Raw genomic sequence first — 57671 nt, forward strand, 5'->3', positions numbered from 1 at the left:
GGATCTTTACGCATAAAAATAGTATCGAGATCGCCTAGTTTAATATCTAATTCATCAGAACTAATTTGATACCATTGCTCAGGATTGTTTTGAACTGTAATTGTTCGGGTTGTTGCTCTGGCTTCACCTTGCTGTAAATATAAATCTTTCATCTCAAGGTAGTAAATTTCATAACCACGTTTTTGCGCTTCTAATAACATGGCAAAACTCGAATCTTTCTTTATATTTATTTGGCTAATTGGATCCATGACGATCCCGAGCTTAATGGTCATATTTTTACCTATTCAGTCTAAAGTTTCTAGCTTGTATATGGGCGCTGTCTTGAGTTAATCAAGCATGAAATTAATATATATGTGAGTTTGTAGAAAATATTACTTTGTAGGGTTTGCCTACAAAGTAATTGAGTTACTTATGGTAGGCGTTATCTAACCCGAAGCCATATAACATTTCACCTATGTCGAATAGTTGAAAATATTCAATTTCGAGTATATCCATTATTTGTTCGTTATACTTTTCCCACTCTAAATCACTGACAGCACCAGCGAGTAATTTACCATTACCAACCATATGTTCAGCTAGTTTTAACACTGAAAACATTTGTTTTTCGGTATAGTTGCCTGTGGCTAAAATTGTTTGGCAAGAATGGTGATAGGCAATAACGGTCGATATTTCATGGCTAAGACCCCAAGATTGGGCGATTAAAAATCCTAATATTTCATGTGAAGACGCGAATGCATTTTCTTCATACTCACTTATGGTTAATTCATCTTGCTCATAAGCGCTTTTTAAAATTTCAGGGTAATTATCAACTTGCTGGCAAACCAGTGCAATGCCGGCATCATGGAACATGCCAATCGAATAAATTTCGTCTATAAAGTCAAAACCAAAAAAGTGGCTGATAGCCATGCAAGCGTCAGCAATTTTCTCTGAAGTCTGCCAAAGGGTATTTAAAAAAGGATCGTTTTCTGCAGAACTAAATTCGTATCTAAGCAGAATGCTTCTAACCAGTTTAAACACTCTTTCTGGCCCTAAGAACATACAAGCATGTTCGATAGATTCTATTTTACGTTTTAAACCAAAAAATGGGGTGTTAACGACTTTAATTGCGAAACCTGCTATGCCCATATCTTTACTGATTAATTGGCCAATAAATCTAGAGTTAGGTTCAGGTTTTTCTAATTCTTTCTGTAGCTGGATTAGTAGGTCGGGCCTAGGGGGAATTGTAAAACCTTCTAAAGACTTCTCAACTTGAGTCATATCCAAAGGTGCGGCCATATAAATCTCCGTTATTATAAATGATACCTTATTAAAATTAGTTGCCGATTAGCGAAAAATCCATTAATTAAAACTAAAAAAAGACCGCGAACGGTCTTTTTTTATAAAGTAATTAAAAAGTTAGTCTTCGATTTGCCATACAGCGACAGAACCAGAAATTTCATTACCTATAATTAATAATGCTTCTCCAGTTGGACTCTTATCTGCTGCAACAAATTTCATACCTTCTGGGGCTAAATCTCCAGTAATGTCAGCACCTTCAACTAAACCTCGGTTGATGAAATAATCAACATATTTAGCATCATATGGATTGTTGATATTATAAACAAAGATACCACCCATACGTTCTAAACCAATAAACGCATAAGTATTATTGCCTACTTTACCAATCGCAACTGATTCAGGCTCTGGTCCTTTATCATCTGAGCGGCTGTCGCCTTCATTTTCGTCTTCATTGTTGTTGAATGCATCTTGATGGAATTGATAAGTTAATTTTTCGATTTGATCGCCAGAATCAAATACTAGATTGCCCATCTCATCAAATATAGAAAAAGAACGTGCACCAAATGCATATAGCGATTGATACTCATTAGCTGAGGTTGAATAGCCTAATGCATGACTCACTTTTAGACGACCTAAACCATCTTTACCACCATTGCTGTCGAACATAGATTGCAGATCTGTACTAAGCGGTGCCATATCATCTAGATCTTTAATTCGAATTTCTTCTAAATAAGAGAAACAAATTTCTTCGTCGTCAAATTCGTATAAGCCATTCGGATGTTTTGTTTCACAAGCCGCTTTATTTTCATCTTCAACTGTACCACCAGATAAAGCATCGTCTATATATTCTCTCGCATCACCTTCATTAGCGGTAACAAAGTAATTTTTGCCATCAACTTGGTAAGTCGCGATTGTATCAGGTTGATACATGCCATATAAATTTGAGTAAGTTGTAAAATTAACGCCGTCTTTATTTGAAACGTCAATTTCATGCATGCCCCAATTTTTGAAACCTAACGGCTTAACTGCTGTGATAGATTTAGTGGTTAAATCTACGATAGCAATTGCGTTATTTTCTTGCATAGAGACGAAAGCAGTTTTGTTATCTTCTGAGATAGCAACATATTCAGGCTCTAAATCTTGCGAGACAGTAATTGCAGCACCAGCTGACATACCTGGGTTAGCAAATTTAACACCTGCTGTTTCAAGTACTGTTTTTTGGTTATCGAATGCATTGAAATCTAGGTTAGTTGCTGTGTCAGCTGGCATACCTGCTGTAATATCAATAATTGAAATTGAACCTTCCGGATCAATTGAGTAATCACCAGATGGCTCACCTTCATTGGCAACAACTACTTGAGTACCATCGTGATTAAACTCAACCATATCAGGTAGGTAGCCCACTTCTACATTCTTAATAAAGCTGACGTTACCGCCAGAAATATCATAAAATGCAATATTACCTTTTGTGCCAGTTGCGTCTGCGGCAATAGCAACAGCAAGTAATTCTGCAGAGTCACTTACTGCAATACTATTTGCATCACCTGCGGTATTAGCAAGTAAGTCAATTGTCATGACAGAAGGTAAATTAACACCAGAACCCGTATTGCCAGTGACAACGCCTTCGCTATCTACGGCTAATTCGCTTGGATTAATATTGCTAGCATCTAATACTTCAACTGTTGGTGTACTGCTTGAGCTGTTTACTGCATATATGTAATTAGTTGAGGCCTGAAACGCAACAATTTCAGCTGCACCTTCAGGTGATTGACTATTTAAGACAGCACGGCCAATAAGTTGAATGTTTAGATCCGTTGACGCGTTTTTTTCTTCATTTTTATCATCGTTAATTTCAATTGTACAAGCACTCAAAGCTGTCACAACTGATAAAGCTAAAATAGATTGTTTAAACATAATTATCTCTTGCAGTTAGTGTATAAAATTTCTGAGTAGAGACTAATTAGGGCGGGTGACAGATTAATGACTGCAATATTAAAAAAATATGTCAGTCAGTTAATTTTTTCGAGTATACAGAGACATTTGAATTTTTCATTGTAGAATAGCGCTTTTAATTTATTGGATATTTTTTTAGGTTTAGTTATGAAAAACACCCTTATTCAAAAAGTCAAAACCAGCCCTAATGCGGTAGAATTTTCAGAAGTAATTGAAACAATAGATTCTAGTTATGAATTTACCCCAACTGAATTTGCCAATGGCGACTTAGTTAATCAAGCTGGACAAAATAATGGTTCTTGCAAAATTTTTGCTTTTGCTAAATTAAACCAATTATCAGACTCTGAAACATTAGCTTTGTTTGGTCATTATTATCGTCAAGATGTTCTTGAGAACCCAGAAGCAGATGATCATCAAAACATACGTAATTTTATTAAAAATGGTTGGTCAGGGATTTCATTTACATCAGATGCTTTAACTGAAGCATAAATTTTTTAAGCCGTTTTATAAATATTGAGGTGATATGTTTTCTTTTTTCGAACGAATGATCAACCCATTTCCGCCGGAAGCGCCAACTCAACCACCAACCGGTATTGTTGCTTTTTGTCGCCATTACACTAAGGGTATTGAGCCTTATCTTATTGTGATGTCTTTATTAACTGCTGTAATCGCAATTATTGAAGTGTCATTAATGGGTTTTTTGGGCCAGTTAGTGGATTGGTTAAGTAAACATGAACCTCAATCATTTTATAACGAGCACAAACCGACATTAATCATAATGTCTGTGCTGGTGCTATTTGTAGCGCCCTTGTTTATCTGGTTACATGCTACTTTAGTCCATCAAACCTTGTTGGGGAATTACCCAATGAAAATCAGATGGCTAGCACATAGATACCTTTTAAGACAAAGTGTGTCCTTTTTCCAAGATGATTTTGCAGGTAGAGTCGCGACTAAAGTGATGCAAACTTCGTTAGCAGTTCGAGAAAGTGTAATGAAGCTGCTAGATGTATTTATGTATGTACTTATCTACTTTATCTCTATGCTAGTGCTCGTTGCACAAGCGGATGTCAGATTAATGCTGCCAATGTTTGTTTGGTTTTTGTGTTATATCGGCATACAAAGCTATTTTATTCCAAGATTAAAACGTGTTTCTACCAAACAAGCGGATGCTCGTTCTGTGATGACAGGGCGAATAGTCGATAGCTACACTAATATCAACACAGTTAAATTATTTGCCCATACAGATCAAGAAGCTGAATACGCTAAGCAAAGTATGTCTGGCTTTTTAGATACAGTTTATAAGCAGATGCGACTCGCGACAGGCATGATTTCTTGTGTCCAAATTAGTAACTACATTTTAGCTTTTGCGGTAAGTGCAACAGCCATATGGCTTTGGCAAGACAGTTTAATTACGGTGGGCGCGATAGCGGTTGCGGTTAGTTTAGCGCTCAGGTTAAATGGAATGTCGCAATGGATCATGTGGGAACTTAGCTCACTGTTTGAAAATGTGGGTGCAGTGGCGGATGGCATTAATACTTTATCTAAGCCACAAACCATAGAAGATAAACCGGACGCTAAAGCTATTCATATTGACCGTGGCGAAATTGTCTTTGATCAAGTGGATTTTGGTTATGCAGATCATCATTTAGTTTTTGATAAACTCAACTTAACCATCAAAGCTGGCGAAAAAGTTGGAGTTGTTGGTCGCTCTGGTGCAGGTAAATCGACGTTAGTAAACTTATTACTGCGCTTTCATGAAGTAAACAGTGGCTCGATTAAAATTGATGGACAAGATGTAGAGCAGGTTACACAGGAAAGTATTCGTGCTCAGATAGGTATGGTGACACAAGATACATCACTCTTGCATAGATCGGTTCGTGACAATATTTTGTACGGCAGAAACAATGCGAGCGAAGCCGACTTGATCAGCGCAGCTAAACAGGCAGAAGCCGATGAATTTATACGAGAGCTTAGCGATTTTGATGGCTTTACTGGATACGATGCACAAGTCGGAGAACGAGGCGTTAAACTCTCAGGTGGGCAAAGACAGCGAATTGCCATTGCGCGAGTTTTATTAAAAGATGCACCTATTTTAGTGTTAGATGAAGCAACTTCGGCACTCGACTCAGAAGTAGAAGCTGCAATTCAGCACAGCTTATATAAGCTGATGGATGGTAAAACTGTAATCGCAATAGCGCACAGACTTTCAACCATCGCAGCTATGGACAGGTTAATTGTATTAGACGAAGGTAAAATTGCGGAGCAAGGCACTCATCAAGAATTGCTTGCTTTAGGCGGCATATACGCTCAGCTTTGGGCGCACCAAACAGGCGGTTTTATTGCGCCTGACATCACATCTACAGAATCTGTTTAAAGACTAGTTTGTTTCCTTTCATTTAACGCATAAGCAATTTTCTTATGCGTTAAATTATATTGTCTTCTTCCCCATAAACCTGACTTCTAATTAGGCTTTAATTTGAGTAGTTTTGTATATGTTATGTAAATAAACATCATACCTATTGATGGATCGAGTTATCTGTACAATAATTAAATACAAGTACTATATTTAATTATCGAAATATCAAATGTCTGCTAATTATAATATTTCGAGCAAATAAGGCTCATAGCAAAATGAATGTATTTATGAATAAAATAAACCCAACTAGCCAGTTCAAGTCGTCCGTATTTGGTTTAGTTACCTTGATGACGATTGCAAGCTGCGGTAGCGTTGCTGATCAAAAAGGTCCTGTAGCCGCTGCGACAAATAAGCAAGCCTCTGTCGCGGATAAAGAACTCAGCCTACATGTGCCTAAAGCACCTGAAGGTGTCCAAACTCGGTTTGGTACAGATACTCGTGATTATGACGGTCCAGAAATCGGTTATTTCGAAAATAAAGTTTTTGATGACAAACCAGAGGTTTTATTTGCGGAGGATAGCTTTAGTGATGCGACCAATGATACTAATCGTTTAAAGTCTGCTTTAAAGCGAGCGAGTCGTGAAAAAAATGGCGGTGTGGTTATTCTTCAACCAGCTAAAAACTCGGCTAACGTTCGTTTTAGCCTAGCTCATATCCAAGTTCCATCTAACACTCGAATTGAAATATCGCCAGATGTCATTCTGGAAATGCGTGGTATTAAAGAAGAAAAAGCAGCTAACAGCCGCTTCTTATTCTCTTTTGGTCGCAGTAATGGTCCACGTAACCTTTTAAAAGAAAGAGTTAAAAACGTTGAAGTGAGATCAACTGATCCAACTAGAAACTTTACCATTGACGCACGAACAAATATGCCAATTAGCTACGGCAAAATGGTCGGTGGTAATGGTAATGGTGATGTTAACCTGACCCGCGCTATCTCATTCGCCTATTTTTATGTGCAAAATTTTGCTGTTTCAAACGCGACTATTTTAGATAATCATACTGAATCTGTATCCGTTCAAATGTTCTCTGATTGCGATTATAAAGATGGCGTTTATGCCTATCGATTTGGTAGCAAACCTGTCTTTTTACAAGACAGATACCAAACTAACCCTAAAGGCGCAGCTAACAAAAATAAACCGATGAACCCAGCTAATATTCCTTTGCCAATGAATGAAAAAGGCGAATTTATCGATAGCGAGGGTAAGGTTATTCCAGACATGTTTGCGATTAAACGCAATCCTACTTATGCCCGTACACCTATTAAAGGCTCAATTAAAAACATCAAAGCAATCAATGCCCATACAGGTTATGGTGCGGTTCAAGTGTATGGTGGTGATTGGATTGAAATCGACAATATTGAAGCTTTTAACGGCATTGCAGTAAGAGTTGAAGCGGGTAATGGTACAAATCGTGACAACTATAACCGAGCAGGGCCTTATTACACATCAGCTAACAAAATCAAAATATCTAATGTTAAAGTGACTAATGGTTTTACCGGCGTTTGGTTAAAACCACATGCTAAAATTATGAAAGACATTAGTGTTGAAAATATTGAAGCGATTGACAGCGCGACAGCTTTATTAGTAGGTAAAGGGACATTCGCTTGTAAAACAAAATGTCGTGATTTAACCCGAGGTCGAATCAATAACTTGACCATTAAAGGTAATATTAGCTTTCGCCAAACGATTTATGACGAGCCAGTATCAGAAGTTGGTAATGTTGCAACTTTCTTTTTGAGTGAATTTAATCGAGCTCATTTAGCTAAAAAAGTAGGTAAAGATATCAACCGAATTTCACGCAATGACTTATTAAAAAATAAATCGGGCACTCGTTGGTATTTGATGTTTCCTGCCGCACCTATATTTGCTTTGAATCAATTATCAGAAACTGAAATTGGTGATGAAACATCGAGAGGCGGTGACTTTGCAGTCGACTACAGTCAGGTGAAAATAGTACAAGAAGGTTTACCACTAGTAGAAGGTGAAACTGAGCGACCTAATATTCTATATCGCCAAGATATGCACACACCAGATGGCAAAGTAGCAACTGATTTTATTAATAAGTAAATTGAATCATTTTTAACACCCCAAAAAGCTGGAATTAGCCTCTCTAATTTCAGCTTTTTTTTACTTTGTTTATAAACAGGCAGACTCACCAATTTCAACTGTCTTTAATTTATTAATATAACCTGCAACACTCGCATCGCCCTCAGCTGGTGACCACGCAGCAAAGCCCTTATCGTCGGTTGCTATGTATGGTCCTTCTTTAACTTCAAAGAATACAGTTTCACTTTCTAAGGCCACAGTTGAATGCCAGACATTAGGTGGTATTTCTAAACCTTGATTTTCTCCACCTGCGGTTAAAATGACTTTGTCGGTGACTATGCCTTCAGGCGTATAAGTAATAAATAAAAGACTGCCTTTAACCACAAAGAAAAACTCCCATTTATTGGCTTCTTTGTGCTTGTGCGGCCTTACATAACTATCTGGTTCCATCGCGATAAAAAGCCTTTGCACGGCATCGTTAGGACCTTGATGTAAATTAGTATTGGATCTGCGTCTTGCTGAATCTTGCGATTGGGCAATAAGAGGCTTAAAAAAATCTGAATTGAATAATTTCATAATGATGGCAGTTTAAATTAATGAGTTAATAAATTGATTTTAAAACTGGTTGTGTTTTCGCCTTGATGGCAAATAATCCAACCTTGGCTTAAGTAAAAATGACATGCTTGGCTGTTACTCGCTGTCGCTAAATAAATTTCACTAAATTGATTTAGCTTAAACCAAGCTAAACAATGGTTTAAGAGTTGGCGACCAATGCCTTGGCGTTGATATGTTTGATCGACGAATAAAGCATAAATGCTGCTTTCTTTGGTGGAGCAAATACAATAACCGACAATTTGCTTGTTATCTAAGTAAACCCAAACTCGACCATACTTGTGCAAGTAAAAATGGTAATTTCTATCACTAATATCATTTGCTGAGGCGACTGGGTTATCACTTGATTGCATCCGGATTTTACGCATGCAATCAATATCTGAATCTGTCGCTAAACGAATATTTTCAGATATTAAAGTCAATAAAATTGCCTCTAGTTTGTTTGGTTATCTTCTGGTTTAGCGTCAGTGTTAGTCATATTACTAGTATTAGTTTGCAAACCATAAAACCAACTAAGCGAGTCATAATATCGACGGATGTTTTCAACATAATTAACCGCTTCATTACCTCTGGCATAACCATAGCGAGTAAATTTGTAGTATTTTTTCTTTTGCAAAAAGGGTAAATGTTTTTTTACTTGATGCCATTTGTCAGGGTCTGAGCCTAAGCTTTCGGTTATTCGTCTGGCATCTTCTAAATGGCCTAAACCTATATTATAAGCAGCAAGTGCAAACCAAGTTCGATCAGGATCTTGAATTCGAGCTGGAATACGTTTCATTAACGAAGCTAAATATTGGGCACCACCACGTATGTTATCTTCAGCATTTAAGCGGCTTTTTACCCCAACTTGTTTTGCAGTTGGCTGAGTCAGCATCATAATGCCTCTAACCCCAGTGGGTGACTTGGCTCTAGGGTTCCAATGACTTTCTTGATAGCTTTGGGCTGCGAGTAAACGCCAATCTAATTTATATTGCCCAGCGTACTGTTCAAACCAACCTTGATACTTAGGTAAAGTCTTCTCTATCGCTTTTAAAAACTGGCGGGTATCTACATAATCAAAATCTCTGACATGACCAAAATGTTTATCTTCTAAATATGCAAAGCTGCCGTCTTGATTAATTGCACCGAAAAAATCGATTAATTTAGCAAAGAGTTCATCATTGGATTCTTGATTAAACACCCAAGCAATTTGCTGCTCTTTGGAAACTGAAAAACCTATGCTTAACTCAGGTGAAATTCGACGATTAACCGCTAACAGGTTTGAATCAACAATGGTGTAGTCTATTTCTTCATCTAATACAGCTTGGATTAACTCCTCACTGTCTAAATCGCTTGTTACTTGCCAGTCTAAGCTTTCGGGAGCATTGTCTTCAACCGTTTGAGCATGTGTGCTATTTGCCGCTATGATCAGTTTGCCGTTTAAATCTTCCCATTTTCTCGGTCGAATATTGCCTTGTTTAAAGATAAGTTTTTCACTAATTTTTAAATAAGAAGGGGAGAATCTATATTGTTTTTCTCGATCTGGGGTACGGGTTAAATTTGCTGCAAGTAAATCAACTTGACCTGAATCCAAAAGCGCAAATAATTCAGATAAATCATAAACAGGTACAACAACTAGTTCGACATCTAAGTAATCAGCAAAATGTTTAGCTAATTCATACTCAAAGCCTGTGGCACCATCTGCAGTCAAGAAATAGCTAGTTGAACCAAATAAAGTACCAATTTTGAGCTGCTTAGATTGGATGATTTTTTGATATTGAGATTGTGCTTGCTCAGTTTTGCACGATACCAAAACCAAACAGCATATAACTATACCCAAGCATGTTTTTATAAAGTCAAAATTAAACGATTTTTGCAAGCTAATTGATTCTTTTAAAATTTTAATGCCTAAGATTAGCTGAAACACAGGGCATGGGTCAATTGTTTGGATAATTTAGCGCGCTATCCCAGTGATAAATACAATAATTTTGCAGGCGACTATTGCTTATGTAACTGAAATATTAGCTCTTAGACTGACTTGGTATATTGCTAATTGAAACTATTGAGCTTTAGTATTGATGAAATTATATCAGATTGATTGGCTGAATTTATCCTACAAAACCAAATAGAGCCGATCTCCAACTAGCATAATTTAGTGATTTGGGTGTATAATATGCGCCTCTAAAACTATCCTATTAGACTTCAGGTGAATCTGCTTATGGAAATCTTGCGTGGCGCTCCCGCACTTTCTGATTTTCGCGTACAAAAACTGCTAGCCAGTTGCGCACAAATTAACTTACCCGTTATTAACATTTATGCAGAGTATATGCACTTTGCAAATGTAACAGAACAGCTAACCGCTGACGAAACCACTAAGTTAGCTCGACTATTAACTTACGGTCCAACTATCGCGGAACATGAGCCTAAGGGTTTATTGTTATTAGTTACGCCACGTCCAGGTACGATTTCTCCATGGTCATCAAAAGCAACCGACATAGCTAAAAACTGTAGTTTAACTAAGGTTAAACGGGTTGAGCGCGGTATTGCATATTATGTTGAAACATCAGCTGATTTAACTGAAGTACAAACTAAAGCATTAAGCGGCTTATTACATGACCGCATGATGGAAAGTGTTTTCACTGCAATCGACGAAGCTGCAGCATTATTTAAAGTTGCTGAACCAGCACCACATAAATCAGTCGACGTATTAGCGGGTGGTCGCGAAGCACTTGCTAGAGCAAACCAAGATTTAGGTTTAGCCTTAGCAGAAGATGAAATCGACTACTTAGTTGAAAACTTCATCAAGTTAGGCCGTAACCCTAACGATATCGAATTATATATGTTTGCTCAGGCAAACTCAGAGCATTGCCGTCATAAGATATTCAATGCTGATTGGACAATTGATGGCGAAAAACAGCCTAAATCATTGTTCAAAATGATTAAAAACACATATGAAGTCACACCTGATTATGTTCAGTCTGCATATAAAGATAATGCAGCTGTAATGGAAGGTTCGGTTGCTGGTCGTTATTTTGCTGATGCAGACACCAATGTTTATAACTTCCACAATGAAAACATTGAAATCTTAATGAAGGTTGAAACGCACAACCATCCAACCGCTATTTCACCTTATCCGGGTGCAGCGACTGGTTCTGGTGGTGAGATTCGTGACGAAGGTGCAACAGGTCGCGGCTCAAAACCTAAAGCAGGTTTAGTTGGTTTCACAGTTTCTAACTTGAATATCCCAAGCTTTGAACAGCCTTGGGAAATTAACTATGGCAAGCCAGCACGCATAGTTACGCCATTAGACATTATGTTAGAAGCACCATTAGGTGGCGCAGCTTTCAATAACGAATTTGGTCGTCCAGCATTATTAGGTTATTTCCGTACCTACGAAGCTGAAGTAAACAGCTTTAATGGTACAGAAGTACGTGGTTACCATAAACCTATTATGTTAGCGGGTGGTCTAGGTAACATCAGAACAGAACACGTACAAAAAGGTGAAATTCCAGTTGGCGCTAAGCTTATCGTATTAGGTGGCCCAGCAATGAATATCGGCCTTGGTGGCGGCGCTGCTTCATCTATGGCTTCTGGTCAATCTAATGAAGATTTAGATTTCGCTTCGGTACAACGTGAAAATCCTGAAATGGAAAGACGCGCACAAGAAGTTATCGATAAATGTTGGCAAATGGGCGACGAAAACCCAATCGCATTTATCCATGATGTAGGCGCGGGTGGTTTATCTAACGCAATGCCAGAGCTAGTCAGCGATGGTGGCCGTGGTGGTAAATTCAAATTACGTGAAGTACCAAATGACGAACCAGGCATGTCACCACTTGAAATTTGGTGTAACGAATCTCAAGAGCGATATGTATTAGCAGTCGCACCTGAAAACTTAGACGTATTTGACAAAATTTGTCAGCGCGAACGTGCTTTATATGCAGTGATTGGTGATGCGACTGAAGAAGCGCATTTATCACTTGAAGATAGCCACTTCGATAACAAGCCGATTGATTTACCATTAGACGTTTTATTAGGTAAAGCACCTAAAATGTCGCGTGAAGCAACTACAGCTAAATTGGATACACCAGCATTTGATGCAAGCGGTATTGAATTAGCAGAGGCCGCTGAGCGTTTATTACGTTTACCGACCATAGCAGAGAAAACATTCTTAATCACCATAGGTGACCGCTCTGTTACAGGTATGGTTGCACGTGACCAAATGGTTGGTCCTTGGCAGGTTCCAGTTGCTGACGTTGCAGTAACAACTGCAGCTTTAGATACTTACCACGGTGAAGCAATGGCATTAGGTGAAAGAACACCACTTGCCTTAATTAACTTTGGCGCATCAGCTCGTATGGCTGTTGCTGAAAGTATTACTAACATAGCAGCTGCTGATATTGGTGATTTAAAACGTATTAAATTATCTGCTAACTGGATGAGTGCAGCGGGTCACCCTGGTGAAGACGCTGGTTTATACGAAGCCGTAAAAGCTATTGGTGAAGAACTTTGTCCTGCACTAGGTATTACGATTCCAGTTGGTAAAGATTCAATGTCTATGAAAACGGCATGGAATGAAAATGGCGAAGATAAAGCCGTTACTTCTCCTTTATCATTAATTATTACTTCTTTTGGTCGTGTTGAAGACGTGCGTAAAACTGCAACGCCACAACTTAGAACTGATAAAGGTGAAACTGAATTATTATTAGTTGATTTAGGTGCTAAACAAAATCGTTTAGGTGCTTCTTGTTTAGCGCAAGTTTATCAACAGTTAGGTAATGTCGGTCCAGATTTAGATAAACCTGAGTTATTAAAAGGCTTCTTTGATGCGACTCAAGCTTTATTAGCGGATGGAAAATTATTAGCTTACCACGACAGATCAGACGGTGGTTTATTTACCACAGTTGCAGAAATGGCGTTTGCCGGTAAAACGGGTGTAACCGTTGATATCAGCAATTTAACTGACTCTGCTGAAAATGACAGCGCATTAGCGGCTCTATTCGCAGAAGAATTGGGTGCAGTCATCCAAGTTAAAGCGGAAGACGTAGCAGCAGTTAAACAAGTTTTTTCTGACAAGGGTTTAGCAGATGCAATACACCAAATTGGTGGCTTAAACGACACAGACACAATTGAATTTACTCAAGCTGGTAAAGTCGTATTAGCGGATACTCGTGTTAAATATCGTCAAATTTGGGCAGAAACAACGCTTAAGATGCAAGCGCTTCGTGATAACCCAGATTGTGCACAGCAAGAATTTGATGCTAAAGCAGATGTGAAAGACCCAGGCTTACAACCTAAGCTTACTTTTGACTTAAACCAAGATGTAGCAGCACCGTTTATTGCTAAAGGCGCACAGCCTAAAATGGCAATTTTACGTGAACAAGGGGTTAATTCTCACGTAGAAATGGCAGCATCATTTGATCGCGCTGGATTTGAACCGCACGATGTTCACATGAGTGACATCTTGTCTGGTCGTATCCAATTAGATGATTTTGCTGGTTTAGTTGCTTGTGGTGGTTTCTCGTATGGTGATGTTTTAGGTGCAGGTGAAGGTTGGGCGAAATCTATCTTATTTAATGATAGAGCGCGTGAGCAATTCCAAGCATTCTTCGAACGCAACAATACATTTGCTTTAGGTGTGTGTAATGGTTGCCAAATGTTATCAACGTTAAAAGAGTTGATTCCAGGTACACAACATTGGCCTAGATTTGTACGCAATACATCAGAGCGTTTTGAAGCACGTTTCAGTATGGTTGAAGTACAAGAAAGTAACTCTGTGTTATTTAAAAACATGGCGGGTTCACGTATGGCAATTGCCGTTTCACACGGTGAAGGTCTCGCAGAATTTGCTAATGACGCAGCATTACAAACAGCAGAAGCGAGCGGTACTATCGCATTACGTTATGTAAATAACTATGGTGATGTAACAAGCCAATACCCAGCGAACCCGAACGGTTCACCTAATGGTATTACGTCATTAGCGTCTACAGATGGTCGTGTGACTATTATGATGCCACATCCTGAGCGCGTATTTAGAACGGTTTCTAACTCATGGCACCCAGACGAGTGGCAAGAAGATAGCCCATGGATGCGTATGTTTAGAAACGCAAGAGTGTTTGTTGGTTAATTAACTAACTAAACTTTAAGAAAAAAGGCGAATTTATATTCGCCTTTTTTGTGTCTGGGGTTTATACAGTTTTGGTTGCTGTGCGGCGCAATCAAATAGCGAAGACTTTGCAACTATAAGTGGCCTAAGGTTTAAAGTTAAAAATAAGTCGTTGTCATCCGTAGGGTTTTTCTATTATTCGTGAAGTCGTATTTAGGCTAGGTTGAGAATTAGCTAGACAGGAAGCCAAAATTATCAAGTTCAGGATGAAAAATAAATAATCCTAAGTTCTAAGTGATTGTAATTTATATTTTTTAACAATGCCTGTCATGTATATTTTATTCAGTGAAAAATGGTGGCGCAGCTCATTCAGGTGATAGGGCGGTTATTAAACATAATTTGGCCAATCCTAACAACACATTGAATTATCCATCTCCAGAAGAACTATTTTGAGGAATTAACAAATGAATAATGTGTCGGATATTGAAAAACTAATTGAAGATATTTGGAAAGAGCCTATTTTTTCTAGGATAACTACCAAGAAATTGGATACTTCCTTTTATAGTGAGCTCAGTAAGCAAATACCAGATAAGTTTATTGTAATTGAAGAGGTTTTCCTTAGAGATGAATTAGAAAACATTTGGGAGAGCTATCAAGCTCATTTGAGTGAGTATGAAATATTTCCTTTTTTAGGAACTTTGGGTGAGGCTGTTATTTGTATCGGTTACGGAGAGATTAATAGGGGCAAAGTATATTACTTTGACTTTGATTTTGGGTGTTTTGAACTAGAGGGGGATAGGCTAGAAGATTTTTTTAGTAAGTTGAATTTGTCGGTACCAAAAGTGTAAGTGACAGGCATGTTTAGAAGCTAATAAAAACAATGCTTGTCATGTAGATTCTTGCCGTGGCATAACACATTACGGTGGTGCAGCAGAATATAAAGCTGCGACTGGAAAATCGTATATTTTTAAAACTTGGTGATTAAAATTATGGCTAAAGTAGAATTAATAGAGAGTACTTTTTAATAATGCCTGTCATGTACTTTTTTCAAGTTCCAATAAACGTTAAGATTAATGTATTTGGTAAAAAAGATTTTTACGGGTTCAAACCGTCACTTGTATTTGAAGGATGCTACTGATGCCGTTAGCTAAATTCTGTTATCAACAGCCTACAGGCAGATTTGAAGCGCATAAGCACGCTATTTTTAGCGATTCAGATTACGCATCTGAAAAGTTTATGCATTATTCCATTACTAAAAATATAGATATTTATGAACTGAAGAATAGCTCTCGGTATTTTGTTTTTCACTGTCAAAAGTTGATCGCTATTGTTGGTGGCGCTGGTGGAGGCCGTATATTTGAGCTATATGGTGAGAAAATGAATTATGATAAAGGGTTCTTTAAAGACGTTAAATATTTGCATCCTAAAATTGGTGAAATAACTCAGGAACACCAATGGTTTTTCATTAATGGTAAAAAAGCGTCGAGATATGTAGGTGGAGAGTCGTTTTTGACTTGGTTAAAGCGCTGCTTTGACAATCGAAAAATTGTCGAAGCAGCGCCTGTATACATCGAATATGATCCCGAAATAACATCAATTGAACTAGCTATAGTGTTTCGTTATGTTTGGGAAGGGCAGACAAGTAGTGCTTAAAAAATATTCCATGCATTTGGCAATGCGTTGGGCAATAGGATGCAAAATAAGTCACAGGCATATTTAGAAGCTAATAAAAACAATACCTGTCAGTAAATTTAGTCACAACCAATCAAAGGTTTATTTTTCGAGGAAATACTCGGTAGGCCGAATTTAGCGCTAACGGAATTAAATCTGAACTATAATTTAAATAATAAACCATGGTATGTAGATTTATGGATAAAAAATATCACTGATGAATTCTACTTCAATAATAAAGTCAGACTCACCAGCAATAGCCAAGGAAATCCTAATCCTATTAATAACACTGGTGCTATGCTCGGATATCCTGCGAAAGGGAGCAGTTTTGGGGTTAATGTTAAGAAATATTTTTAATATTTGGATGCTATCGCTTATTGTCGTTTTTGTGATGAGCTCAAGCCAGTGTTTTGCCCAACAATCGAATCTACCTGCTTTAAAAATTGCAACCTTTGTTGCGCCTCCGTGGGTTGAACAGAATAAACAAGGCCTTTCGGGTATTTCGATTGAACAATTAAATCAAATTCAGACTAGGCTACCTTTCAAGTTGGAGATACAAGTTCTTCCAGCACCTCGAGCTTTCTCGCTTGCCGAAAAGGAACAGCTTAAACCTGTAGCCGTTTATCCTTGTTCAGCAACTAGCCAAAGAGCACCTTATTTTGCATTTAGTGAGCAAATTAAGGGGGGAACATCGGCTATTTTTACTTTGGATGAAGCTTTACATGCAGAGAAGCCCAATTTAGATGCACTAGAAAAACAACAAAACTTAGTGATAGGAACGCTTCGAGGGCATGCATTAGAAAACGAGTTAAAGCAACGAAAAATGAAGTATGTTTCAGTCTTGTATCCAGTTCGCTTATATAAAATGTTACTACTTGGCAGAATCGATTTGGCTTATTCTTATAAAGAATCTTTCGCTAACAATATAGCTGAATTGCCCGCAGAAGATGTTCTAAAAATTAAATCCTATGACATAAACTCTATGAGTTATGGGTTTTGTTTTGCGAAAAATAATAGCGTATCGGTAGAATATTTAAAGCATTTAAACTCAGCTATTAAGTTAATTCCCTAATAACAATACCAACCAGCATGTGCATTTGTAGCTACCCATAAAGGTTGGCAACATGTATGGAGTCGTCACGGCAAAAACGAGTGGAGCAGTAGCGAAAGTCATCAAATCGAATTAGCTAAACAGGCACTTATAGATTAGCAGCTTAAATAGAGTATTAGATAACACAAAAACTGGAAAAAATATTAGACATAAACCAAACTGTTTAAACTAACAAATCGCGAATGAGTTAGTAGTCCATTCCGTCACTTGATTTCAAGAAAAGGATTAAGGCTATGTTTAAATATCCGCAAATAATTTTATTGTCTTCTATTGTTTTACTCTCTGCTTGCAAGTTGGACATATCATCAGATGATGATATGGATGACGGAACAGGTGGTGATCCCGTTGTTACTTTGCCAACTGAGTTAATGGGCGTGATTGCAAATATGCAATTTACTCATGCTGAATCAGGCGCACCATATAATTTAAACCAGCTGGCTAATTTTACCTTTTCAAGTTCGGGTAGTTTGTTTATTGATACTAACCCAGAAGCGTCTGACGGCGACGAACTACAGCTAGATAAACTCGCTATGGTTGGCAACGAATATGTGTGGATGGACGAACAAAACGGTTTTAGTTATGCCGTTTCATTAACTGCTAGCGGTATCCACGAAATTAATTTAAGTGGCTCGGCAGGTACGTTTCTAGGTCAATTTAATCATTATGTCGAACTTGGTTCAGATTTACCGAATGCTGATTTAGTTATTAAATACGCAGGTACTTACAATGTTGTTGCAAGTTCAGGTACTCATACGCGTGGCACTGTGACTATAGGTACAGATCTAACGGTTGATTTTGATACTGGCGTTGCTTTTACTGAGGATGATATCGAAATAATTTATGATCGCACTTTTGTTGACGGTGAACCAAGGGTGCAAATCAGTTATGGGGCGGATGACGACGCTGACGTTATCAACATTTATTTAAATACAGAGCTTACCGCAGTTATTCAAATTCAATACCGTAATCGCAATCAGTCAATTGATGTGCGGGCTGATGTTCAATAAGAGATTGGTAAATCAATTTTACTACTTGCATCATATGGGATAACTTCTGTATGGTGCGAGCAAGCCTTAGCTTAATATGGATTTATCCATGCGAAATGATTGGTTCTATCAAACTAGCAGGGCAGGAAGTTTAAATTATCTATAAAAAATAGACATAAGTTATTGTAGTTTATAGCTTTTAATAATTACTGTTATGTGGATTTTGTAGATTTACTTTAAGTGGCAGGTTTATATTCAATGGCGTTAAATTGTAGTGCATAATAACAGGTCTAAAAAGCAAATTCCTATAGCATCAAGCAAGCCAAATGAATAAGTTCGGGTGTTCCAGCGACTCAGCCCAACAATTGATTCGACATAAACAACATGTCGCATAAATACTAATAAGTTAGCTGTAAAGGAGTTTGGCCACCTAATGGAGCAATGTGTAATTGATGGTTATATTGAGGACTCAAGCTTCTTAATTCAATCATTTGAGGCAATATCATCACCTGATTTGCTTTCACATGTTTTAGATTTCATACCCAATTCTAATTGTCGTGTAATTGAAATAGGCGCTGGGACTGGTCGTGATGCTGCTTGGCTTGCCTCAAAAGGTCTAAATGTATCGGCTGTTGAGCCTGTATCTGAGTTTCGGGAAGCCGGGAAATCACTTCATCCATCCCCATTTATAGAATGGATCAATGATTCTTTACCGTCACTATCTCAAGTTATTCAGCAAAAAAATTATTATCAATTAGCGCTTTTAATTTCTGTTTGGCAACATGTCCCAAAAGATGACAAAATTTCTTCTTTAACTAATTTACATTGTATTCTTCATACAAAGGGAAAATTAATAATCTCAGTAAGAAATGGTTTAGGTGCTATAAATAGAAAATGTTATCCCACAAGCGCTGAAGAAACTATATCTATAGCGCAACAATGTGGTTTTAAACTAATCTTTAGCACAGATGCTTTGTCTGCTCAAAAAAGTAATAAGAAATCGAATGTAACGTGGTCATGGCTGGTCTTTGAAAAGCGTAATTTATAGCTAACACATATGAGCCATCCAGAGGTCAATAGGTAATAGCATTCTTCTCGGCAACTTTTCGGTTGTTGAATCCAAGTTAATCAGCCAAATAATCTAATTGGTATGTCATTTCAGTTGTCAGGCCGTAATTGCTGGCAGTGTAAACGATTTTTCTGATTCAATTTAAATGCATGCCAACTAAATGTCTAATCAAGGCAAGTGACTAGCGGGTGATGAAACATGAACCTTGTTTAATCTGGTTGGTCAGTTATGAATTAACGGTTTCTAGCCATAGCTGTCATATTTAATTTTACATTTGATTTTGTTCAATATAATTTGAACTAATATTAAGTTTCACACAGCAAAAGGTTGGAGGATGTATGCAAGGTAAAGGAAAGTGTTTATGTGGCTTGGTTGAGCTAGAAGTAGAGTACGCCAGTAACGAAGTGGCAGCTTGTCATTGTAGCATGTGTCGAAATTGGTCTGGCGGCCCAATGTTAGCCATTGATTGTGCTGATGCAGTTAAAATATCAGGTGAATCAAATGTTGTTAGGTATCAATCATCAGAATGGGCGCAAAGAGGTTTCTGCGGTAAATGCGGTACACACTTATTTTATTTTTTAGTACCAAACAATCAGTATCATCTTCCTGTTGGGTTACTGACGTCAGGTGGTGATTACAAGTTAACGCATCAAATTTTCATTGATGAAAAGCCAGAATATTACGAGTTTAAAAATGAAACACACAATATGACTGGTGCGGAAGTTTTTGCTCATTTTGAAAGTGGTGAGTAACAACTAATCCAATGAGCCATTCAGGTTTAAATCGGGAATAGTGATCTTCGGCAGGTTTTTGTATGCCTGCCACACTAACGTTTTAATTCTCACATTACACCCTCGGCGCAAGGATAAATTATGGATAATTGGTATGAAACTAAAAACACTTAGCAAAAAGCAAATTCGTAACTTACAAATTTACGGATTAATTTTATGTGGCTATGTATTGTGGTGTTTTGTTACCGACCGTAGCTTAGAGTTTGTCTTCATTATTATCGCGATAGTGCAATTGTTAGTTAGCTTTTATTTTGAGGAAGATCAAAGGCTTAATTCACAGCTGCCAATCGTTCAAAATCCGACGGATTATTTGCGATTCTCAAACGATGAAATTGTGTTTAATAACCACAGGTTTATGCAAAATAATATTAGGAAAGTTGCAATTGAACCCGTTGGAGATGTGGTTTATTTCTCTTTACCTTTTAATCCTATTGCGCCAGGTGTGATTGCAGGATTTAGATTTCCAGTTCAATTAAAAGATAATTTTGAATCTTATATATTGAGCCATTTACCTAGGGTGTGTTGATCTTTTGAGTACAATTTTGCAGCAGTTTGTTTGAGATTTAGGCAAAGCATAGCGATTGAAATGTAGTGAGCTACTTGAATGAGCTATAATGCAGTATAAATCTCAAACAAACGTTGTCCTTCGGATTCGTCTTAAACACTTTTAGCTCTTTGTTACTCGATATTTACATAGAAAAACTATGCTGTATATCTCGCGTCGCGAGCAAAAAGCGTTTAATTAGAACAAAATATGTACAGCAAACGTCAACACACCCTAGCATCAAAATTATTAGTTAGCCAATGTGGCCTTAGTTGAGCTTTAGCGGGCCCAATAATTTCAATTCATCAAAATTATCCTCAATTAATAGAGTTTTAAGCTGTTGTAAATTAATGTTTTTAGGTGTGGCTGCCATACAAAATCTTAGCAATATCTTCTAGTCCACTTTAAGCCTTTAAATTAAGCTTTATTGGCTTGCTAGCCATTTGGCTCATTTTTATCAGCGAGAGAACTATTTTCTTGCAATTTTTTTCGGTATGGCTATTCAATTTCCTGCTTTTTCGGTACAATTTGCGGCCTTAATTTTTAGCTCTGAGACCTTGGATGTTTGAAATAAATCCGATTCAATTAAAAATAAAAGATATTTCTGAACGAACTGAATCGCTTCGGGGGTATCTTTGACTTTGCTCACAAAGCAGAGTTATTAGAAGAAGTTACCCGCGAACTAGAAGATCCTGAAGTTTGGAATAATCCAGAAAAAGCTCAGGCACTAGGTAAAGACAGGGCTGCATTAGAAGCTGTAGTGAAAACCATACTCGATTTAGACCAAGGTCTAGAAGATGTAACTGGTTTATTAGAGCTCGCAGTGGAAGCTGAAGACGAAGAAACGTTAAACGAAACAATAGAAGAAATTGCTGGGCTAGAAGAAAAGCTCGCCAAGCTTGAGTTTCGTCGTATGTTTAGCGGTCAGCAAGATGAATCTGACTGTTATGTCGATTTGCAATCTGGATCGGGCGGCACTGAAGCTCAAGACTGGTGCAACATGCTTTTACGTATGTATTTACGCTGGGCAGAAGCACACGATTTTAAAGCTGAGTTAATCGAGGTTTCAGATGGTGATGTAGCAGGAATAAAATCGGCTACTATCAAGGTTTCTGGTGAGTATGCCTTTGGTTGGTTAAGAACCGAAACGGGTGTACATCGACTAGTCCGTAAATCTCCGTTTGATTCGGGGAATAGACGCCATACTTCTTTTGCATCTGCGTTTGTTTATCCTGAAGTTGATGACAATATTGATATTGAGATTAATCCTGCAGATTTACGTATAGATACTTATCGTGCTTCTGGTGCGGGTGGTCAGCACGTTAATAGAACGGACTCTGCGGTTCGTATTACGCATTTACCGACCAATACAGTTGTTCAGTGTCAAAATGATCGTTCTCAACACAGAAACAAAGATCAGGCAATGAATCAGTTAAAAGCTAAGTTGTATGAGCTAGAGCTACAAAAACAGAATTCAGAAAAACAGCAATTAGAAGATGGTAAATCTGATATTGGCTGGGGGAGTCAGATCCGTTCTTATGTATTGGACGATTCTCGAATAAAAGATTTAAGAACTTCGGTTGAAAACCGAAATACTCAAGCCGTTTTAGATGGCGATTTAGACCCATTTTTACAAGCCGCTTTAAAAGCTGGGCTTTAATAATTTATTAGCTTAAAACTATATTAGTTTTAGTTTAGAGACAGGAAAATATAATGTCTGATCAGAACCAAGTCGCTCAAGATGAGAATAAACTAATCGCTGAGCGTCGTGCAAAACTTGCTAACATTCGTGAAAACTGTGCATCGAATGGTCACCCTAATGATTTTAGACGTGAGCATTTCGCTGATGATTTACAAGCAGAACACGGTGAAAAGGATAAAGAAACGCTAGTTGCTGAAAACAATCTAGTTTCAGTTGCGGGTCGTATATTAGCAAAACGTGGTCCTTTCTTGTTATTACAAGATATGTCAGGCCGCATTCAAGCTTATGCTGATAAGCAAGTTCAAAAAGACTTGAAAGAAAAATATGGCCAACTTGATATTGGCGATATTATTGGCGTTTCAGGTGCGGTAAGTAAATCAGGTAAAGGTGATTTATATGTTCACATGAGTGAATATAAATTATTGACTAAATCTCTTCGTCCATTGCCTGAAAAATTCCATGGTTTAGCGGATCAGGAAACTAAGTACCGCCAACGTTATGTTGATTTGATGACAAATGAACAAACTCGTGATGTATTCCAAATTCGATTTAAAGTGATTGACGGTATTCGTCGTTATTTAACCGATCGTCGTTTCATGGAAGTTGAAACGCCAATGTTGCATGTGATCCCAGGTGGCGCGACAGCTCGTCCATTTGTTACGCATCACAATGCGCTTGATATCGATATGTTTTTAAGAATCGCTCCTGAGCTTTACTTGAAGCGTCTTGTTGTTGGTGGTTTTGAACGCGTTTTCGAAATTAATCGAAACTTCAGAAATGAAGGCTTAAGCACACGCCATAACCCAGAATTCACTATGATTGAATTTTACCAAGCGTATGCCGATTACATTGATTTAATGAACTTAACAGAAGATATGCTACGCACAGTTTCACAAGAAGTATTAGGTACAACTAAAGTAACTAACTCTAAACGTGATGAAAATGGCGAAGTAGTTGAAACAGTTGAGTATGATTTTGGTCAACCATTTGTTCGTTTAACTATGGTTGAGTCAATTTTAAAATATGCACCTGAATTAGATGCCGATATTATCAGTGACCCAGAAAATAACCTTGAAGGCTTAAAAGCGATTGCTAAGCAATTAGGGATTAAAGAGCCTGAAAAAGACGGTATTTGGGGCGCAGGTAAATATTTATGTGAAATATTTGAAGAAGTTGCAGAGCATAAATTAGATCAACCTACATTTATCACTGAATATCCGTGGGAAGTTTCACCACTAGCACGTCGTAGTGATTCAAACGCTTTCGTGACAGACAGATTTGAATTTTTTGTCGGTGGCCGTGAATTAGCAAATGGCTTCTCAGAATTAAATGATGCAGCGGATCAAGCTGAGCGTTTTAGCAAGCAAGTTGCTGAAAAAGATGCTGGTGATGATGAAGCTATGCATTACGACGAAGATTATATTACTGCACTTGAGTATGGTTTACCGCCAACAGCAGGTCAGGGTATCGGGATTGATCGTTTAGTTATGTTATTTGCTGATTGCCCAACTATTAAAGACGTTATTTTATTCCCACATATGCGTCCATTAGCTGAGTAGGTTTTGGTTTACATCCTAAACTCAGTTCAGTAATGAAAACAAAATCAGCGGCTTTAAGCCGCTGTTTTTGTTTTTGCTCTCGCTTTTTTATATTTTCTTTTAAAGTTTGGCTTTTTTCCTTCGCCTTTTAATGCGGTAAATGCACTTGGAATAATTTGATGTTCAATTTGTTTTACTTGCTGTTCTAAATCAGACATAAAGTCTTGGTATTTAAACTGTTTTTGAGCGATTAAACCGAGCCTTGATTCCCAAATAGCTGTCATATCCGGTGTAGTTGCTAACTCTGGCAGGCTAGCAATGAGCTTTTTGCCAATCAAACTCGCTTTAATCTGTTTACCTTCTCTGATTAAATATTGGCGTTTAAATAAGAGCTCTATAATCCCAGCTCGTGTTGCTTCTGTCCCTATGCCGTCAGTTTCTTTTAAGATTTTATGCAATGATTTATCTGCGACATAACGGCTAATACTTGTCATAGCGGATAGTAAACTTGCATCTGTGAAATAGGCGGGTGGAGTTGTTGCTTTGTCGATAATTTCTGCGTTATTACAGTGGACTGGGTCATTGACTGATAAGTTTGGTAGTGTTTGCTCTTGTCCGTCTTTTTGATCCTCTTTTTGACCGTCTGCTTGAGGCTTAGCTGCAGGAAATAATATCTTCCAGCCTTGTTTGTTTGCTTGTTTTGATTTAGCTCTAAAACAGCCGCCTGCAATATTTAACTCGATTAATTTTTCTTGGTATTCGTACGCAGGAAAAAACTGAGCTAGGTATTGTCTCGCAATTTGTTGGTATATATTTAACTCGGGCTGCGTCATTTGAGCCGGCTTCTTACTGTTCATAGTCGGGATAATTGCATGGTGCGCATCCACTTTACTATCGTTCCATGCTTTAGATTTTAGCTGAGTGTTTGCGTCCGCTACAAAAGGTTTTAAGCTTTCTGAAACGCTAGCAACCGCATTTAATACTTGTCCCGCTTGTGAAATCTGTTCTTTAGGTAGATATCTAGAATCAGATCTTGGATAAGTAATCAGTTTATATTTCTCATACAAGGTTTGGCAATAATCCAAAACTTGTTTGGCGTTATAGCCAAACCGTTTGGCGCAATCAATCTGTAAGCTAGATAAATTGTAGGGTAGTGGTGGCGCTTGTTTTTTGTTTTTGTTATCAGATTTTGTGACAACACCATCTTGGCCACAGATTCGGGAAACAACATTTTCAGCTAGTTTTCGCACAATAACTCGATTTTCACTATCTTGATATGGGGCACAGTTTTCACTTGGGAGCCATTTCGCTTTAAAGCTTTGGTTATCTTTGGTAATCACATTGGCAAAAACTTCGTAAAAAGGCTTACTGACAAAGTTTTCTATTTCTTCGTCTCTTCTGACAACTAAGCCTAATAGCGGTGTTTGTACACGCCCAACCGATAACACGCCTTGATACCCAGACTTGCCACCATGTATTGTGCATAAACGAGTCATATTAATGCCATATAGCCAGTCAGCGCGAGAGCGAGCTAATGCAGAAGTTGAAAGCGGCACGAATTCAGTATTTGGTCTTAAACTTGATAGTGCTTTTTTTACCGCCGGTAAATTTAAGTCGTTGATAAGGCATCTTTGTGCATTATTGATTTTACTTTTAGCGACTTTTAAATGCGAAAGTACCTCATCAACCAGCAACTGTCCTTCGCGGTCAGGATCGCCAGCATGAACGATTTGACTTGCTTTTTTGACTAAATTTTTAACCACAGTAAGTTGTTTGCTGGTTTCTTTTTTGGTCACTAACTGCCATGTTTCAGGCACGATTGGAAAGTGCTCTAACTTCCATTGCTTAAAAGCCGGATCATAATTTTCTGGAGGTGCTTGCTCCAATAAATGACCAATACACCAAGTGACTATGTCGCCATTTGCCGCTTCTATATAACCAGATTGCTTTTTGTGAGGCTTAGGTAAAGCATCGGCAATTGCACGTCCCAAGCTAGGTTTTTCTGCGATATATAACTTCATTAGCAAAAGTATTTAAACTAAAAAAATGAGTATAGCCAAATTAAAGCTGTCTGTATATACAGTTGTTTGTTCAAGGGATTGATGAATTTCTTCTAGAAGAGGAAGTAGGCTGTTTTTTGAACTATAGTTTATGGGTTACCGGCAACGTGGAAGGTATCAATATGCGATATTCAAATTTTGGCATTCTATTTTTTAGTTTCATCCTATCTGCTTGTGTCAGCTTGCCTGAATACTTAACTGTCGATGTCGAAAAACCTAAGTTAACAGAAACTTTGATGGTTGAAGAAATCGCGGAGCAAGAGTCAAAAACCGATTTCTTGAGAATTAGCCCTGAGATGAAATCCTTCATTGCTTCTCTCAATTTAAAACGTCTAAGTGATACTGAAAAAATAAATAAAATTTATGACAGCTTGTTTAATGATCATGGCTATAAAATTGATTATCAAATGTTTGGTACTTTATCCGCTGCTGAAGCGTTTAAGCAAAAGCGTGGAAATTGTTTAGCTTTAACCGCTATGATGGTAGTTTTGGGTAGAGAAGCAGGATTAAAAGCTAAATTTCAAATAGCGAATACACGACCGGTATGGCATTCGGAAAATGGCATTTTCACTAAGATGAACCATGTTAATACGGTTATGTATCGTGGTAAAACCATGTCAGTTGTTGTTGATTTTTATGATAAATTTTACTACCAAAAAAACCAAGGAAAGGTGATTTCTGATGATCAGGCTATCGCCTTGTACTATAACAACCTTGGCTCTGAAGCCTTTCTTCGACGCGATATTGAAACAGCATATTACTGGTATTATAAGTCGGTCAATATGGATAGTGAGACGGCTTATTTATGGACAAACCTCGGCGTTGCTTTAACAAATGCAGAGCACTTTGAATTAGCCGAGCAAGCTTATTTATATGCTTTAAAGTTAGATCGCAGAGAATATGGTGTTTTACTTAATTTGCGCAGCTTGTATTCAACAACCCAAAGACCAGAACATGCAGCTGAACTAACTGAGTTAATTGATACTTTCTTTGGTGATAATGCACATTATATGAAGTCTCTTGCCGAAAGGGCATTAATGGAGGGTGATTTAGAGTTGGCAATTAAATACATTAACAAGGCGAATAAGGCTGAGCCAAACTTGATTGATCCTAGCAGTATATATGTACAAAAGGGCGATAATTTACTTCACTATAATTTAGCCCAACATAAGTTTTAAACTCCAGTCGGCTTTAAGCAAATAGTAATTTAAAAGCGAAGGGTGTTTGTCTTAGCTAGCTATAGGTTTATTGTTAATACGGTTTATTGAGTAACACAGTCTATTGATAAGTAATTACTCAGTTTAGCGAATTTAAATTTATTCACTAAACTGAGCTCATTCGCATATTCTGCTACTACAGATAGTAAAACTGATGGGTATTAGCCAACACCATCCCGAATTGATCACAATGCAATAAATATTGGTATTAGCCAAATTAGCAAACGAGCAATTCTCGTGCATTCTCTATTGTGTTGGAAGTGATAACATCGCCACCGAGTAACCTAGCTAATTCTTGAATCCTTTGTTCCTGATTTAACTTAACCATAGTCGTTTGTGTACTGGTTTTGGTATTTTGTTTAACGACTTGCATTTGATTATGGCCGCAAGCTGCAACTTGAGGTAAGTGGGTAACACACATAACCTGAGTTGACTCTCCGATTTTGCGTAGCATTTGGCCGACAATGGCTGCTGTTCCACCACTAATCCCGACATCTACTTCATCAAAAATTAAAGTTGGCGTGGCTATTTTGGATGCGGTTAGTACTTGAATTGCTAAGCTAATTCTCGATAGTTCACCACCTGAAGCAACTTTATTTAAAGCTTGTAGTGGTTGACCAGGATTAGCACAAATTAAGAATTCAATTTCATCACAGCCATGTTTGCTCATTTTGTTTGAGGCATTAATTTGAACTTCAAATTTACCTTGAGCCATGTTGAGGGTTTGAATGCTTTTTGAAATTTTCTTCGAAATATCTTTCGCTGATTTCGCACGACTTTCAGATAGTTTTTTTGCCGCATCCCAATATAGGTTTTTGGCTTGTTCTACTTCGTGCTGAAGGTGTTCGTTTTTCTCATCAGACTGTTTAATAATTTTTAATTCTTCAGCTAATCTTTGATGCTCTAAATGGAGTTCACTTGCTGATACTTGATGTTTACGCGACAGCGTCATCGCAAGTGACATTCGGTCGTCAATTTCATTTAATCTTTCTGGGTTTAATTCTATAGACTCTAAATAATCTCTTAACTCGTATCCCGCTTCATCTATTTGAATACTTGCTTCATTTAATATTTGGCTAACATTTGCTAAATTGGCGTCGTAGCGGATTAGCTCATTTAATTTATTAACTAATATTTGAAGTAGGCTGCTGACGTTTTGCTCGTCATTTTCACACAGTAGGTTATAGCAAAATTGGCTGTCTGAAACTAAAGTACTGGCATTAGATAAACGTTTATATTCTTCTTCAATTTGTTCGAACTCACCCGCTTGTAAATTAAATTCATCTAATTCTGATACTTGATATTCTAGTAATTGTAAGCGAGCATCGCGATTTGATTTTTCTTGCTCTAACTGTTTTAGCTCTTGTGTTAGTTTGTGCCAGCCTTGATAAGCCATAGTCACTTGTGAAATCAGGTGTTTATGCGATGCGTATTGATCTAATAAGTCTAATTGATAGTCTGGTTTTAAAAGTAGTTGGTGAGCATGTTGACCATGTATATTGACTAAATGGCTCGAAAAAGATTTAAGTAATTGAGCTGGGACAGGTGCACCATTGATATATGCGCGCGAACGTCCTTCAGATGAGATAACTCGGCGGATAATGTAATCTTGCTGATCGGCTTCGTACATATCTTGTTCTATCAGCCAGTTAATTGCAGTTTGGTTATCTTTTACATTAAATGTTGCGCATACTTCAGTTTTGTCGGCACCGTTTCTAACCATACCAGCTTCTGCTCTTGCACCTAAACATAAGCCTAAAGCGTCAATTGAAATTGATTTACCCGCACCCGTTTCGCCGGTAATCGTCGTCATGCCTGAATCAATATCTATATCTAAATTATCAACAATCGCAAAATCTTTAACGTATAAATTAGTTAACATAGAAAACCTATCTCAAAGTACTGTATGTGTATGCAGTTATTAAAGCGCAAAAACACTGTATGGTCAAACAGTGTTTTTGGTTTTTTTTAAATTTTTCTGAGATAGATTGAGGAGAGAGATTCTGAGTTTACTTTTCAATATCAGACCAGTTGAAGCTGGCTTTGGAGATCTTCTTTTTCGCCGTTGGCTTTGTTTTACTCGCTGGCTTGTTCTCTACCTTACCTACTTTGACATTATTGGCATATTCACCGTAAGTAATACCCTCAGCTTTAGGGTTTCTCTTCGGCTTATCGAATGATTTTTTAGCTTTATACTTATCATTCTTAGCTTTATTTATGGCTGATTTTTTTATGTTTGCATATGGACTATCGCCAGCAGACTTTTGATTGTCTTTGTACTTGAGTTGCATACCCATAAGGAAGCGTCTGAGTACTTGGTCTTGGCATTCTCTGTAATGCTGATGACTAACCCTTCTAAAGAAAGCGCTTAGTTCGTGTTTGCTAATAAAGAATTCTGTTAGCTCTAAAATTTCAATAATATCTTCAGCTTTTAAATTTAATGCAATTTTTAGTTTCATAAAGATAATATTATTGTTTAGGTGGTCTTCTACAACAGCTAGTGTTCCATCTTCTTTTTGTCCACGTTTATCATTTATAAAACCATTTAAAAAGCTAGAGAATTCTCTGTCACTACAACGCACGTAGTCTGGGTCATCATCTTTTTTCAACCATTGAGTGATAAGTTCAGGCTTGCTGTGTTTACCTGCACTTGCAATTAATTCACTCATCTTGTGTTCTGTGTAATCAAAGGTATAGCGAATTCGTCGCAATATATCGTTGTTAGTCATTTCATTTTCCTATTTATTACGAGCTTTGAATTTAGTCGTAGGTTTAATACGTTTTTTAGCTCGACGTTTTTCGGAACTTCGGCTATTGCGACGATTTGTGTTAGTGGGTTTGGTTAAGTCAGGTTCATAACCTGGTAACCATTGTTGTGGTAATCGAGTATCTAGTATAAGTTCTATTTCTTCGAGCAAATGGTTTTCGCCTTCACTCATTAATGAGATAGCGATACCTGAATTGCCTGCTCGACCCGTTCGACCAATCCTATGAATATAATCTTCTGGTACGTGCGGCAGCTCGTAGTTAATAACATATTTTAATTCAGGTATATCTAAACCTCTTGCGGCAACATCGGTTGCCACTAGGGCTCTAGTTGTACCTGCTTTAAATTCTGCTAGGGCATTTTCTCTTCTAGCCTGTGTTTTATCACTGTGGATAGCGAGCGTTTTGATGCCGTCTTTATTCATTTCGCTTGCTAATGCATCTGCGGCTTGTTTGGTGCGGCTAAAAATTAATACTTGTTGCCAATTTTTAGCGCCGATTAGATGCGAAATCAGCTCTCTTTTTCGATCTTGGTCGACATTGTAGATGATTTGTTCGACTGTTTCTGCTGCAGTATTTAGACTATCGATTTCAATTTTTTTAGGCTTGTTGAGTAAGGTTTTACTCAATTTGAAAATAGCATCGTCAAATGTTGCTGAAAACAGCATGGTTTGCCTGTTGTTTGGTACTTTAGCTAATATTCGATTGATATCTTCGGCGAACCCCATATCTAGCATTCGGTCCGCTTCATCAAAGACTAGATGTTTTAATTCGGACAAATTAACCACTTTCTTGAAGATTAAATCCAGTAACCTACCTGGAGTGGCGATTAGTATGTCGCAGCCTTGCTTAATTCTTTCAATTTGTGGATTTAAACTGACACCGCCATACGCAATATCAACTCTTAAATTAGTGCTTTCTGAGTATTGTTTAAAGTTTTCAAATACTTGTTGTGCTAGTTCACGAGTTGGCGTTAATACTAAGGCGCTCGGCGATGATTGATGCTCCGCCACATTTGCGAGTGTCAAAATTTGGATTATCGGTAGTGCAAATGCTGCGGTTTTTCCCGTGCCTGTTTGTGCTCGCGCCATAATATCTTTTTGTGATAACACGACAGGTATTGCTTGAGCTTGGATTGGGGTAGGCGTTTCATAACCTAATTGATTAACGATTTGAATTAAGGACTTTTGTAGGCCTAATTTAGAAAAACTCATGAATACTCTAGTTGCAGTTTGAAATGTCTAAGTTGATAAGTTTTGGCAAGCAGTCAGTGCTAAAACTTTATTGGTGTATTTTAGCACTTTTTAATCATAATGCAGAGAAAGTTATCGAGCCTGATATGGTTTATGTGCAAACTTCATTGATTCTATTTGCTTTTCGATGGAAGACGCCTAATGACTAAGCGTTAAATTTGCTTGAATCGAATTAAGTGATAAGCCGGGACCGCAACAAAGGTCACTAAATAGAGTGCAAATATGACTTGCATCCACATTGGCATGCTTAAGCCGAATAGTTCCCACTCAATGGCTGCACAGTCGCCTCTAGGTTCAAATAAATTAGGTAGCCAAACATCAGGTGCAAACCATTCTGGAAATCTAGGGTAGAGTTCGCAGGATGCTGCAAATGGATCTGGATTGGTTTGTAAGTTGACATGTTCAGCTGCAATTTTATAACCCCAACTGGCAAAAAATATGGCTGAACAATAGCTGATTAATCTAGTCAGCATTAATTTTGGTGCTATCAAGGCAGGCAGACAACTTAAAAGTAATGCCCACAGAGCGAGCCTTTGATAGATGCATTTAATGCAAGGTTCGTAACCTAAACCATATTGAAAAACGAGCGCTGCAATCTCTAGAAAAAATATGCTGCTAGCAACTAAAAGCCAAGGCAGACGTTGATTAGAAAAGGCTTGATTTAGTATGGTTGTTTGCATTGTTTTTGCTCTAATTGTTTTCGCTATTGTTGTGATAAAAAGAAGGCACATAAATGTGCCTTCTTGATGTTTTAGTGCCCTGAATTAGTTGCTTCGAGTGCACCTGCTGTAGCAGAGTGATGCTCAATTAAATGAACACTGTACATCCATTCAGTCATAGTCGGTAATAATTCCCAAGTCGCAATTAATCCTACTGATGTTAGCACTACAGTATAAGGTAAAGCCATCCATACCATTCTGCCATAAGACAAACGTAGTAGCGGTGCTAATGTACTAGTTAATAGGAATAAGAATGCGGCTTGGCCATTCGGTGTTGCAACACTTGGTAAGTTAGTACCTGTGTTAATAGATACAGATAATAAATCAAATTGGTCACGGGTAATTTGTCCATTTAACCAAGCTTGTTTTACTTCTGTGATGTATACCGAACCAACAAAGACGTTATCACTGACCATTGAAAGTAGACCATTTGCCAAATAGAACATACCCAGCTGATTTTTACCTTCGAAGCTTAATACCCAGTCAATCACTGGAATAAATAATTGTTGGTCAATAATCACTGCAACTATAGTGAAAAATACGCAGAGTAGTGCGGTAAATGGTAAGGCTTCTTCAAATGCTTTACCCAGTGCATGCTCTTCAATAATGCCACAAAATGAAGTTGCAAAAATGATTATGCTTAAACCGATCAAGCCAACAGCTGCTAAATGCATTGCAAGAGCGACAACTAACCAGATTGCAATTACACCTTGAACCCAAAGTTTTGCTATATCTGCTTTGCTTCTGTATTTGTCTTGGTAGGCATTGTAGTCTGTTAAGATATCACGAACGGGTTCTGGTAGTTCTGAACCATAATCAAAAATTTTGAATTTTTCGACCAAAAAGGTCGTCATTAAGCCAAAGAAAAAGACTGGGATAGAAACGGGTGACACACGTAGCGCAAACTCTGCAAAGCCCCAGCCTGATTTTTCCGCTATGATTAAGTTTTGCGGCTCACCAACCATAGTCATAACGCCACCTAGCGCTGTACCTATCGCTGCATGCATGAGTAAGTTACGAAGAAAAGCTCTGAACTTTTCTAAATTTTCTTTAGAAAGTGGCTCAATTTGTTTATCTTCAGAATGGTCGTGGTCAGCTGAAAAATCTTTACCAGATGCGACTTTGTGATAAATAGAGTAAAAACCTACTGCAACACTGATGATAACAGCAATAACGGTTAAAGCATCAAGAAAAGCAGATAAGATAGCGGAAGATATAACGAAGGCAAGCGATAGAGTGACTTTAGACTTCACATTGAGTAAGAGTTTAGTGAAGCAAAATAGTAGCAGGCTTTTCATAAAGTAAATACCGGCAACCATAAAGACCAAGAGTAGAAGTACTTCAAGGTTGGTGCTTATTTCATGCATGACATGATCGGAGGAGGTCATGCCGATAAACACTGCTTCTATTGCAAGTAAACCACCTGGTTGCAATGGATAACACTTTAATGCCATGGCGAGTGTAAAGATAAATTGAATTACTAATGCCCAACCTGCTAAGTAGGGGGCAATGTAAAACAGGATTGGATTAATTACTAAACACGCAATAATAAATTGTTTATACCAGGTAGGCGCATTACCCAGAAAGTTTCTAAATACAGTCGTCGATACAGATTGAGACATTTTTGTTCCTAAATTGCTAAATATTCATAAATTGGTTGATCGTTTTTGAGTGATTAGTATTTTTTTGTAGTTATTAGGTTAATCGCCGGTTACTATTTTTTAAGTTTTAAGGATTATAAAAAAACAGCTCAAATTAAGAGCGATATTATCGCTTTTAATGCCTTCACTTGGCAACTATTAGAAGCTAATAGCGGTAAATATTTATTGATTTAGGACATATTAATGATTAATTACAACCGAGGGAAACTTGTATCAATTAATTTAAAAATTAGCTATATTCTCTTTTGTTTGAAATATGATAATAAAAACAATATTTAGAGGCTGATTTGTTCTACCCACTTAGTTTGTTTATTGCTAACCGATACAGTCGAAGCAAGCAAGGCAATACTTTCATTTCGTTTATTACTTTTTTTTCTGTTGCTGGTATTAGCTTAGGCGTCATGGCGCTAATAACTGTAATTTCTGTGATGAACGGTTTTGAAAGTGAATTAAAAAAGCGCATTTTAGGCGTTATACCACATGTTGTTATAACGACCGATACACATCCTGATACCTCGTTTAATTTCGCCAGTAAAATTGCTGATCACGAATTAGTTGCAGGCGCAACGTCATACCGGCAGGTGATGGGGCTGGTACAGTCCAGTCAAGATATGAAAGTGATATCTGTTCAAGGTATACAACCTGAACAAGAAGCTCTTCATTCGATCATTCCAGCTAATATCATTTCAGGAAGTTTTGATTCGCTCCAAGCTCGCTCTTATCAAGTTGTGATAGGCCAGCAGTTAGCGATGCGATTAAACTTGTCGTTAGGCGATTCTGTCAGACTTATGCTGTCAGAAGCTAGTGTTTATACACCTATGGGGCGCATGCCGAGACAAAGGAAGTTTGTTGTTTCAGGGATTTTTGATGTTGGCTCTGACGTCGATTCGAATGTAGTCTTAGTAAATTATGATGATTTAAGTCGTATGCTGGGTAAGGTGAGTCGTGGTCAATCTAGTCTTAGATTATATTTAAATGATGCATTTGATGTTTCAAAAGTTATTACTTGGTTGGGATCTGAATTTGAACACATCCAAATTGATGCGAATTGGCAACAAGATCAAGGCGAGTTATTTGAAGCGGTTAAAATGGAAAAAAATATGATGTGGCTGATGTTAGCTTTAATCATAGCTGTCGCTACTTTTAATATTGTTTCAGCCCTAGTTATGGTTGTTAATGATAAGCAAGGAGAAATAGCATCGCTGAAAACTATGGGGCTTAAAGCCAAAACCGTAATTGCTATTTTTGTGTTTCAAGGCATGTATAAGGGTTGTGTAGGCGCAATTGTTGGCACAATTTTAGGACTTAGCTTAAGTTACTTTTTAAATGATATTTTGCATGCTTTGAGCATAGGTATATTTTCAGTACCAGCATATGCAGTGCAGGGCTTACCTGTTGATATTAATTTGCAGCAAGTATTAACCATTTCACTATCTGCTATTTTAATGAGCTTTTTAGCAACTATTTATCCGGCCATACGAGCTGCAAACACTAACCCAGCAGAGATATTAAGATATGAGTAAGCCAATATTAAGCTGTCAGAATTTATCTAAAATTTACCAAGACGGGAACAATACGGTTAAAGTATTAGATAACTTAAGCCTAGAGATACAAGCAGCAGAACATTTAGCCATTGTTGGCAGTTCTGGATCAGGTAAAAGTACTTTGTTACATATTCTAGGGGCGTTAGATTCTCCTTCTGAAGGACGAGTGCTGTTTAATGGCCAAGATATACATAAACTGAATGACGATAAACAGGCTCAATTTAGAAATGAAAGCTTGGGTTTCGTCTATCAATTTCACCATTTGTTAGGTGAATTCACCGCATTAGAGAATGTGGCAATGCCATTAATGATTGCAAAAACACCTGTTAATCAGGCTAAAAAAATGGCGAGTGAGATTTTAGATAAAGTCGGTTTAAGTCATAGGTTAAAGCACTTGCCTAGCGAGTTGTCTGGCGGTGAGCGCCAAAGAGTTGCGATTGCGCGCGCTTTAGTCAATCAACCTAAATTAATTTTGGCCGATGAGCCAACGGGTAACCTAGATTCAGAAAACGCTGCAAGTGTATTTGAATTAATTTTGAGTTTAAAAGAGTTGTTTTCTACCAGCTTTGTTTTTGTTACCCATGATTTAAAGTTAGCAAGTAAGATGGACAGACAGCTTAAACTTGATAAAGGCCAATTGGTTGAGTGGCAAGCAAAAGTGGTTGAGCATGTTTGATAAATTAGCCTTTTATATAGGTTGGCGCTATGCCCGCAGCCAATCGAAGAATAAATTTATCCAGTTTATTTCTGCTTCATCTGTTATTGGTATTGCTTTAGGTACTTGTGTATTGATTTGGGTTTTGTCTGCCATGAATGGTTTTCAGCAGCAACTCAAAGATAGGTTATTAAGCTTAGTCCCACATATTGAATTTATTGCAGTAGAGCAAAAAGGTATAGATGATTGGCAGAGTATTGAGAAGCGCTTAACTCAGAATGGCTCTGCATTAGGGGTTGCACCCTTCGTAACATTTGGTGGTTTAATTCAACAGGGCGATAAGTTAAAACCGATTGAAATTAGAGGGATAGACTGGCAACAAGAACAAGATGTCTCTAATTTAGCCAGCTATGTGAAAGCCGATGTTATTGAAAAATTTAATCAGCAAGATGGTGTGATATTAGGTCAAGCTATTATTGAAGATTTAGGCTTAACCATAAATGAACAAGTCGATGTTTTGGTGCCTCAAATGAGTGAAACCGGTCGCTTAATCCCACCAAAATTGATTCGCCTTACTTTATTAGGCGGGTTTAGTTCTGGTAGTCAGCTTGATCATGCTATTGGTTATACTCAGCTAGAAAGAGCTGCTGAAGCGACAGGTTGGGATCAGGGCGTACAGGGTATCAGGTTAAAAATTGATGATGTTTTTAATGCTCGTCAAATTGCGCAAAAAATTGGTTACGAGTTACCTTACTATGTTTACATTCAAGACTGGTCTAGACAGTTTGGTCATGTCTACAATGATATTCAATTAGTCCGAAGTGTTATGTATGTTATTTTGGCTTTAGTGGTTGCTGTTGCCTGTTTTAATATAGTTTCAACTTTAGTTATGGCGGTTAATGAGAAACAGTCTGATATTGCTATTTTAAAAACGCTTGGTATGCCTGCTAGCTCAATTATAAAAATCTTTATGATTAAAGGTTTATATAGCGGCTTGTTAGGTACACTAATCGGCACCTTTTTTGGTATTTTGGGTGGATTGTGGTTGACCGAATTTTTCTCAGCGATTGAGTCTTTAATTGGTATTCAGTTTTTATCTGGTGATATTTATTTTATTGATTTTTTACCGACAGAGCTGATGTGGCAAGATGTGGTGTTAACAGCAAGTGTTGCTGTTTTAATGTCTATTATTGCGACTTTATACCCTGCTTACAAAGCAACTAAAGTTGAACCAGCTAAAGTAGTTGGTAAGGTATAGATAACACAAGCTTCCACTTATGCGATTGATAATCTTGAATAGCTGACGAGTATTGCTTTATAAAATTAATCCGTTGAGTTTATCCAGAATCAATTTTCAGATATAAAAAAACCGATGTTGCTAATGCTAACATCGGTTTTTTTGTGCGCCTAGTTAACTAGGCGTACAACTTAGTTTTTAGCAATGTAAGAAACTAAGTCTAAAACTTTGTTTGAGTAACCGATTTCGTTATCGTACCAAGATACAACTTTCACGAAGTTATCAGTTAATGCAATACCAGCTTTAGCATCAAATATAGATGTACAAGTCTCACCAACGAAATCGTTAGAAACAACTTCATCTTCTGTGTAACCTAAGATACCTTTTAATGGACCTTCAGCTGCAGCTTTCATTTCTGCACAAATTTCTTCGTACGTAGCTGATTTTTCTAAGTTAACAGTTAAATCAACAACAGAAACGTCAGGCGTAGGTACACGGAAAGCCATACCCGTTAATTTACCATTTAATTGTGGAATTACTTTACCTACAGCTTTAGCTGCACCAGTAGATGATGGGATGATGTTTTGACCAGCACCACGACCACCGCGCCAATCTTTTACAGATGGGCCGTCAACTGTTTTTTGAGTAGCAGTTGTTGCGTGAACTGTTGTCATTAGGCCATCTTTGATGCCCCATTTGTCGTTTAATACTTTAGCTAAAGGCGCTAAACAGTTAGTTGTACAAGAAGCGTTTGAAACGATTTCTTGGCCTTCGTATGAATCAAGGTTAACACCACAAACAAACATTGGCGTGTCATCTTTAGAAGGAGCAGACATAACAACTTTTTTCGCACCAGCTGTGATGTGTTTACGAGCTGTTTCGTCAGTTAAGAATAAACCAGTTGATTCAACAACGATTTCTGCACCAATTGCGTCCCATTTTAAATCTTCAGGATTACGCTCTGCAGTTACACGAACAACTTTACCATTTACTACTAAGTTACCGTCTTTTACTTCAACATCGCCTTTAAAACGACCGTGAGTAGAATCGTATTTTAACATGTAAGCCATGTAATCTACGTCGATTAAGTCATTGATACCGACAACTTCAATATCGTCACGCTCTACAGAAGCTCTAAATACGAAACGGCCAATTCGACCGAAACCATTAATACCTACTTTAATAGTCATAGTTATTCCTAAACTGATAGTTGATAATAGAGTGCGCCAAAATTAATGTTTTCAGTGTCTTAACTGATGGTTGACGCACAATTCCCCTTAAATAGAGGTTTTGTATTATAAAATTCTTGCGCATTATACAAAAACTAACTGATAAAAACCTAGATAATTTAAAAAAATCATTCAACTGTCATTTTTGTAACCAAATTTATAGGTAAATTTTAGATACTTAAGTGATTTTAGAGTGAAAAATTACTGGATTAGGTTATGCTAAGATTAAAAAAATTATCAATAATTTTAAATTAAGGAAAATCCATGAATAGCGAGTTAATAGATCAAGTTGCTAAAGCTAAGGGGATTGAGACCCGTTACGTAAATGCTTGGGGCAAAGATGCTGTTGTTGACCCTGAAAGCAAGGCCAAATTATTGAAAGCCATGGGTTATGAAATTGATAATGAAGATAAATTTAAGCAGCAAATTGAAAAAGAAGCCTCTGATTATTGGCTCAGTAATATCAATCCAGTTAAAATTATTCGTCAAACAGATATTTTAGACTTTGAATTTAGAGTTGCAATTAATGAAGCAAATGATCCTTTCGATTGTAAGATAACGTTAGAATCAGGCCAAGTTATAGAATTTAGTTTTATTCCGGTGGAAGGCGCTCTAATTGATGTTGCTGATATTGATGAGCTAGAGCATCAAGAGTATTTGATTAGCACTGAAATCGAATTGCCTTGTGGTTATCACCAATTATCTATAACAGATAATGTTGGACAAAATGTCGATGATCAATCTTTAATCGTCGCACCTAAAAAGTGTTATAAACCAGAGCCTATCGCGGAAGGTAAAAAAGTTTGGGGCACAAGTGTTCAGTTGTATTGTGTTCGCTCTGAACGTAACTGGGGAATGGGTGATTTCACCGATCTTAACTTATTGATTTCTGAAATATCAGCACGTGGTGGTGATTTTATCGGACTTAATCCTATCCATGCATTATCACCTTCTAATCCTGAACATTGTAGTCCTTATAGCCCGTCTTCGCGCCGGTGGTTAAATGTTTTTTACATAGACCCTGAAGTGGTAGATGGATTTAGTCGATCTACAAAAATTCAGTCTTTAATTGACTCTCCTTTACACAAACAATTAAAAGTGAGTGCCAAAGAGACAGATTATGTTGATTATGACGCGATAGCTAAACTTAAGATGCCAGTATTTAAACTGCTATTTGAGTGGTTTATACAAAATGAATTAAACCAAAATACTGATAAAGCGAAAGCATTTAAGCAGTTTATAACAGCGGGCGGGGAATCTCTTAAACAGCAAGCTATATTTGATGCGGTACAAGAAGACCTTCATAAACAGGGGATTCAGGCTTGGGGTTGGCCAAGTTGGCCAGAAAAACTAAATCAGTATGATGCGCCAGCTGTTCAAGAATTTGCTGAACAAAATCAACAGCAAGTTCAATTTTATATGTATCTTCAATGGTTGGCTGCAGAGCAAATAAAAGCTTGTCAAAACTTAGCAGAAGAAAAGGGCATGACAATTGGTATCTATCGAGATCTAGCGGTTGGTGTTAGTTCTGGTAGTGCTGAAGTTTGGGCCAATCAAGATTTATATTGTGCAGATATCAGTGTTGGTGCGCCACCCGATCCACTTGGTCCATTAGGACAAAGTTGGGGTTTACCGCCAATGGAGCCTAATAAACTTTATCAGCAAAAATATCAGCCAATTATTGATCTTTATCGAGCTAACATGCAGTCATGTGGTGCACTTAGAATTGATCATGTCATGGCATTACTCAGACTTTGGTGGGTACCAGGTGGCGAGCATGCGACTAAAGGCGCTTTTGTTTATTACCCTATTGATGATTTACTCGCTTTACTTTGCCTAGAAAGCCAACGTAACCAATGCATGATAATAGGTGAAGATTTAGGCACAGTTCCGGAAGGGATAAGAGAAATCTTGCACGAAAATGCTGTGCTTTCATATCGAGTCTTCTTCTTTGAAACTGCGCCTGATGGTGGTTTTTACTCTCCTGTGCATTATCCTGAGCAAGCAATGGCGACTTTGACGACTCATGATATGCCGACTCTGAGAGGTTATTGGCATTGTGAAGATTTAAAACTGGGTCAAGAATTAGGTATTTACCCAGAGCAGGCAGAGTTAGATGGCTTGTTTCATGCAAGGCATCATTCAAAGCAGAGAATTTTAGATAGTTTGCACGGTCATGCTGCAATACATTCTGATATTTCGCATAATCCAGATCAGGTAGAAATGGACAATAGGTTAAATTATGCGATGCAAGTTCATATGGCTAAAGCAGCGAGCTGTTTATTGAGTTTACAGCTTGAAGATTGGCTTGAGATGGACTTACCAGTTAATGTGCCGGGAACTTGTGATGAGTACCCAAATTGGAGACGTAAATTATCACAAAATTTAGAGACTTTGTTTGCTTTACCTCAGGTAAATGAACTCACGAAGCAATTGTGTACTGCCCGTAAAGAAGAATCTTAATCAGTTCAATAAATTAGACTTAAAAAGGATTGAAAGCAGTTCAAATATGAGACACACTGAGTTTGACTGCTTTTATTCACATAGCAATATAAGAATATGAATTCGTAACATCTAGATTTATAAATTTTAAATAATACAACAGGACTTTTGTATGATCTTAAATGATTTAGAAGAAGTTAAATTGCACAACCCGCTAGAAATTCTTGGTCTTCAAGAAAACCCTCAAGGAAAAGGTCGAATTATTCGAGCTTGGATCCCAAATGCCATTAAAATCGAAGTAATAGATTTATCATCGCAAACTAGTTTAGGATTTTTAGAGCAAGTGGCTGATTCTGGCTTATTTGAATCCGTATTTGAGACTTTGCAGAGCAATACAAATTATAAATTTGTTGTGACAAATTCAGAACACACTTATGAAGTCATAGACCCTTATCAGTTTAAAGATGAAGCATTTCATGCTGTACATTATGTCGATACCAAGCCGCAAAATATTTATAAGCAGTTAGGTGCGCAATTAATTGATATCCCAGTATCAGGTGGTGATGACGTAGCAGCGACTCGATTTGCTGTCTTTGCGCCAAATGCGACCGCTGTTAGTTTAATTGGTGATTTTAATTGCTGGGATGGTCGTTATCATCCAATGCAAAAAACTCAATGTGGTCATTGGGTATTAGTCGTGCCTGGCGTGGGTGCTGGTGCGCAGTATAAGTATGAAATAAAAGATCCTATGGGTAATAGGCTACCTCATAAAGCTGATCCAATTGGTTTTCAAGCCGAGCAATACCCATCGCATTCTTCAGTTGTGTTTAATCATAATGAATATCAATGGAACGATAAGAAGTGGCTAGAAGAACAATCGGTTGTTGATAGGTATAAATCACCTATGAGCATTTACGAATTGCATCTAGGCAGTTGGAAACCTAAATATGATGCTAAAGGTCGTTCATTTTTAACTTATAGAGAGTTAGCAGAAGAACTGATTCCATACATTAAAGATATGGGATACACACATATTGAAATGTTACCTGTTTCTGAGTTTCCTTATGATGGTTCTTGGGGTTATCAGCCTGTTGGTATGTTTGCACCGACTAGCCGATTTGGTTCGCCAGATGACTTTAAATATTTTGTTGATCAGTGTCACCAAAACGACATTGGTGTGATTGTTGATTGGGTTCCAGCACATTTTCCAGAAGACGGTCACGGCTTAGCTAGATTTGATGGTACTTATGTTTATGAGTATGAGGATCCACGTCGAGGATGGCATCCGGATTGGAATTCTTGCATTTATGATTTTGGTAAAGATTCCGTCAGACGTTTTCTAGTTGCCAGTGCGCTTATCTGGTTAGATAAATTCCATGTTGATGCGCTTAGAGTTGACGCAGTTGCAAGTATGCTTTATTGGGATTATTCACGAGATGAAGGTGAGTGGGTGCCAAATGTTGATGGCGGTAATGAAAATTACGAAGCCGTTAGCTTGTTACGTTGGTTTAATGAAGAAGTTTATAAAAACTATCCTCATGCTTTCACTATTGCTGAAGAGTCTACTGCGTTTCCTAAAGTATCTAGACCTGTATTTGAAGGCGGCTTAGGTTTCGGCTTTAAATGGAATATGGGGTGGATGCACGATAGCTTACACTTTATCTCAAAAGATCCGGCTTATCGTAAGTATCACCACAATGAGATTACCTTCTCTATGGTATACGCCTATAACGAAAGCTTTATTTTACCAATTTCGCACGATGAAGTGGTTCATGGTAAAGGTTCTTTATTGAAAAAAATGCCTGGTGATGAGTGGCAGGCTGCGGCAAACCATAGATGTTATGCCGCATTTATGTACGCGCACCCAGGTAAGAAATTAAACTTTATGGGTAATGAGATTGGTCAAACTTCTGAGTGGAATTACCAAGGTTCAGTTGAGTGGCATTTACTTGAGTTTGATAAGCATAAAGGGATTCAAAACCTATTCCGCCAATTAAACAACTTATATAAAGACACCCCAGCTTTACATGAAAAAGACCATGAACCAGGTGGTTTTGAGTGGATAGATCACCATGATGCGGCACAAAGTATTTTATCTTTTGTACGTAAATCAGCTGATAATTCTCAAAAAGTTTATGTGGTCAGTAACTTTACACCGATTCCTAGAAATAATTATCGTTTAGGCGTAAAAGACTTAGGTAATTATGAGGTGATTTTATCGACAGATGCGGGGGATTATTGGGGTAGCAATTACGATTGTGGTCAGAAGATAGAAGCTGAAAACCAACCGTGGCAGGGACAAAGCCATTCAATCGAATTAAATGTTCCACCACTTTCAACTGTTTATATTAAGTTTGGTTAATATTTAGAAGGAATTATCGGTGAATATATCGGCACAAGAAAAGTTAACGACCTTAGCAGGCTATGATATTTACTTAGGTTTTGCTAAGCAGTTGGGGCCTATTTATATTGAAGGGCAGGGGACAAACTTTGCGGTATATTCGCCTGATGCCAGTCAAGTAGAATTATGCTTATTTAATAAAGATGAAAAAGAAATATGCCGAATCAAAATGCCAGGCAAAAAAGGTCGGGTATGGCATGTTTTTGTTGCTGGTATTAAGCCAGGCCAGTTATATGGTTATCGAGTGGACGGTACATTTGATCCAGCCAAAGGCTTGTACCAGGATAATCGAAAATTATTAATTGACCCTTACGCTAAAGGGTTAAATCGACCTGTGGTATGGAATGATAGGTTATATCAGGGTGATTCTCAGTTCATGATGCCTAAATGTATTGTGGAAGATAGTGATTTTGATTGGCAAGGGGTTGAGAAACCATCCATACCTGATTCGGATACTGTACTCTATGAGTTGCATGTAAAAGGGTTTACTCAAATACATCCAGATGTTCCAGATGATTGTAAAGGAACATATTTAGGTTTAATTCAACCCAAAGTCATTGAGTATTTAAAGCAGTTAGGCGTCACGAGCTTACAATTGATGCCTGTTTCTGCTTTTATGTCTGAACTTCGATTACAATCATTGGGTTTAACCAATTATTGGGGTTATAACCCAATCAATTTTTTCACTCCAGAACCAAGATACGCGAAAGAAGATTCGACAATCGAATTCAAGACTATGGTAAGAGAGCTTCATCGTCATGGTTTTGAAGTTATTTTAGATGTCGTTTTTAATCATAGCGCTGAAGGCGGTTTTGAAGGTCCTATCTTAAGCTTTAGAGGTTTTGATAATCGAAACTTTTATATGTTTGAGCAAGAGAACCATGCGTTTAACTACACTAAATTCGTTAATAATACCGGTTGCGGTAATAGTATTAATTTAGACAACCCTTATGTACTTCAACTTGTCACTGAGTCTTTAAGATATTGGGTTGATGAGATGCAAGTGGATGGCTTTAGGTTTGATCTCGCGGTTAGTTTGGCTCGTGAAGGTAATGACTTTGATAATTACTCAGCTTTCTTTAAAGTGTTATTCCAAGATCCGATACTAAGCCAAGTGAAGCTAATCGCTGAACCTTGGGATATTGGTTGGGGCGGATATAGGCTTGGTCAATTCCCAGAAAACTGGCATGAGTGTAATGATAAGTTTAGAGACACCTGCAGAGGTTTTTGGCGTGGGGATCATGGTTTATTACCAGACTTTGCAACTCGCTTGATGGGTTCTCGAGATGTGTTTTTAAAAGGTTTAAGAACCATAAATACCAGTGTTAACTATATTGCATACCACGATGGTTTCACTTTACATGATCTAGTTTGCTATCGCGAAAAGCATAATGAGGCTAACGGTGAAGAAAACCGAGATGGTCATGGTCATAACTTATCTGAAAATTATGGTATTGAAGGCCCGTCTAGCGATAAAAAAATTAATCAATTAAGGCAAAAACAAAAGCGGAATTTGCTAGCAACTTTATTTTTATCTCAAGGTACGCCTCACTTACTTGCTGGTGATGAAATAGGCCGAACCCAATTAGGTAATAATAATGCTTATTGTCAGGATAATGCGATTAACTGGGTTAATTGGACTCTAAGCAAAGAAGATAAAGAGTTAGGCGCATTTGTTGCCCATTTAATCAAATTAAGACATTCAAGCCAGTTATTACATTCCTTGTCATTAGAAGATGACAAATACTTCAATGCTTTAAACACGCATAAAGTGAATTGGTTTAATTCAACCGGTAAACCTATGATAGAAGCCGCTTGGCATGATCCAAGCAATAACTCTTTTATGGTTGAATTAGTTTGTTCTAATAATGAGCATTGTAAAGATCAAGATAGATTTTTAATCATGTTCAATGCAAGCAAAGATGATGTCCATTTTAAATTACCAGAGCTACCGATTGGACAAGCATGGTCATTAAAATTTGACACAGCTGCGCATAGTTTACCGCCTGCAAAAGGGAAAACGCTTAGAGCAGGATACTGGCAAGAAGCGCAAAGTTTGAGCTTTATATCTCGTGAATTTAAAACCACTAGGAACAAAGCTAAAAAGTAAACTTTTGGGCTGCTATCGGTAAAGTTAGCGCCCATATTTTCCTTCCTGTTACTTCAATACCATGAGTAAGTACAAGATCTAAGCTAAATTGTCTTTGGCGAATAATATATGACAAATAGTATTATATTTAACGTGTAACCTTATGATTTAAAACAAAAAATCATAAGTATCAAGATGTGAAAGTATAGATGGTATTTATGGAGTTTATTACCTTTATAAGTTTTAGTTATTTTTTTGCCCCCTGTTTAAGCCGTATCTGTATAGCTTAGCGCCCCCATATTAGCTACAATAACGCCAATTTTTTGAAGCACACACTACACAGGAAAAAATTATGTCGAGCACGAATGAACTATGTCAAATTGGCCTTATTGGCTTAGGCGTAATGGGTAAAAACCTTGGTCTAAACTTGGCTGATAATGGTTATAGCGTAGCCGCTTTTGACCTTGATGCAGAAAAAGTACAAGGTATCTTATCTCAAGATGAACAAGAGCGTGGCGATAAGCCAGCACGTATTACTGGTTGTTCAACTTTTGAAGACTTACTAAGTAATTTACAAAAGCCTTACCTAATCGTTTTATCTATCCCAGCTGGTAAGCCAGTTGATATCGTATGTGGTAAATTATTAGAATTAGGTTTATCACAAGATGACATCGTTGTTGATACAGGTAATAGTCTTTGGACTGATACTGTAGAGCGTGAAAAGCAATACCACGGTAAATTTATCTTCTTTAGTTGTGCTGTTTCTGGCGGCGAAGTCGGTGCGCGTTTTGGACCATCACTAATGCCATCTGGTGATCAAGCAGGTTGGTCTCGTTTAGAGCCTGTATTAGAAGCTATTTCAGCTAAAGTTGATCCAGAGTCTGGTTTACCACTTGTTAATAATGAGCCGGGTAACCCTGTTACTGAAGGTGAGCCATGTGCAGCTTATATTGGCCCAACAGGTGCTGGTCACTATGTGAAGATGGTTCACAATGGTATTGAATATGCTGACATGCAATTAATCTGTGAAGCATATCAAAGTTTACGCACTGCTTTAGGTTTAACGCCTAAGCAAATCGCAGCGATTTTCCGTGAGTGGAATAAAGGCCCATTAAATAGTTATTTAATTGAAATTTCAGCTGAAGTTTTAGAGCAAGATGATCCAGTTACTGGTAAACCTTTAGTTGACGTTGTACTTGATGTCGCTGGTCAAAAAGGTACAGGTTTATGGACAGCTTTAAGCAGCTTAGAAATTGGTTCACCAGCTATGGCTGTAACTGCATCAGTTTATGCTCGTTGTTTATCAAGTCTTAAAGAAAATCGAGTTAAAGCTTCTACTATCCTTAAAGGTCCTGAAGTAACATATGTTGCTGATAGTGAAAAAGAAGCTTATATTGCTCGAGTTCACGATGCTTTATATTGTTCAAAAATTTGTGCATATGCTCAAGGTTTTGAATTAATGAAGACAGCAGGCGAGCAACAAGGTTGGGATTTAGACTTCGCTGCAATTGCTAAAATCTGGCGTGCTGGTTGTATTATCCGTGCTGTATTCCTACAATCTATTACTGATGCTTTCAATAAAGATAAAGGTCTAGCTAACTTACTAATGGATGAGTTTTTCGCTGGCCAAGTTGAGAAATTCCAGTCTAACTGGCGTGAAGCGATTGTTGATGGTGTACGTTTAGGCGTTCCTATGCCATGCTTTACTTCTTCATTATCTTATTTTGATTCATATAGAAGTGAGACAACAGCGGCTAACTTGCTACAAGGTCAACGTGATTTCTTCGGTTCTCACACTTTTGAGCGTACAGATGAACCTCGTGGTCAGTTCTATCACTTAAACTGGTCTAGCCCAGAGCGTGATTTAGTTCGTATTAAGTAATTTCAACTAGGAAATTTATAGTTTGAAAGACGATAACTACTGGCGTAGCCAGTTAGATGCAGAAACTTTCAGAGTCACTCGACAGAGTGGCACTGAACATCCTTTTACCGGGAAATATCTGAATCATACCGCGGCCGGTAGTTATAATTGCGTCTGTTGTAATACGCCACTTTTTACCGATCAAAATAAATTTCATTCAGGCTGTGGCTGGCCGGCATTTTTTGATTGTATCGACCCAGATAGAATCCTATTTATCGAAGATAATAGCCATGGTATGCAAAGAGTTGAAATAAAATGTGCTAACTGCGATTCGCATTTAGGTCACATATTTGATGATGGCCCTCAACCGACTGGAAAGCGCTTCTGCGTTAACTCGGTTTCTCTAGATTTCTCTCCTGAAGTCAAAAAATAGTTTATTCTTATTTGATCTTTCTTTAGCTTTTCAGCGTTATTGCTTATGTTTTTTAAGTTTTCATGATTTCATTTAATTCAAATGAAGTTACAATATTGTCTGAATTTTAGTGCTTATACCAATCCATCCTAATTGTTGCTCAATTTTGCTGGTTAAAAAGCACGTAAACTGCGTTATGAATTTTGCTATTAGTTTACTAGTAGCGGCAATTCATGTCTTGTTAGCGCACTTTTTTTCTACGTTAAATATAGATCAAAAATTTAGGTGAACTGGTATTAAAGGAATTTTATGCATACACGTATATTTGTTAGTGTTTTCTTGTCTATGCTGCTTGCTTCATGTGCAACTGTCACGCCAGAGCAAAAAGATGATAAAGATCCACTACAGGCATTCAACCGAAGCATGTGGGATTTTAATTATAATGTTTTAGATAAGCATATTCTTAAACCTGCAGCAAAAGGTTATCAAACTATTATGCCGCAACCTGCGCGAACTGGTTTCTTAAATATGGCTAATAATCTTGAAGAGCCTTCAGCTATTGTAAATAATTTACTTCAAGCTAAGCCTGGTGATGCTGCAATAAGCACAGGTCGCTTTGTTGTTAATTCTACTTTTGGTTTACTTGGCCTAGTTGACGTAGCTAAGTACGCTGGGATGGAAGCAAAGCATGAAGAATTTGGTGAAGTGTTAGGCAAGTGGGGCGTAGGTAATGGCCCTTACTTAATGGTGCCAGGTATGGGACCGACTGATGTTAGGACTTCGGTTGGTGATTTTGTCGACTCGGCCTATTTTCCGCTAGATGATTTAACGATTTGGGCATCGGCTTTTAGAATTAGCGTAAAAGCACTTGAAGGGCGAATTTCCTTAATGGCACAAGAGCAATTATTGGAAGATAGTTTTGATCCTTACGTTTTCGTTAAAGAAGCATATTTCCAGCGTACCTTGTATAAGGTTTATGATGGTAACCCGCCAAGAGCAAAAGAAGTTACTAAAGAAGAAGAAGAAGATTTTGAGAACTTCTTAAACGATTTGTCTCAGTAAAGAGGGATTTTTATCGATAAGGCCCTGTATTTTGGGCTTTATCCTCAGCTTTAAAAAACATCAAAAAACATTTATCGATTCTCGACAGTTTTTCTCTAATAATCTTCCTATTCTCGCATCTATCAACTTTAATATTTAGTGTACATACGCTTAAATAAATTTAAGGCTTAAAATGAAAATAAGAATGAAATCACTAATTGGATTTTTCGTTTGTCTATTCGCATTGCTTGCAGCCGCTTGTAGTAGTCAGAAAAATTTAGTGCCAAGTCATGCGGTAACTTACTCTACACCTGGCATTGAACAGCTTAATACATCAGAAATTTATCAAGTTTGGGTTGATCAAAAGCCTTTACAGGTGTTTGAATCTAAACCGCCTACTGAAAGACTGTGTTTAACCCTAGGGTGCGATGGTGCAGACACAGCTAGACAGCAAAAACGAACTATGGCATGGACTAATTTCTCGTTTGAGCATAAAGCTAAAATTAAAGTCGTTAAACAAAAATTTGCTGGCAGCCTAACAGATATTATTGTGAGACCAAAATCAGGGTTAAACCGTGATTACAAAATTGTCAGTAAAGATTTAGCTAAGGCTGAAATTGTTGTTGAGGTTATTAACACAAATAGCAAAATCTCAATTGAATATATTGATGATAGGTATTTAGCTTTTAGACAAATTCCGCTAGATGGCTTAATGATTTTTGCCGATCAATTAGAAACGAAAGATATTTCAAAGCAGCCAAATCAATTAGATCCTAAAACCTATGTTGTTGAATATGGCGCGGAGTTTAATTTTGAGCAGGCAAGTCAGTCTAGTCGTGTTTATTTTGCCCCAGGCGTCCATCATTTAGGCTATTGGGAGATCCCCGAAGCTGTTAAGCATGTATATTTAGCGGGCGGTGCTTATGTTCTAGGTGCTTTAAATTCAGCGGTTCCGGCTAAGCGATTTCAAAAAGGCTTCACGGTTTCCGGCCGAGGTGTTATTTCAGGTGAACATTTCCCTTGGCGTGCGGATAAACGTAAAAAAGGTTTAGAACCTTGTGTTAATGATAAAGGAGAAGCAGTTGATTGTTGGTTTAATACAGTTAAGTTACTTCAGTTAGGCACAGACAAATACTTATTAGAGGGCATCACTTTTGTCAATGCGCCCAGTTATGTTATTACCGGCTTTACGGATGGAGATATTGCTTGGAATGCAAATGATGGTGAAGGTAACAGCCAAGCACATAAAGATCCGCTTAAAAATGCACTTTATACTGAAGAATTATTATATTCAGGTATGTTATCTAATTTTAAAGTACTGGGTAATTGGCGATGGAATGGCGATGGAGCTGCAATTCATGCGAATAGTCGAATTCAAGATTGCTTCATTTCGCCATTTGATGATGCATTTAAAACTTATAGCTCGAATGGAACTGTAGAAGATTGTGTTATTTGGCAAACTGATAATGGCGCAGTGTTTCAATTTGGCTGGTATCCTAAAACTGTATCTGGGCTTAAAGTGAATAATCTAGATATTATTCATGCAGAATGGACAGGGAGGAATCAAAACTGGGGTATTTTTAATTTTGCAGATCGAGGCTATGCGAGTGGAAGTAAGAATATTTTAAAAGTGATTAAAGATTCCAGCTTTTCAAATATTAGAGCAGAAGGACCCGTTGCTCGAATTATCGGTTTGGAAAATCAGGTTGTGAAAAATCAAGCTTTTGAAAACTTGTTATTTGAGAATATATGGGTAGAGCATTTATTAACGGACGAAGAAGCAAAGGTGTTAGTCGAGCAGGGCAATGGCATTATTGAAATGGAAAGTTTAGATTGGTCCGGCAACCCAGTAGGAAGACCGGCAAATATGATTAATGATAGTGGCGATATTGGTTATATCAAAAATATTCAATTTAAAAATTTAGTGATTAACAAGACTAAAATTACAAATGAAAATGCAAAAACTTTAGGTCAATTTACGATTAAAACTCAAGGTAAACAGGTATATTTTAAATAAGCTTAACTCGGATGAGAAATGAGTGAATTGAACTTCATTCTCAGGGAAAAGGCCGTCAAGAAAACAAGTTGTTATCTCGACTTGAGGTCTAATAGCTTTAGCTAACCTAATGAGTACTTATTAGGTTAGCTAAGCTAAGCATAGATTAGTGCTTTCGATTGGTCAGCCAAACAGCCTGATATGGTGCTAGGTTTAGGTAACCATGTAAGTCAGTTATTTGTTGTTCAGAAATTAGGTCAAACCAAGTTTCAGTATCGATTAAATTAATTTCAGCCATAGGTATGTTTTGCTCTATGTCTGAGATATTGTAAATACAAAATATACTCTGACTTCGGTTTTGACTTTGACGCCAAAAACCAAATACCTGCTCGCCCAGTTGTAAAGTAAATTGCACTGCATTCGGATGAAAAGCAGGTTGCCTGATTCGGGTTTGAATTAAACTTTTAAGTCGAGTAAATACTTTACTATGAGAACTGTATTTGTTGTCTAATTCTGCTTCAAGTGAATCGACTTGCCACTGATGCCGGTTAATGCTTCTGTTGTGACTGGTATTTTCAACTCTTGCGTAATCGTTATGAGTACCAAATAAACTGTGAATGTAAATCCCAGGTATGCCTTCCAGAGCGAGCATGATGGCATGAGCACAAACGAATCTTTCTACCTGATGCTTATCTGGCCCTTTGTGTGTGCCTTGCAAGGCATCAAATAAACTAATGTTTAGCTCATAAGGTTTGTTAATGCCATTGGCGCTTCGCCATGAAACTTTACCACCAAATAAACTCACAGTATTGACTAAAGTTGCAAGTTCATCGTCGTTTAATAAACCTTCGGCAGGTCGCAATCCTATACCGTCATGAGAAGCGATGAAATTGAAATAAGCTGTGCCAACTTGCGGTGGTGGCATAGACATTAACCAGCGTTTTAAATGACGACAACTGCCAGTTATCAAGGTATTTAACAGTAATGGTGGCAGAGAGAAGTTGTACACACAATGCGCTTCGTTACCATTACCAAAATAGGATAAATTCTCATGGTTGGGCACATTGGTTTCACTTATGATGACAGCGTCATTGACTGCATGTTCGACTAAGGTTCTGAGTAACCTGACGGCTTCATGAGTTTCTGGTAAATGTATGCAATTGGTGTTTAGTTCTTTCCATAAAAAAGCAACAGCATCAAACCTAAATATGTTTACCCCCATATCAAGGTAGAGTCGAATAATTTTGACAAACTCATATAAGACTTCGATGTTATGGAAGTCAAAGTCGACTTGATCGTGGCTAAATGTACACCAAACATATTGAGTACCAGATGGGGTTTCAACTTCCCTTAGTAATGGGCTTGTTCTAGGCCGGACCACTAAACTCGTATCGGTTTCTGGCGGCACTGTATAAAAGTAGTCCTTTCCCGGATCTTTTCCTTGTTTAAAATTCTCAAACCAAACACTACGACTAGAACAATGATTAATGACAAGATCTGCCATCAGTCTAAATTCTTTACTGATATTTTCTACGTCTACCCAGTCACCTAGTGAGTCGTTCACTTTAGAGTAATCCATGACTGAAAATCCGTCATCAGACGTGTAGGGATAAAATGGTAGTATGTGGATGCTGTTAATCGTATCGGTTAAGTGACGTTTGAAAAAGTCGTGCAAAGTATGTAACGGCTTTTCTCCATCTCTTAGCAAACTGTTACCGTATGTAATGGCGATTACATCTTGCTCTGACCAGTGATTTTTATGATTGGGTGGCGATTCTGTATTTTCGTCTAACCGCATTATTTCAAGTAGGCGTTGAGTTACTTTCTCCGCATCTAATTCAGGGTAAATAACAGAAATGTGAGTTTTAACTCTATGAATTAATTCTGAAAATACAGGTTCGGGCATAAGGTTCCCCTAGGTTTTATCGTTGTTACGCTGGTTTGTAAAATTTGGCGCCTAAAGAGTTTAGACGCCTGCTTGCCGTTGATTAATACAAAGAAGGGGTTATTGACCAAATTCCTTCATATCAGCTTCAACAGCTTGGCCCATTTGTTCAAAAACATCAGGCATAGCGCTTGTTACTCGGTTCCAACTTGGTATAAAAGGTGTTTCCATTGGATTTTCTAAAAAGTGAACACCGGCTTTTAAAATGTTATGAGCAAATAATTCAACTGCTTGCTCTTCGCTATGAATGTCAAAGTTAAGATTATTGATAATGGCATCATTGCGATAAGTTTCAACAAAGTCTAGCGCTATGCGGTAGTAAGTCGCTTTGATTGAGCGGAAAGTTTCTGTATTAAACACGACTCCATTGGTCGCTAACTTTCTGAATATTGCTTTTGAAATATCAATCGACATTTTTGATAACCCACCATCGTCATTGTCGACTGACAAAGATTGATGCTTATGGTCATAGGTATCGGCAATATCAACTTGGCATAATCTATTATGAGAGTAGTTGCGTTCCATTTCTGATAACACACCTATTTCTAATCCCCAATCGCTAGGAATTCTAATATCATTGATTACATCTGTTCTAAAAGAAAACTCACCAGCTAGCGGGTAACGGTAACTATCTAAATATTCTAAGTAATCTAGGTTACCAAAAATTTTCTTTAATGCTCTTAGTAACGGGGTGACGAGTAAACGGCTCACTCGGCCATTGATTTTGCCATCGGCAACACGAGCATAATAGCCTTTACAAAATTCATAGTTAAAATTTGGGTTCGCGACAGGGTAGAAGAGTCTCGCGAGCATTTTTCGATTGTAGGTTAAAATATCACAGTCATGGATAGCGACAGATTCTGACTGACCTGAGCCTAAAACATAGCCTAAACAATACCAAACGTTTCTGCCTTTTCCTAACTCCTTAGGCGCAAGTCCTTCCGCTTTTAATTTTGCGTCAATCGCTTGTAGTCTAGGTCCTTCATTCCATAAAACTTTTACTTTTTGAGGTAAGCGTGAAAAAAACTTTAGTGCGTGTTTATATTCTTCTTCTGTCGCTCTATCTAAGCCGATAACAATTTGGCTTAGATACGGAACTTCACACAACTCATTGATAATATTCTCAAGTGCTGGTCCCTGTAGCTCAGAATATAATGAAGGGAGAACGAGTGATAAAGGTCTTACTTTTGAAAATTGAACTAATTCTGCTTCAATTTCCTCGATACTAACTGATTCTCTTGAAAGGTTATGTAAAGTAGTAATAACACCATTCTGGTAAAAATCGCCCATGGATTCTCCTTGGTTGTCGATGCGACATTGCATCCTAGTTAAAATATATTTATAGCTAGATGTTCATCATTCGGTTTATTTATAGTTAAGCAAAATATGATCCAAGGTTTCATTCCAACCGATAGGACCTAAGCCATTTGAGTAAATAACTTGCTTTGTTTTGTTTAATTTGGGGAAAGCTTTTTCTGACTTTATCCATATTGAAATATCCGCCACTTCTAACATAGCAATGTCGTTTGCACTGTCGCCTAAGGCGATTGTGATGACTGGTTCATTCCATAGAGATTGATAGTACTGCTTAAGCCATAAAAGGGCTTTACCCTTGTCTGATAGCCCTTGTATAGAGAGGTAGCGGCCACCTTGAAGTCCAACTAAATCGTGTTGATTTAAAATATTTAGGAAGCGTGTTTTCTGTGCCTCCGTATCTTGCCAAATAATCGGTTCAGAAAAATGTCGATTACCTGCTTGCTCTGCTTGTTTTATTTCTAAACCTGTATGCTCTGCAATTTCTTCAGTGGACCAATCATTAAAGCCTACAAATTTAAAGCCTTGGCATCTTAATTCTGCTAAGAGAGTTAAAACCGAGACTCTGTCTGCACCAAGTCTGTGCATTGGTTGGTAGTCACTATGTGAATTACCTTTTTCCACTCTAGGATAAATGGCAGCACCATTTTCGACGATAAAAGGTCCATCTAATTCGATTGCTTGTTGCAAGTCGACGACTTCAGCAAAGGTTTTACTCGTGTTACAAATAACAGGAATATTTAACGCTTTTAATTTCGCAAGCATAGGTGTTGCTGGCTGCCAAGAATAGGTATGGTGGTCGAGTAAAGTGCCATCCATATCGGTAAAAATGATAATTTTATGACCGGGTTCTAATTGCATTTATAGACCTGTTGCTTTAATAAATTGTTGTTCTTCACTTAGGTGAAAGACTATATCTGCCTTGTCTGTCAGTTTTGTGAACGCATGCTCTGTGAGTCTTTGGTAATGTTGGATAAACCTATCTAGTTCAGCATCCGACATGACATAAGTTTGTACCTTACTAGCTAGTTTTAGCTTCTCTTCTTGTCGTTTACGCCAACGATATACGCATTCAAAGCTAGGCGCTTTGAGCATAACTAAGCTATCTAACATATTAAATAAACTAGGGTATTGCAGTGATAACTGTTCATTGACGAAATGTCGCCATTTTGCCTTAGCATCTTCTTCTGTTTCTAATTTATTCAGTGGCGAATATAACTCTGCTTCGCTTTGCGCTTCTATACCGATACACCAGCCTTCCAAAATCACAATATCAGCAGCACCATCTATATATTGCCAGTCAGCTTCTTCGGCTCTATCATCAATTGCTTTGTTGAATCTAACTAAAGGAATACGTTTTTTGTCTGTTGCTAGCGCGTTAAGGGTTTTAATTGCTAGGGGAACATCGTGTGTACCAGGCACCCCTCTTGTCATTAATAAGGGGTGCTCATGCTCCGCTAGGTTTTTTCTTTCTTTACGTGTGAGGTAAAAATCATCGATTGATAAGTTGGCAACTTTTAAACCCCAGTGTTGCTCAAGTAATGATTCTAAGAACGCGGCCATGGTCGATTTTCCACTGCCTTGGCAACCATTAATTCCCAAATAAAATGTCGAAGCCTTAGAAATGTGTTGCTGCACTATCTTGTAACATAAAGGTAAATACCAAGTTTCAACAATATGTTTAAATTCAGCGGGTAATTTATGTTGAGTGATGAGTGTATCTATCAGTCGGTCAAGCTGTTCCATGCTCTGTATCCTTTCGTTTATTAATGTATCTTCAGCGGCTAACGAATTTATGTGAGTTGAAATTGTCATTTTCGTTCATCCATTAATTTATAGTTGAATATATACTTTTTGCGTAGACTCTGGTGCAATTTGACGAATCTTAATGCTCGCGACTAATCACTAAGCAAATACGCGGCCACAATTTTAATTTCAATTAACGCATAAATTTATTTGTGATTTTTTTTCTTAGGCTTCAAAGACAAAATTATTTTAGTTGAAAATATTTCAACTAAAAGTTTCAGAAAAACTAATCAAATTCAATTTTCAACATGTATAATGCGCAACTAAATTGCGCAATCGAGATCAAATTATGATAATTAAAACTGAATTTGTTGATATTCAAACGCCAACAGGCACGATGAGAACCTATATCTATCGTCCTCAAGCTGAAGGTAGTTACCCTGCTATTATTTATTATTCTGAAATATTTCAACAAACTGATCCGATAGCGCGTTCTGCAGCAATTATGGCCGGCCATGGTTTTGTGGTTTTAGTGCCAGAAGTTTTCCATGAGTTAAATCCGATTGGAACAGTATTAGGTTATGACGATGTAGGGAAAGATAAAGGTAATGCAGATAAATTTGCTAAGCCTTTGGAGTCTTACGATAGCGATAATCAAGCTATGGTTGAATTTCTGCAAAGTCAAAACTATTGCACAGGTAAAATTGGTGCCATGGGTGTTTGTATTGGTGGTCATTTAGCTTATCGAGCTGCTATCAATGAAAATATTTTAGCGGCCTCTTGTTTATATGCGACAGACATTCATTCTAATACTTTGCCTTGTGGTGAAGGCCAAGATTCATTAACCAGAACCAAAGATATTCAAGCTGAGTTAATGATGATTTGGGGTAAGCAGGATCCGCATGTACCAAACGAAGGTCGTTTTTTAGTTCATCAAAATTTAATTGATTCAGGTGCTAAATTTACTTGGCATGAATTTAATGCAGCACATGCCTTTATGCGCGACGAAGGTTTAGATAGATATGATCCTGAGCTTGCATTAACCGTATATAAAATGTCGGTAGATTTGTTCCGCCGTACCCTTTGCCAATAAGAGAGTGGCAGTTAGTAATATGAATATTTCATTTGAAGTTGTACCTCGTACAGAAGAGGCAACACAGCAGCAAATCGAATTTGTGAAACAAAATTTACCTTTTGTAAACACAATTAATATACCTGATTTGCTTAGATTACCGATTAGAAGTTGGGATGGGACTGATTACGTTGATCAAAACCAATTCAATTTTATTCCTCACGTTCGTTCCATCGATTTTGATTTAAAGTCTAATAAATTACAGCAAATCATTGAAGCGAGAGAATTAAGCAAAATTTTATTAGTAACTGGTGATCCACCACCGGATAGAAATCATCAAATTTATAATACAGATGTAGTTGATCTTGTCCGTAAAATTCGTGGTGATTTTCCTGATATTGAAATCTACTGTGGTTTTGACCCATATCGTCAAGGGGTTAAACAAGAGAAAGATTACATTAATAAGAAATTTGATGCTGGATGTGACTTCATTTTATCTCAACCGTTTTTTGATATGCGTTTGTTAGAAGTTTATTCAGACTTTTTGCCAGCTGAAAAAGTTTACTGGGGTGTTTCGCCAGTGATTACCGAGAAAAGTCAATCTTATTGGGAAAGTGTCAATCACGTTGCATTTCCAAAATCTTTTAAACCTGATTATGAATGGAACGTGCAGTTTGCCCTAGATGTATTAGAGCATTGTAAGAAAACCGGTTCACATTGTTATTTCATGCCGATTCGAATTGATTTAGATAAGTACTTTTTACCGATTAAAAATTCATTTACAGCGTAAATTTCAATAAAACTTGTAATTTAGCTGGTTTAAAACGAATAAAGCCTGATCAAATGGTAGGCATAATTCGTATTACATTATACAATGCGCGTTTTTTACCTTACTGCGCTTTTTAACAGGAGACTCCATGTTTACTCGTGACATGAATATTGCTGATTTTGACCCTGATTTATTCGATGCGATCCAAAAAGAAACGGTTCGCCAAGAAGAACATATCGAATTAATTGCTTCTGAAAACTACACTAGCCCTCGCGTGATGGAAGCACAAGGTTCTCAGTTAACTAACAAATATGCAGAAGGCTACCCAGGCAAGCGTTATTATGGTGGTTGTGAGCATGTTGACGTTATTGAGCAATTAGCAATTGATCGTGCTAAAGAGTTATTTGGTGCAAAATACGCGAACGTACAACCTCACTCAGG

At 37.6% G+C, this 57671-nt stretch carries 45 protein-coding genes (2 of these 45 cut by a window edge); 28 read left to right on the forward strand and 17 right to left on the reverse strand.

What is annotated here, in order from left to right:
• The 3 genes from gshB to XM47_RS10465 all read right to left on the reverse strand — a co-directional run.
• Window positions 1-272, reverse strand: partial view of a glutathione synthase gene (gene gshB, locus XM47_RS10455; RefSeq protein ID WP_048692303.1) — the start only. It extends 682 nt beyond the left edge of the window; the window shows 272 of its 954 coding nt (coding positions 1-272); the start codon lies at window positions 270-272; the stop codon falls past the left edge of the window.
• A 133-nt stretch (window positions 273-405) separates the two neighbouring features.
• The gene (locus XM47_RS10460) at window positions 406-1275 is read right to left on the reverse strand and encodes an HDOD domain-containing protein (protein WP_048692305.1); all 870 of its coding nucleotides are present in this window, start codon (window positions 1273-1275) and stop codon (window positions 406-408) included.
• 120 nt (window positions 1276-1395) lie between these two features.
• Window positions 1396-3192, reverse strand: coding sequence for a choice-of-anchor I family protein (locus tag XM47_RS10465; protein WP_048692307.1), 1797 nt, complete (start codon window positions 3190-3192; stop codon window positions 1396-1398).
• 186 nt (window positions 3193-3378) lie between these two features.
• Between XM47_RS10465 and XM47_RS10470 the strand changes: the two genes are divergently transcribed.
• The 3 genes from XM47_RS10470 to XM47_RS10480 all read left to right on the forward strand — a co-directional run bounded on the left by XM47_RS10470 (window position 3379) and on the right by XM47_RS10480 (window position 7713).
• Entirely contained in the window at window positions 3379-3720 is a 342-nt protein-coding gene (locus XM47_RS10470; protein ID WP_048692309.1) for a HopJ type III effector protein, read from the forward strand.
• Window positions 3721-3754: 34 nt separating this feature from the next.
• Window positions 3755-5605 (forward strand): ABC transporter ATP-binding protein, encoded by a 1851-nt coding sequence (locus tag XM47_RS10475; RefSeq protein WP_048692310.1) that lies wholly within the window; start codon window positions 3755-3757, stop codon window positions 5603-5605.
• Between the two features lie 269 nt (window positions 5606-5874).
• Complete coding sequence (locus XM47_RS10480; protein WP_149865493.1) at window positions 5875-7713, forward strand: hypothetical protein; 1839 nt, start codon at window positions 5875-5877, stop codon at window positions 7711-7713.
• Window positions 7714-7782: 69 nt separating this feature from the next.
• On the opposite strand, the gene XM47_RS10485 is transcribed toward XM47_RS10480, so the two are convergent.
• The 3 genes from XM47_RS10485 to mltF form a co-directional block, all read right to left on the reverse strand.
• Window positions 7783-8268, reverse strand: a complete 486-nt coding sequence (locus tag XM47_RS10485) for a WbuC family cupin fold metalloprotein (RefSeq protein ID WP_149865494.1) — start codon at window positions 8266-8268, stop codon at window positions 7783-7785.
• 17 nt (window positions 8269-8285) lie between these two features.
• A complete protein-coding gene (locus XM47_RS10490) occupies window positions 8286-8672 on the reverse strand; it encodes a GNAT family N-acetyltransferase (protein WP_077066540.1) in 387 nt (128 codons plus the stop codon).
• Window positions 8673-8737: 65 nt separating this feature from the next.
• On the reverse strand, window positions 8738-10162 hold the full coding sequence (gene mltF, locus XM47_RS10495) for a membrane-bound lytic murein transglycosylase MltF (protein WP_412731123.1): 1425 nt from the start codon (window positions 10160-10162) through the stop codon (window positions 8738-8740).
• 339 nt (window positions 10163-10501) lie between these two features.
• Here mltF and purL point away from each other — a divergent pair, with 339 nt between their 5' ends.
• The 10 genes from purL (at window position 10502) to lysS (ending at window position 23822) form a co-directional block, all read left to right on the forward strand.
• Complete coding sequence (gene purL / locus XM47_RS10500) at window positions 10502-14410, forward strand: phosphoribosylformylglycinamidine synthase (RefSeq protein ID WP_048692314.1); 3909 nt, start codon at window positions 10502-10504, stop codon at window positions 14408-14410.
• Window positions 14411-14853: 443 nt separating this feature from the next.
• Entirely contained in the window at window positions 14854-15237 is a 384-nt protein-coding gene (locus XM47_RS10505) for a hypothetical protein (RefSeq protein ID WP_048692315.1), read from the forward strand.
• A 289-nt stretch (window positions 15238-15526) separates the two neighbouring features.
• A complete protein-coding gene (locus tag XM47_RS10510; RefSeq protein WP_048692316.1) occupies window positions 15527-16042 on the forward strand; it encodes a hypothetical protein in 516 nt (171 codons plus the stop codon).
• Window positions 16043-16397: 355 nt separating this feature from the next.
• Window positions 16398-17132, forward strand: coding sequence for a substrate-binding periplasmic protein (locus XM47_RS10515; RefSeq protein ID WP_048692317.1), 735 nt, complete (start codon window positions 16398-16400; stop codon window positions 17130-17132).
• A 272-nt stretch (window positions 17133-17404) separates the two neighbouring features.
• The gene (locus tag XM47_RS10520) at window positions 17405-18178 is read left to right on the forward strand and encodes a hypothetical protein (protein ID WP_048692318.1); all 774 of its coding nucleotides are present in this window, start codon (window positions 17405-17407) and stop codon (window positions 18176-18178) included.
• A gap of 412 nt (window positions 18179-18590) precedes the next feature.
• Window positions 18591-19205, forward strand: coding sequence for a class I SAM-dependent methyltransferase (locus XM47_RS10525; RefSeq protein WP_048692319.1), 615 nt, complete (start codon window positions 18591-18593; stop codon window positions 19203-19205).
• 359 nt (window positions 19206-19564) lie between these two features.
• On the forward strand, window positions 19565-19978 hold the full coding sequence (locus XM47_RS10530) for a GFA family protein (RefSeq protein ID WP_048692320.1): 414 nt from the start codon (window positions 19565-19567) through the stop codon (window positions 19976-19978).
• A 133-nt stretch (window positions 19979-20111) separates the two neighbouring features.
• On the forward strand, window positions 20112-20543 hold the full coding sequence (locus XM47_RS10535; RefSeq protein WP_048692321.1) for a hypothetical protein: 432 nt from the start codon (window positions 20112-20114) through the stop codon (window positions 20541-20543).
• A 579-nt stretch (window positions 20544-21122) separates the two neighbouring features.
• Window positions 21123-22221 (forward strand): peptide chain release factor 2 gene (prfB, locus tag XM47_RS10540; protein ID WP_172656522.1). Its coding sequence is split into 2 segments (ribosomal slippage): window positions 21123-21197 and window positions 21199-22221, totalling 1098 coding nucleotides; the frame shifts between segments, so codons are not numbered across the junction.
• A gap of 53 nt (window positions 22222-22274) precedes the next feature.
• Window positions 22275-23822 (forward strand): lysine--tRNA ligase, encoded by a 1548-nt coding sequence (gene lysS / locus XM47_RS10545; RefSeq protein WP_048692322.1) that lies wholly within the window; start codon window positions 22275-22277, stop codon window positions 23820-23822.
• 53 nt (window positions 23823-23875) lie between these two features.
• Here the strand turns inward: lysS and XM47_RS10550 are convergent, their stop codons facing one another.
• Window positions 23876-25822 carry a DNA topoisomerase III gene (locus XM47_RS10550; protein WP_048692323.1) on the reverse strand — a complete coding sequence of 649 codons (1947 nt, stop codon included), beginning with the start codon at window positions 25820-25822 and terminating at the stop codon, window positions 23876-23878.
• A gap of 161 nt (window positions 25823-25983) precedes the next feature.
• On the opposite strand from XM47_RS10550, the gene XM47_RS10555 reads away from it, so the two are divergent.
• Entirely contained in the window at window positions 25984-27039 is a 1056-nt protein-coding gene (locus XM47_RS10555; RefSeq protein WP_048692324.1) for a transglutaminase-like domain-containing protein, read from the forward strand.
• 256 nt (window positions 27040-27295) lie between these two features.
• On the opposite strand, the gene recN is transcribed toward XM47_RS10555, so the two are convergent.
• The 3 genes from recN to XM47_RS10570 all read right to left on the reverse strand — a co-directional run bounded on the left by recN (window position 27296) and on the right by XM47_RS10570 (window position 31058).
• Complete coding sequence (gene recN / locus XM47_RS10560; protein WP_048692325.1) at window positions 27296-28960, reverse strand: DNA repair protein RecN; 1665 nt, start codon at window positions 28958-28960, stop codon at window positions 27296-27298.
• Between the two features lie 127 nt (window positions 28961-29087).
• Complete coding sequence (locus XM47_RS18855; protein ID WP_077066536.1) at window positions 29088-29807, reverse strand: DUF1456 family protein; 720 nt, start codon at window positions 29805-29807, stop codon at window positions 29088-29090.
• A 9-nt stretch (window positions 29808-29816) separates the two neighbouring features.
• Window positions 29817-31058 carry a DEAD/DEAH box helicase gene (locus tag XM47_RS10570; RefSeq protein ID WP_048692326.1) on the reverse strand — a complete coding sequence of 414 codons (1242 nt, stop codon included), beginning with the start codon at window positions 31056-31058 and terminating at the stop codon, window positions 29817-29819.
• Between the two features lie 23 nt (window positions 31059-31081).
• Between XM47_RS10570 and XM47_RS19125 the strand changes: the two genes are divergently transcribed.
• Complete coding sequence (locus tag XM47_RS19125) at window positions 31082-31246, forward strand: hypothetical protein (RefSeq protein ID WP_154665751.1); 165 nt, start codon at window positions 31082-31084, stop codon at window positions 31244-31246.
• A gap of 3 nt (window positions 31247-31249) precedes the next feature.
• On the opposite strand, the gene dsbB is transcribed toward XM47_RS19125, so the two are convergent.
• Window positions 31250-31777 (reverse strand): disulfide bond formation protein DsbB, encoded by a 528-nt coding sequence (dsbB, locus tag XM47_RS10575; RefSeq protein WP_048692327.1) that lies wholly within the window; start codon window positions 31775-31777, stop codon window positions 31250-31252.
• Between the two features lie 71 nt (window positions 31778-31848).
• Window positions 31849-33438 carry a sodium/proton antiporter NhaB gene (gene nhaB, locus XM47_RS10580; RefSeq protein ID WP_048692328.1) on the reverse strand — a complete coding sequence of 530 codons (1590 nt, stop codon included), beginning with the start codon at window positions 33436-33438 and terminating at the stop codon, window positions 31849-31851.
• Between the two features lie 326 nt (window positions 33439-33764).
• On the opposite strand from nhaB, the gene XM47_RS10585 reads away from it, so the two are divergent.
• Genes XM47_RS10585 through lolE form a run of 3 tightly spaced genes read left to right on the forward strand, consistent with a single transcriptional unit; the run spans window position 33765 to window position 36934 of the window.
• On the forward strand, window positions 33765-35000 hold the full coding sequence (locus tag XM47_RS10585) for a lipoprotein-releasing ABC transporter permease subunit (RefSeq protein ID WP_048692329.1): 1236 nt from the start codon (window positions 33765-33767) through the stop codon (window positions 34998-35000).
• Window positions 34993-35697: a lipoprotein-releasing ABC transporter ATP-binding protein LolD gene (gene lolD, locus XM47_RS10590; protein WP_048692330.1), complete on the forward strand. Its 705-nt coding sequence runs from the start codon at window positions 34993-34995 to the stop codon at window positions 35695-35697. The genes XM47_RS10585 and lolD overlap by 8 nt, the downstream gene beginning before the upstream one ends.
• Window positions 35690-36934 (forward strand): lipoprotein-releasing ABC transporter permease subunit LolE, encoded by a 1245-nt coding sequence (gene lolE / locus XM47_RS10595; RefSeq protein WP_048692331.1) that lies wholly within the window; start codon window positions 35690-35692, stop codon window positions 36932-36934. The genes lolD and lolE overlap by 8 nt, the downstream gene beginning before the upstream one ends.
• A 170-nt stretch (window positions 36935-37104) precedes the next feature.
• Here the strand turns inward: lolE and gap are convergent, their stop codons facing one another.
• A complete protein-coding gene (gap, locus tag XM47_RS10600; protein WP_048692332.1) occupies window positions 37105-38103 on the reverse strand; it encodes a type I glyceraldehyde-3-phosphate dehydrogenase in 999 nt (332 codons plus the stop codon).
• A 303-nt stretch (window positions 38104-38406) separates the two neighbouring features.
• On the opposite strand from gap, the gene malQ reads away from it, so the two are divergent.
• From malQ to XM47_RS10635, 7 genes are all read left to right on the forward strand, one after another.
• The gene (gene malQ, locus XM47_RS10605) at window positions 38407-40605 is read left to right on the forward strand and encodes a 4-alpha-glucanotransferase (protein ID WP_048692333.1); all 2199 of its coding nucleotides are present in this window, start codon (window positions 38407-38409) and stop codon (window positions 40603-40605) included.
• 151 nt (window positions 40606-40756) lie between these two features.
• Window positions 40757-42946 (forward strand): 1,4-alpha-glucan branching protein GlgB, encoded by a 2190-nt coding sequence (gene glgB / locus XM47_RS10610; protein WP_053084545.1) that lies wholly within the window; start codon window positions 40757-40759, stop codon window positions 42944-42946.
• A 19-nt stretch (window positions 42947-42965) separates the two neighbouring features.
• On the forward strand, window positions 42966-45095 hold the full coding sequence (gene glgX / locus XM47_RS10615; protein ID WP_245623451.1) for a glycogen debranching protein GlgX: 2130 nt from the start codon (window positions 42966-42968) through the stop codon (window positions 45093-45095).
• A 331-nt stretch (window positions 45096-45426) separates the two neighbouring features.
• Window positions 45427-46956: an NADP-dependent phosphogluconate dehydrogenase gene (gene gndA, locus XM47_RS10620; protein WP_048692334.1), complete on the forward strand. Its 1530-nt coding sequence runs from the start codon at window positions 45427-45429 to the stop codon at window positions 46954-46956.
• A 22-nt stretch (window positions 46957-46978) separates the two neighbouring features.
• Window positions 46979-47368 carry a peptide-methionine (R)-S-oxide reductase MsrB gene (gene msrB / locus XM47_RS10625; protein ID WP_078061887.1) on the forward strand — a complete coding sequence of 130 codons (390 nt, stop codon included), beginning with the start codon at window positions 46979-46981 and terminating at the stop codon, window positions 47366-47368.
• A gap of 288 nt (window positions 47369-47656) precedes the next feature.
• Complete coding sequence (locus XM47_RS10630; RefSeq protein WP_048692336.1) at window positions 47657-48409, forward strand: MlaA family lipoprotein; 753 nt, start codon at window positions 47657-47659, stop codon at window positions 48407-48409.
• A 184-nt stretch (window positions 48410-48593) separates the two neighbouring features.
• On the forward strand, window positions 48594-50405 hold the full coding sequence (locus XM47_RS10635; protein ID WP_172656523.1) for a hypothetical protein: 1812 nt from the start codon (window positions 48594-48596) through the stop codon (window positions 50403-50405).
• A 145-nt stretch (window positions 50406-50550) separates the two neighbouring features.
• On the opposite strand, the gene XM47_RS10640 is transcribed toward XM47_RS10635, so the two are convergent.
• The 4 genes from XM47_RS10640 to XM47_RS10655 all read right to left on the reverse strand — a co-directional run bounded on the left by XM47_RS10640 (window position 50551) and on the right by XM47_RS10655 (window position 55458).
• A complete protein-coding gene (locus XM47_RS10640; RefSeq protein WP_048692338.1) occupies window positions 50551-52290 on the reverse strand; it encodes a sugar phosphorylase in 1740 nt (579 codons plus the stop codon).
• A 99-nt stretch (window positions 52291-52389) separates the two neighbouring features.
• The gene (locus XM47_RS10645; protein ID WP_048692339.1) at window positions 52390-53619 is read right to left on the reverse strand and encodes a glycosyltransferase family protein; all 1230 of its coding nucleotides are present in this window, start codon (window positions 53617-53619) and stop codon (window positions 52390-52392) included.
• Window positions 53620-53694: 75 nt separating this feature from the next.
• Entirely contained in the window at window positions 53695-54504 is an 810-nt protein-coding gene (locus XM47_RS10650) for an HAD-IIB family hydrolase (protein WP_048692341.1), read from the reverse strand.
• Window positions 54505-55458: a hypothetical protein gene (locus XM47_RS10655; RefSeq protein WP_245623452.1), complete on the reverse strand. Its 954-nt coding sequence runs from the start codon at window positions 55456-55458 to the stop codon at window positions 54505-54507. It abuts the gene before it with no gap.
• Between the two features lie 280 nt (window positions 55459-55738).
• On the opposite strand from XM47_RS10655, the gene XM47_RS10660 reads away from it, so the two are divergent.
• From XM47_RS10660 to glyA, 3 genes are all read left to right on the forward strand, one after another.
• Complete coding sequence (locus tag XM47_RS10660) at window positions 55739-56482, forward strand: dienelactone hydrolase family protein (protein ID WP_048692344.1); 744 nt, start codon at window positions 55739-55741, stop codon at window positions 56480-56482.
• 19 nt (window positions 56483-56501) lie between these two features.
• A complete protein-coding gene (locus XM47_RS10665) occupies window positions 56502-57251 on the forward strand; it encodes a methylenetetrahydrofolate reductase (protein ID WP_048692346.1) in 750 nt (249 codons plus the stop codon).
• A 127-nt stretch (window positions 57252-57378) separates the two neighbouring features.
• A protein-coding gene (glyA, locus tag XM47_RS10670) for a serine hydroxymethyltransferase (RefSeq protein ID WP_048692348.1) crosses the window boundary here: on the forward strand, window positions 57379-57671 show its 5' portion. The gene runs 970 nt beyond the window's last position; 293 of the gene's 1263 nt are visible here — the first part of the coding sequence; its start codon is at window positions 57379-57381; its stop codon lies beyond the right edge, outside the window.

The sequence above is a fragment of the Catenovulum maritimum genome (assembly GCF_001050375.1).
Lineage (GTDB): Bacteria > Pseudomonadota > Gammaproteobacteria > Enterobacterales > Alteromonadaceae > Catenovulum > Catenovulum maritimum.

Bases quoted from the DNA above. Each gene is read 5' to 3' on its own strand.
- dsbB (WP_048692327.1), bottom strand. From the start codon at position 31,777: ATGCAAACAACCATACTAAATCAAGCCTTTTCTAATCAACGTCTGCCT.
- XM47_RS10460 (WP_048692305.1), bottom strand. From the start codon at position 1,275: ATGGCCGCACCTTTGGATATGACTCAAGTTGAGAAGTCTTTAGAAGGT.
- XM47_RS10650 (WP_048692341.1), bottom strand. From the start codon at position 54,504: ATGCAATTAGAACCCGGTCATAAAATTATCATTTTTACCGATATGGAT.
- XM47_RS10555 (WP_048692324.1), top strand. From the start codon at position 25,984: ATGCGATATTCAAATTTTGGCATTCTATTTTTTAGTTTCATCCTATCT.
- glgB (WP_053084545.1), top strand. From the start codon at position 40,757: ATGATCTTAAATGATTTAGAAGAAGTTAAATTGCACAACCCGCTAGAA.
- recN (WP_048692325.1), bottom strand. From the start codon at position 28,960: ATGTTAACTAATTTATACGTTAAAGATTTTGCGATTGTTGATAATTTA.
- XM47_RS10490 (WP_077066540.1), bottom strand. From the start codon at position 8,672: ATGCGTAAAATCCGGATGCAATCAAGTGATAACCCAGTCGCCTCAGCA.
- XM47_RS10510 (WP_048692316.1), top strand. From the start codon at position 15,527: ATGCCGTTAGCTAAATTCTGTTATCAACAGCCTACAGGCAGATTTGAA.
- XM47_RS10480 (WP_149865493.1), top strand. From the start codon at position 5,875: ATGAATAAAATAAACCCAACTAGCCAGTTCAAGTCGTCCGTATTTGGT.
- XM47_RS10630 (WP_048692336.1), top strand. From the start codon at position 47,657: ATGCATACACGTATATTTGTTAGTGTTTTCTTGTCTATGCTGCTTGCT.
- lolD (WP_048692330.1), top strand. From the start codon at position 34,993: ATGAGTAAGCCAATATTAAGCTGTCAGAATTTATCTAAAATTTACCAA.
- XM47_RS10570 (WP_048692326.1), bottom strand. From the start codon at position 31,058: ATGAGTTTTTCTAAATTAGGCCTACAAAAGTCCTTAATTCAAATCGTT.
- XM47_RS10550 (WP_048692323.1), bottom strand. From the start codon at position 25,822: ATGAAGTTATATATCGCAGAAAAACCTAGCTTGGGACGTGCAATTGCC.
- XM47_RS10660 (WP_048692344.1), top strand. From the start codon at position 55,739: ATGATAATTAAAACTGAATTTGTTGATATTCAAACGCCAACAGGCACG.
- XM47_RS10525 (WP_048692319.1), top strand. From the start codon at position 18,591: ATGGAGCAATGTGTAATTGATGGTTATATTGAGGACTCAAGCTTCTTA.
- XM47_RS10645 (WP_048692339.1), bottom strand. From the start codon at position 53,619: ATGGGCGATTTTTACCAGAATGGTGTTATTACTACTTTACATAACCTT.
- XM47_RS10475 (WP_048692310.1), top strand. From the start codon at position 3,755: ATGTTTTCTTTTTTCGAACGAATGATCAACCCATTTCCGCCGGAAGCG.
- gndA (WP_048692334.1), top strand. From the start codon at position 45,427: ATGTCGAGCACGAATGAACTATGTCAAATTGGCCTTATTGGCTTAGGC.
- XM47_RS10535 (WP_048692321.1), top strand. From the start codon at position 20,112: ATGAAACTAAAAACACTTAGCAAAAAGCAAATTCGTAACTTACAAATT.
- gap (WP_048692332.1), bottom strand. From the start codon at position 38,103: ATGACTATTAAAGTAGGTATTAATGGTTTCGGTCGAATTGGCCGTTTC.
- XM47_RS10665 (WP_048692346.1), top strand. From the start codon at position 56,502: ATGAATATTTCATTTGAAGTTGTACCTCGTACAGAAGAGGCAACACAG.
- XM47_RS10530 (WP_048692320.1), top strand. From the start codon at position 19,565: ATGCAAGGTAAAGGAAAGTGTTTATGTGGCTTGGTTGAGCTAGAAGTA.
- XM47_RS10515 (WP_048692317.1), top strand. From the start codon at position 16,398: ATGTTAAGAAATATTTTTAATATTTGGATGCTATCGCTTATTGTCGTT.
- malQ (WP_048692333.1), top strand. From the start codon at position 38,407: ATGAATAGCGAGTTAATAGATCAAGTTGCTAAAGCTAAGGGGATTGAG.
- XM47_RS10470 (WP_048692309.1), top strand. From the start codon at position 3,379: ATGAAAAACACCCTTATTCAAAAAGTCAAAACCAGCCCTAATGCGGTA.
- XM47_RS19125 (WP_154665751.1), top strand. From the start codon at position 31,082: ATGTCTAAGTTGATAAGTTTTGGCAAGCAGTCAGTGCTAAAACTTTAT.
- XM47_RS10505 (WP_048692315.1), top strand. From the start codon at position 14,854: ATGAATAATGTGTCGGATATTGAAAAACTAATTGAAGATATTTGGAAA.
- XM47_RS18855 (WP_077066536.1), bottom strand. From the start codon at position 29,807: ATGACTAACAACGATATATTGCGACGAATTCGCTATACCTTTGATTAC.
- XM47_RS10655 (WP_245623452.1), bottom strand. From the start codon at position 55,458: ATGACAATTTCAACTCACATAAATTCGTTAGCCGCTGAAGATACATTA.
- XM47_RS10635 (WP_172656523.1), top strand. From the start codon at position 48,594: ATGAAATCACTAATTGGATTTTTCGTTTGTCTATTCGCATTGCTTGCA.
- XM47_RS10485 (WP_149865494.1), bottom strand. From the start codon at position 8,268: ATGAAATTATTCAATTCAGATTTTTTTAAGCCTCTTATTGCCCAATCG.
- lysS (WP_048692322.1), top strand. From the start codon at position 22,275: ATGTCTGATCAGAACCAAGTCGCTCAAGATGAGAATAAACTAATCGCT.
- lolE (WP_048692331.1), top strand. From the start codon at position 35,690: ATGTTTGATAAATTAGCCTTTTATATAGGTTGGCGCTATGCCCGCAGC.
- nhaB (WP_048692328.1), bottom strand. From the start codon at position 33,438: ATGTCTCAATCTGTATCGACGACTGTATTTAGAAACTTTCTGGGTAAT.
- XM47_RS10465 (WP_048692307.1), bottom strand. From the start codon at position 3,192: ATGTTTAAACAATCTATTTTAGCTTTATCAGTTGTGACAGCTTTGAGT.
- XM47_RS10640 (WP_048692338.1), bottom strand. From the start codon at position 52,290: ATGCCCGAACCTGTATTTTCAGAATTAATTCATAGAGTTAAAACTCAC.
- purL (WP_048692314.1), top strand. From the start codon at position 10,502: ATGGAAATCTTGCGTGGCGCTCCCGCACTTTCTGATTTTCGCGTACAA.
- XM47_RS10520 (WP_048692318.1), top strand. From the start codon at position 17,405: ATGTTTAAATATCCGCAAATAATTTTATTGTCTTCTATTGTTTTACTC.